Source organism: Vibrio sp. HM8-C, assembly GCF_058630515.1.
Genome location: NZ_JBMMKS010000012.1, coordinates 1 through 57,671, shown reverse-complemented (window position 1 = coordinate 57,671; position 57,671 = coordinate 1). Strand labels below are relative to the sequence as shown.

Genomic DNA, 57,671 nt, shown 5'->3' with positions numbered 1-57,671 from the left:
TTCTTTGCCTTCTTTTTCCACGGCCTCTTGATGCTCTTTCAAACGAGATTCAAACTTAGCGGTAAGCTGACTCATCGTATTGCCTAGCTCAGTCAAGTTAATACCACCATCCTGCTTCATTTTTTCAGACACAGCATCAAAAGCGCTTGAAAAGAATTCCTGACTAAACAGTGCCTTTGCTTTCTCAAAATCTTGCTCCCACTGTTGAGTCATCGATTCGAAGGTATTGGCTGGCAATACAAAATCTTCACCTTGGTAATAACGACTTTCGATGTCAGAAAAGAACGTTTTCATCGATTGTTTAACATCCTCAAATGCATTTGGAGAATCGAGGCTTGCCGCAACGTCATCGAGAAGATCACTGGCAACATCCATTCCCTTCTGAGCCAACTCTTTTGCGCGAGGTACTGCGGAACTTACACTTTCTCGGTAGGATTGAATAGCCTGTTGTTGAGAGCTGTCGAGCTCAATTTGTTCGCCATGCAGATAGAGACGGTTGCTCTCATCCATCACAGCGGTATCACCACTCGTTGTGTGTATTTCAACATTCGAACCACTGAGATGAACTTCATTTTGGACATCAATTTTACACTGAGCTGCCCATACCGATGAGCTACATAACAACGAAGCGAATAAGATAGTCTTTTTCATACATGTCTCTAGATAAAATTTTGTTCAACAATATCGGATATTGATAGGACATAGGTTAACACAATGTTAGTTATTCACTTTATCGCAACTACTAATGCCGATATCTAATGCGCAGGAATTTTCATACCTAAAAATTTTTACGCATCTTATGTCATCATTCGTTAAACAACAAAAGTTAAAAGAAGCTCAACTGTTTTGATTGCTCCTCAGGCTTTAACATTACTGACAATCCCAATAACCGGATCTCTCTTCCCTTCTGCCGTTTGAGAACATCACTCAGTAACTGTTTAAAATCATTCAACTCTAATTGTGGATGTATATGTTCAATCGTCGTGAGTTGAAAATCGGCAAACTTAACTTTTATTCCCTGCTTGATGATTGCTCTATCTGGACTTGCTTTGGTTAACCTCATATCCAACTCTGGAAACAGCTTGTCCTCAATAACCTGCCAGCACTCCTCGTAGGTGGAGATGTTCTGGCTAAAAGTACGCTCAACACCAACAGATTTACGTTCTCTTTCAACCACAACTTCACGATTATCTATTCCGTGGCTTTTCTTCCAAAGCGATGCTCCGAGGCGGCCAAACTTACGTAATAGTTCACGATAATCACTGTTTTTAATGTCTTCACACAGATAAAAACCCGCTTGATGCAGCTTCTCCAGACTGACTTTACCTACGCCGGGAATCTTCTCCAACGGCAGTTTATCGACTGTCATTTGAACTTCTTCTGGGGTGACCACGAACTGCCCGTTAGGTTTGTTAATGTCCGACGCTACTTTTGCCAGAAACTTTACAGGAGCTACTCCAGCTGAAGCCGTAAGCTCAAGCTCATTCCAAATATCTTTTCGAATAGCTTGAGCTATTAAGGTCGCGCTGCCGTGACAAATATCCACATTGGTGACATCGAGAAAAGCTTCATCTAAGGACAACGGTTCAATAATTGAGGTATAGCGTTGGAAGATAGCGTGGATTTTACGTGACACGTCCTTATACACAGACATTCTTCCCGGAACGACCAACAATTTAGGACACAACTTCAAAGCCTGAGCCGTAGGCATAGCAGAACGAACACCGTATTTGCGTGCTTCGTAATTACAGGTGCTTAATACACCCCTTTGTTTTTCATGCCCACCAACAGCCAATGGTCTGCCGCGATACTCAGGGTTATCGCGCATTTCAACAGCAGCATAAAAACAATCCATATCAATATGAATGATTTTTCTCGTCGATTCTTGATCCACACGCCACCATAACAACTGTATAAAAACACAGTTATTGTAGAACCATTTTCAGCAAAACGAAAACAACTTTCTTACGATGACGAAATACCGAATCAGTCTGTCAATTAATCATCTTATTCCTACATCTGATAAATCAGTTCTAATGTATAAAAGGCACCCTGTTAAAAAACCATCAATCGGCATCGATTAAAATTAAGGTAAAGCTATCGTGAATCGTTCAAGCAATTCTGTACTCGTTATAGATGGAAGTCGTATTTTTCGTAACTACCTTAGCACTCATCTAGCTGAGCTCGGCTTTGATGTCACAGTTTGTGAAGACCTAGTGCAGACTAAACAAGCCATAGAAAAGCGTACAGACTACGCTTTTGTGGTGTCTTGTTATCACCTGCTTGATGCCGAAGATGGTGAAGTTATCGACCTCCTGTTAGAGAAAAATCTCAAAGTAGTTGTACTCACGGCTAAGTTTGAGCAAGAAACTCGACAGGAATTTCTAAAGAAAGGTGTGCTTGATTACATTCTTAAAGACAGCCTTAGTTCAGTTCAGTATGTCATTCCATTCGCAAAGCGAATTAAGAACAATCAGTTTCACCATGCTTTGGTGGTTGATGACAGTGCAATGATTCGTCGCACAATTTGTCAGTTACTTGAGTCTCAGTACATCCGCACCATTGAAGCTTGTAATGGCGAAGACGCGCTAGAAAAGCTCGCACAAAGCCCAGATATCAGTCTAATTATCAGCGATAACTACATGCCAGAGATGACTGGCCTTGAAATGATTCGTGAAATCAGACGCCATTCCATTCACGATGATGTTTCTATTCTTGGTTTATCAGGTTCGGATGATAAGGCCATGACTGCGCAATATCTAAAGGCAGGCGCGAACGATTTTTTACATAAGCCGTTTAATCAAGAAGAGCTGTTTTGTCGCGTTAATCAGCTATTGAATATGCAAGAAGCGACGAAAGAGTTGTTTAAGCTAGCCAATCAAGACTCATTAACCGGTCTGTGGAACCGCCGCTATTTGTTCGATACCGTCGGTAAAAATTCAGCCGAGCGCTGCATCGCGATGCTTGATATCGATTTTTTTAAGAAAGTAAACGACAACTATGGTCATGATGGCGGTGATGCAGCACTAACGCACATTTCAGGTATGCTTAAATCCTTTTTCGGTGATCATATAGTGGCTCGATTTGGCGGCGAAGAATTCTGTATTCATTATGATGGCGAGTTCGACAAGTTCTGTAAGCAACTAGAGCGTATGCGTAGATGTATTGAAGCTGACCACGTAATGCACCAAGGACAGGTCATCAAATACACTATCAGTATTGGCGCTACATCAATGAAGGGAACACTCGATGAGCAAATCAAAGTGGCAGATACACGTCTATATAACGCCAAAGAAGGCGGTCGGAATCAACTCATCAACTTCTGATCAACCTCAAAAGAAAAAGGGTTCTATCAGATGATAGAACCCTTTTTTGTAGCATTTCAAAACTTATGCAATACGGTCTTTTTCCCAAGCAGCGAGCTTCTCAGCTCTTACCGCTTCGCGAGCTTCGCGCTTTTTACGTGCATCGCACGGTTCTGGACAGTTACACACTTTCTCAATGCCCACAGCACCTAAGCCACCGCAGCTGCCTTTCACTACTTTCTTCTGGAAAATATAACCAACAGCCATCGCTGTAATTACTGCCAGAAAAACGCCAAAAGTAATCAGAAACGTACTCATAATGACATACTCACTTCGTTATTTGCGGTTTAAGAATGGTTTGAATGCGCTCGAAGAAACTTCTTCAAAACCGTCATCCGTTTTCACAATCATAAACACAGGAATGTTGTTTTGCTCTGCGATCTCAATACCTTTCACTTCGCCTAGCACCATTAACCCTGTAGCAAGACCATCCGCTGTCATACAAGATTTATCTAATACCGTCACCGACACAACACGATTATTAATTGGGCGCCCTGTTTGAGGGTCGATAATGTGTGAATAACGTACACCATCACGCTCAAAATAGTTACGGTAGTCTCCTGAGGTCGCTATCGCGTAGTCGCCCGGCTCAATGATTTCTTGAATTGTACGTTCATCAACGGTTGGCTTCTCTACTGCGATACGCCAGCCAACACCTTCACGATTCACGCCTTTAAGACGGATTTCACCACCAACTTCAACCATGTAGTTATTGATGCCTTGAGACTCGATATAGTCAGCAACCACATCAACACCCCAACCTTTTGCAATGGTAGAAAGGTCAACATACAAGTGAGGCAAGTCTTTACTTAGCATATTGCCTTCAACACTCAAATGTTCAATGCCGATGTTCGCTTTGCGCTCAGCTAACTCTTCGTCAGTAGGAACCACTTCAGGGCGCGCTTCTGGGCCAAACCCCCAAAGGTTAACCAATGGACCTACAGTGACATCCAATGCACCTAAAGTCACACCGTTCAAACGAATCGCTTCACGAACGACAGTTGCAGTCTGAGGTGAGACTTCAAACGGTGTCGTATCTTGGAACTGATTAAAACGGCTAAGTTCTGACGTTTTGCGATATGTAGACATCTGGTCATTTACTTCTTCAAGTAAGCGATCGATCTCTTTATGCAAATCATCAGACGATGGAATGCCGTCTTGCTGAAGATACTTAATGTTGTACGTAGTACCCATCGTTGGGCCGCTTAAATGAACTTGCTCTACTGGTTTTTCACAACCAGCTAAAAGCAATAAAGAAGCTAATGCAACAAGCCAAGTTTTCACTTGTTTACTCCTATTGAGGTAAGTAGATATAGAGAATCCATGTGTATGTCACACATAAACCTTACGAGATTCTCTATACAAACTTGAAAAAATTATGGCTGACTCATTTGAGTCAGCCATTTAATCAGACACTTAACGGGGATTAACCACCGAAGTCATCCAACAAGATGTTTTCATCTTCTACACCGAGATCTTTCAGCATGCCAATAACAGCTGCGTTCATCATCGGTGGACCACACATGTAGTATTCACAATCTTCAGGAGCTTCGTGGTCCTTCAGATAGTTTTCGTACAGTACGTTATGGATGAAACCAGTGTAACCATCCCAGTTATCTTCTGGTTGCGGATCTGATAGCGCACAATGCCATACAAAGTTGTCATTTTCAGCCGCTAGGCCGTCAAAGTCTTCTACGTAGAACATTTCACGCTTAGAACGTGCACCGTACCAGTAAGACATCTTACGCTTAGATTTCAGACGTTTTAGCTGATCGAAGATGTGTGAACGCATTGGAGCCATACCAGCACCACCGCCTACAAACACCATTTCAGCATCAGTATCTTTCGCGAAGAACTCACCAAATGGACCAGATATAGTACATTTATCACCAGCTTTTAGAGACCAGATGTACGAAGACATTTGACCTGGTGGTACATTCGGGTTATTTGGCGGCGGAGTCGCGATACGTACGTTAAGCATGATAATGCCGAACTCTTCTGGGTAGTTAGCCATTGAGTACGCACGAATGATGTCTTCATTTACCTTAGACTCGTAGCGGAACAGGTTGAACTTGTCCCAGTCGCCACGGTACTTTTCAGGTACATCGTAATCCGCATATTTAACATGGTGAGCAGGCGCTTCAATCTGGATGTAACCACCAGCACGGAAAGGTACTGATTCGCCATCTGGAATTTGTAGCTTAAGCTCTTTAATGAATGTCGCTTTGTTATCGTTAGAGATAACTGTACATTCCCATTTCTTAACACCGAAGATCTCTTCTGGAAGTTCGATCTCCATGTCCGTTTTCACGGCAACCTGACACGCAAGACGCTCACCTTCACGTGCTTCACCTTTAGTAATATGGTCAAGCTCAGTAGGTAGAATATCACCACCGCCAGATTTGATTTTTACGCGACACTGACCACATGAGCCACCGCCACCACATGCCGATGATACGAAAACGCCAGAACTCGCCAAAGCGCCAAGAAGCTTGCCGCCTGGAGAAGTAACGATCGATTTGTCTGCATCGCCATTGATTGAGATTGTAATGTCACCTGTTGGTACTAGCTTAGATTTAGCGAAAAGAATCACTAGAACTAGCGCTAGAACAATCAGAGTAAACATCACTACACCAAGAATAATGTCCATTGACTATTCCTTAATTGTTGCGGTTTACCCGTCTTACAGTTGAACACCAGAGAATGACATAAAGCCAAGCGCCATTAGACCAGCAGTGATAAAGGTAATACCTAGACCACGAAGACCTGGAGGCACATCTGAATACTTCATTTTCTCACGGATACCTGCAAGAGCGACGATAGCTAGCATCCAGCCCAAACCTGAACCGAAACCGTATACTACAGACTCTCCGAAGTTGTAATCACGCTGAACCATGAAAGATACACCACCAAAGATTGCACAGTTAACTGTGATCAGTGGAAGGAAGATACCTAACGCGTTGTACAGAGGTGGGAAGAAACGGTCTAAGATCATTTCTAGAATCTGTACTAATGCAGCGATTACACCGATAAAGGTAATGAAGTTAAGGAAACTTAAATCCACACCTTCAGCAAGCGCATCTGGTTTAAGAACGAGGTTGTAAACTAGGTTGTTCACAGGAACAGAAATGGTTAATACCACTGTTACCGCAATACCTAGACCAAATGATGTCTTAACTTTCTTCGATACCGCCAAGAAGGTACACATACCCAAGAAGAAAGACAGTGCCATGTTCTCGATGAAAATCGATTTCACCAGCAAACTAATATAATGTTCCATGACAACCTTACTCCTTCGCTTCTACTTGTTCAGGCTTGAAGGTACGAATCGCCCAAATCATAAATCCGATCAGGAAGAATGCAGAAGGTGCTAATAGCATCAAACCGTTTGGCTGGTACCAACCGCCGTCTTTAATAAGAGGCAGAACTTCCATACCAAATAGCTTGCCAGAACCTAGAAGCTCACGGAAGAAACCAACACTGATAAGTACGAAACCGTAACCTAGACCGTTACCAATACCATCGATGAAAGACGGGATTGGGGCAGACTTCATTGCAAATGCTTCTGCACGACCCATTACGATACAGTTCGTAATGATAAGGCCTACGAATACTGAAAGCTGTTTAGAGATATCGTATAGATATGCTTTCAGAATTTGGTCTACCACGATTACCAAAGATGCGATAACAGCCATCTGAACGATGATACGTACGCTGCTTGGAATGTGGTTACGGATTAACGAAACGAAGAAGTTCGACAATGCAGTTACAAACGTTACTGCAAGAGTCATAACGAAAGCCGTCTCTAGTTTGGTAGTCACTGCTAGAGCAGAACATACACCAAGAACTTGTAGCGCGATTGGGTTGTTATCCAATACTGGCGCTAGAATGCTCTTTTTAAGATCTTTTGCGCTAGACATTAGTTAAGACCTCCGTCACGAACTTTTGCTAGGAAAGGACCAAAGCCCATATCACCTAACCAGAAGTCAAATGTATGTTGAACACCATTACTGGTTAGCGTTGCACCTGAAAGAGCATCAACACCATGCTCAGAACCTTGTGGTGCGCCACCTTTTACAACTTTAATTGCAGGTTTGTGGTTCTCATCAAACAGTTTCTTACCTACAAATTGAGCACGCCAGTTAGGGTTTTCAACTTCACCACCCAATCCAGGAGTTTCGCCTTGTTCATAGTAAGTGATGCCAGAAACTGTATTACCATCAGTTTCAACCGCAATGAATGCGTACATCATAGACCATAGGCCATTACCGTGGATTGGTAAGATTACTTTAGACACTTGTTCGCCATCTTTTACAAGATAAACGATACCTGTGTTTGAGCGACGAATGATCTTCGCTACGTCTTGCTCTGATGAAAGTTTAACTGAAGTTGCATTATCTTTTGCTGCTTTACGCTGGTCAAAAGTTGCTGCATTACCGTCAATAAAATCACCAGTATTTAGGTCAACTAGACGAGGTTCGATGTACTTAGAGTACAATTCAGGAACCTTACCTTGTTCAGTGATACCTGCTACTTGAACGATTTTGCTTTGCTTATCAAGCACAGCATTCGCCTTTTGCTTGTCTCGCAGGCCAACAGCCGCTGTCGATACGATGATTGAGCACACTAGGCTCAATGCGATAACAACAAACAGCGTTTTCTTAATGCTATCGTTATTACTTGCCATAGCGCGATAATCTCCGCTTGATGTTTTTCTCTACCACAATATGGTCGAACAGAGGAGCAAACAGGTTAGCGAATAGAATCGCTAGCATCATGCCTTCTGGGTATGCTGGGTTAACCACACGGATTAGTACACACATAGCACCAATCAAAATACCGTATGCCCATTTACCTTTATCTGTGAACGACGCTGATACTGGGTCCGTTGCCATGAAGAACATACCGAATGCGAAGCCACCTAGAACTAGGTGCCAATGCCAAGGCATGTTGAACATCATGTTGGTTTCAGAACCAATCACGTTGAACAACGTAGAAAGAGCAATCATACCGATCATCACACCAGCGATGATGCGCCATGAAGCAATACCCATGTAAACAATGAAAGCAGCACCGATTGCTAGAGCAAGCGTTGACACTTCACCGATTGAACCTGGAATATTACCAATGAATGCATCCATCCAAGTGATAGCTTGACCAGTTGCAGCATTCATCAGAGCACCGTTACCACCTTGAGCCCATTGGCTAAGAGCAGTAGCGCCAGAGAAACCATCTGCAGCAGTCCACACTAAATCACCAGAGATTTGAGCTGGGTATGCAAAGAATAGGAATGCACGACCTGCAAGCGCTGGGTTTAGGAAGTTACGACCAGTACCACCGAAAACTTCTTTAGCAACAACAACACCGAAGGTGATACCTAGTGCCGCTTGCCATAAAGGTAGCGTTGGTGGAACGATCAATGCGAAAAGAATAGAAGTAACAAAGAAACCTTCGTTAACTTCGTGCTTACGCACCATACAGAACAACACTTCCCAGAAGCCACCAACAATAAATACTGTTGCGTAAATTGGGAGGAAGTATGTTGCACCCAGTAGCATTTTACTGCCCCAACCTGCATCAGACGACATAGTGCCGCCAAGCATTTCAGTCAGCCAGTAGTGCCAGTTACCATCGATGATAGTAGCCAGTTGATCACTTGCATACATGTGGTGAAGTGCAGAGATAGCTTGACCACCTGCGTTGTACATACCCCAGAACATTGCTGGGAACACAGCTAACCAAACCATGATCATGATACGTTTTAAATCAACGCTATCACGGACATGAGAGCCTCTCTTTGTCACAAGACCTGGCGTGTAAAATAGAGTCGCAGCAGCTTCGTATAAAGCAAACCATTTCTCGTGTTTACCACCTGGTTCAAAGTGATGCTCGATGTCTTCAAGAAACTTTTTAAGGCCCATGAAAATTACCCTTCTTTCTCAATCTTATCGAGGCATTCACGAAGTAACGGACCGTACTCGTATTTACCAGGACATACAAAGGTACACAATGCTAGATCTTCTTCGTCAAGTTCTAGTGCGCCAAGGCGTACTGCACTATCAGCGTCACCAGCACACAGATCACGAAGCAACAGAGTTGGCTCCATATCTAGCGGCATAACTTTTTCATAGTTACCAATTGGCACCATTGCGCGATCACTACCGTTCGTCGTCGTTGTCATGTTGAACAACTGACCTTTGAACAGGTGACCTAAGAATGAGCGAGTAACAGAGAACTTGTTCTTACCAGGCATAGCCCAACCAAACAGTTCCTTCTCACGACCTTCGCGAAGAACAGAAACTTGTAGGTGGTAACGACCTAAGTAAGCGTGTGGACCTGTCGCTTTTGTACCAGTCAGTACAGAGCCAGAGATCACGCGAACTTCGCCAGGCATCATTTCGCTATCCGTAAGCTGTTCAAGGCTTGCACCAACAACTGTACGAACTAAGCGAGGATTGTTTACGACAGGGCCAGCAAGAGAAATAACACGCTCGCTATATAACTCACCAGTTAAGAACAATTTACCGACAGCGATAACGTCCTGGTAGTTAATGTACCATGCCACATTTGCTGCATTGACAGGATGCAGGAAATGCATGTGTGTACCAGCTAAACCAGCTGGGTGAGGGCCGTCAAAGACATGTTCTTCAACATTGGACTGAGTTGAGCGTGGTAAGCTAGTACCTTTTTTACAAACGTACACTTTACCGTCAGTCAGAGCTGAAAGCACATCAAGGCCAGCAACGAAGGCTTCTGAATTGTCGTTAATGATAACCGTCGGCTCTGCTGCCAATGGATTAGTATCCATAGCAGTAACAAAAATAGCCTTAGTCGTCGAATCAACTGCCGGAACCTTGCTGAACGGACGAGTACGCAGCGATGTCCAAAGACCAGAATCAACTAGCTGAGTTTTAACCGCTTCACGGTCAAGGCTACCTAGTTGATTAGCTTCAAACTTGTCGAACGTCACTTGGTCATCACCTGCCACTTCAATCACTACAGATTGAAGAACACGTTTTGCACCACGATTAATTTCAACAACTTTACCGCTGACAGGTGAAGTAAACTTCACGCCTGGATTCTTCTTATCTTCAAAAAGAACTTGAGCTTTCTTTACTTCATCACCTACGCGAACATGCATAGTAGGACGCATGCCGACGTACTCTTCGCCAAGCAAGGCGACTTTGTTGATGGCTTTGCCATCATTAATCACCTGGGATGGAGTTCCTGCAATAGGAAGGTCCAGACCCTTTTTTATTGTAATCATACGCACTTGCACTACTTTATCGGGAAAAAGATTCATTCATTGCGCAAATTCGAGGCGGTGGCCATTCCAACTTCAACTGGAAGCGTGTAATGACAAAACTAAACCGTCTCTAGACACGACATTATAATATCTGTCCGCCTTGGTTGTTTAATAACCAAAAGCGCAACATACTTTTAAAAATCACATTACAGATTTGAGATGAGATTTATCAAGGGCAGTAGTTTAGCACCTTTTGCGAATATGATGCCATTCAAGATCTCTAGATTCGTGATTTTATTTGGTCAATAATTCGTTTCAAAGGTGCATTAATAATCATTATTTTGATACGTCGCACAATTATTTCACCCACCTAAAAAACGCGGTTATTTTTACACTTTTATTTGAAAAAATAATATTTCTTATGCCTTTCTCAAGCCCCAGTTGTATATGAACTGTTAAAAATTTAATCAACTGGAAGAAAAAAAGCGAGCTGTTGGATCACAATTATCCACCCAAACACATCGGACTATCTGGTGCTTTTTTCTTCAACTCGTCCCACTCTTGTGGCGTGTAAGTATGTATAGCAAGAGCATGAATATGGTTGCTTAATTCTTCCGATAACGTTTGGTTCACTTGACGATGACGCATAATCAAACGTTGCCCTTCAAAGCTTGAAGTAACAATAATCACTTTAAAGTGACTCTCAGAGCCAGGTGCCACATTGTGCATATAGCTTTCATTCACAACCTGCAGATGTTCTGGTTGAAATTTATCCTGCAGTTTAGTCTCGATGACTTCTTGAATCATAATGCTCCCTTGTCGCACACACTGATATTACAAAACTAACAAACAGTTTACTTTGGCAGGCTTAGCTTTGACAAACACAAACCGCTGATTCAGCAAACAACAAAGAAGCCTAAGGTTTTGGTTTCTTGATCAACGAGCATTTGAGACAATAATAGTGTCTTTAAAACTATCAATTACTCCAAATATGAAAACTGAGCTTTCGCTATTCGAACGTACACTAACACTTCATCGTTTTCCACTTCGCAGCAACGAGCTGCTACAAGCTTGGGATGCAGGCGATGAATACTTGATCACTCATGTTGAAGAGTTAGCTCTGGCCTCATCAAAACGCATTTTAATTTTAAATGATTCGTTCGGCGCGCTCAGTTGCTGGCTTTCTACCCAGCACCAAGTGTTCATGATGAGCGACTCATATATTGCCCACAAAGCAACGATTGAAAATTTAAAACGCAACTCTTGCAGTGGCGTGACACTTCTCAACACTATGGATGAGATACCTAGCGATATTGATTTGGTATTAATGCAAATCCCTAGAAACAATCGTCATCTTGTGTGGATTCTAAGTAAACTTCGTCAATCAGTAGACGAAAAGTGCCCTATTATTTCAGTCAACAAAGCGAAAGAAATACATTCTTCAACACTGCAATTGTTTGAAAAAAATTTAGGTGAAACGAAAACATCGTTGGCATGGAAAAAGCACCGTTTGGTGTTCTCCTTCGCTAATTGCACTCCAGTACCAAGCACTGATGAAGAAGTGAAATGGGAAGTTGAAAACGAACAGATGACCTTGGTAAACCTGCCGAACGTCTATTCTGGAGAAAGCTTAGACCAAGGCGCTCGATTATTGCTAGAACATTTACCTAGTGATGATTTACAAGATTTTATCGACTTAGGTTGTGGCAATGGAGTTTTGTCAGCAAAACTGGCTCGATTAAACCCGAATGCCACCATTACCTGCGTTGATGAGAGCTTTATGGCAGTGGAATCTGCCAAGCGAAATTTGAAGCAAAATTTGCAGACACAACCCGAGATAAGATGTGTAGCAAACAATTGCTTAGATGAATTTGAAAGTAACAGTGCTTCGTTTATCGTATGTAATCCCCCTTTCCATCAACAACAAACGATCACAGACCATATCGCATGGCAAATGTTCTGTGATTCAAAGCAAGTTCTTAAAAAAGGGGGCAAATTATTGGTTATCGGCAATCGCCACCTCGGATACGATATAAAGCTAGCTCGCCTATTCAGTCACACACAAGTAAAGACTGTCGCTAGCAACAATAAATTTGTTATCTTACAAGCTACTAAGTCATAAGCATGTTCAAGCATGCCAAAACAACGAAAGGATTAACCATGAAAAAATTGGTTCTCGCAGCTTCTATTGCTTTATTGGCCGCTTGCTCTGCTCCACAACAACAGCAGGTAAGCTTTACTCCAACAGCGGTTTTAAGTAACAGCGATATTGTTACTAACAGCAAATTCACTTTAGTGAGTAAAGACGTTCGTTCTGCGCAATATGTTGCTTTAGTCGATAGCGGCCGCAACAATATTGAACCAGTTCATGCGAGACAAAACGTGCGTATTGCTTTGGAAAATGCGCTATCAAGCCAGTTTGATTCTCAAGGTTTCACTATCACAGTGAACAGCGAAAATACTCTTACACTTGAGATCCAAGAAGCGCTAGTGACCGTCACTCACTCCATCATGGAAAACGAGATGAATGGTAAGGTTCTGCTACAACTGACAGCAGAGTCACCGAAAGGTAAGTTAGTGAAGAGCTATACTGGTACGGCAAAACGCACTGGCGCACTAAGTGCATCTAATGAAGATATTGAGCAAGTTCTGAATGACGTTGTAAATCTTGTATTAAAAGAAATTTCAGCGGACACAGAGCTTCAAAACTACATGAAGGAGCGTTTCCATGGTTAAGACTCTTTCCATGGTGAAAACATCATTAGCTGCTCTTGCTATCGCAGCGAGCAGTCACGTATGGGCGGGTCCGCAGGTTGAAGTGGAAACAACATTAGGCACGTTCACTATTGAGCTTAATGAAGATAAAGCTCCAATCAGTGTTGCTAACTTCATTCGTTATGTTGAAGACGGCAGCTATGTTGGCACTATCTTCCACCGCATCATTCCAGGCTTTATGGCGCAAGGTGGCGGTTTTGATACTGATATGAAACAAGTCAGTACCTATGCACCGATTCAAAATGAAGCGAGCAACGGTCTAGGCAACGACACTGCAACTATTGCAATGGCTCGAACGAACGATCCAAACTCTGCAACACGTCAGTTCTACATCAACCTCGTTGATAATGACTTTCTGAACTACGGTCAACGCCCACCAGGCTACGCTGTATTTGGTCAAGTCACTAAAGGTTTCGAAGTCATTCAAAAAATGGCTCAGCAACCTACTCAGTCAATTGGCTATATGAAAGATGTTCCGGTGACACCAATCATCATCACCAACGCCACACTGATTAAATAACACCTAAAGCTCCGATTTATTCGGAGCTCTTTTTCCGACAAGGAAATGTCAATGCAACAAGAAAACCAATCATTTACTTGGATTGAAACTATCCGCAGCTATTTCGACAGACGCTTGCTTTGGGTATTGATGCTCGGATGCTCCAGCGGTTTCCCTTGGGTTTTGATTGGCTCGAACATGTCAGGTTGGCTCAAAGATGCAGGCTTAACTCGCACAGCTATTGGCTACTTTGGCAGTGTGTTTGCTGTCTATGCGATTAACTTTTTATGGGCTCCTGCCGTTGACCGTATTCGTTTACCTATTCTGCATTCTATGCTTGGGCAACGTCGAAGCTGGATATTGCTTTGCCAGATTCTGATTTTAATTTGCACCTTGTTAATTGCAGGCGTTAACCCTGCGACCAACCTAATGCTAACCTCAATGCTGGCACTTGGTATTGCCATCGCATCTGCCACTCAAGATATTGCGGTCGATGCGTTCCGTATTGATACTTTCCCGAAAACTGAATCCAACAAACTGCCACAGGCTTCTGCCATGGCCGTAATTGGTTGGTGGACAGGTTATTCGGTTCCCGGCTATCTGGCATTTATCAATGCTGATTCAATGGGATGGAATGGAGTCTATTACGGAATGGCCGCCATTGTTGGTGTTCTAATTCTGTTTACTCTTCTGGTTGGCGAACCCAACACCAACCGTGAAGCTCTGCAGAAACAAGCAGAGCAACGACACAATAAAGTGGTGAACTCAAAAATCTTGGCTTGGTTGAGTGTAACCGTACTTGAACCATTTATAGATTTCTTCCGTCGTAACGGCACTTCCGTCGCGATCACGCTACTGTTGTTCGTGTTTCTATTTAAGATTGGTGAAGCTTTCCTCGGAAGGATGTCCATCGCGTTTTATAAAGAGATTGGTTTCAGCAACGAACAGATTGGCTATTACTCAAAACTGATTGGTTGGGGCATTACCATGCTGTTTACTTTAATCGGCAGTATGGTCAACGTACGTTTTGGTATTGTGCGTGGTTTGATGATTGGCGGTGTTGCGATGTCAGCCAGCAACTTGATGTTCTCTTGGATTGCTCAAGTGGGTCCAAATGAGCATCTATTCTTGGCCACTATTATTGTTGATAACTTCACTACAGCGTTCTCAACCGTTGCCTTTGTGTCCTTCTTAACTGTGATGACAGGCCAAGCGTTTTCGGCAACCCAGTATGCTCTGCTTGCTTCGCTAGGCAACTTCGGTCGCACAACATTGGCTTCTTTCAGTGGCGAGCTGGCTGACTACTTAAATAACTGGTCATTGTTCTTTGTGTTGACCGCGTTAATGGTGATCCCAAGTTTGATCATGCTTTACACGCTGCGCCATTACTTCACTGACTTATTGAACAAAGCCAAAGATCACAAAGAAGAGCTAGTCGAAGAGAAGGTCGTTGAATAACCAACGATCGAATCAATAGACATCGAATAGACAAAGAGGGAACCCATGGTTCCCTCTTTTCATTTCTTTGACCTGTTAGCCACGAGACTTATATTCGTCTTTTTCGATTCCGTGCTTTTTCATTCTCAGATAAAGCTTCTTTCGCGGTACTTGCAGATAATTTGCCGCTTCCGCCACTCGCCCTGAGTACAAGAAAAGAGCGTCTTCAATGATCTGCTTTTCAAAATCATCCACCAGCTCATCGAGCGGTGAAGTCATCTCAACCTGATTATAAATCCGGTCTTTCCCGGTCAATTTAACAATACCGATGGCATATAACTCAGCCACGTTGCGCAGTTCACGGACATTGCCCGGCCAGTCGTGAGCTCGAAGTAGAGATAAGTAACTGGACTCCACCGCAGGTAAAGTTTTACCAAGCTTATTGCAGCTCTGCTTTAAAAAGTAATGGAACAATGCGGCAATATCATCAGGACGCTGTTTGAGTAATGGAACGTCTATTACCCCTTGATTCAATAGATAATAAAGCTCAGGAAGAAGGTGGTTGTTAGCAATCAGTTGCTCTGATTCCGCTCCCAAAATAGCAATAATACGCGTGCGTGGAATATTTAGCCGTTCTTGGTTTAGCAACACCTGAATCAAATGGCGCTGCATTTCATCGCTCATTTGCTCAATATTGTCCAAAAGTAAGCAACCACCCGCACTCTCTTTTAGCTTTAAATCGAGTGTTTCGAGCGACGTTTTGTGACTAAAAGCCAGTTCAGATATTGGTGTTTCTTTGCTAGCACACGACAATTGATGAATCAGATAAGCGATAGTGTGCCGCCCCACGCCTGACTCACCACAAATCACAACATGGTTATTGAGCATCGCATATTGTGCTATGTGTGAACGAATACGTTCTATCTGCGCCGACTTACCCACTAACTCTTTCTTCACACTACGAGCCAAAGAGAGCTTCTGTTCAATGAAGTAACGACGCTGATCGATGTGCTGTTTTATCAAACCAAGCAGTTGAGGTGGATTAATCGGCTTTTCTAAGAAGTCACAAGCACCAAGCTTAACCGCTTCCACCGCCATAGGGATGTCGCCATGTCCGGTGATCACAATAACTGGAATGCGCTCATCTATCGATTTGATCACCTTTAATACATCCATGCCATGCATTTGCGGCATATACATGTCCAAAACCACTACGCCATTCCAGTCTGGAGTGATCATACTTAGCGCCATTTCTGGATTTAACAACGCTTTCGAGGTAATTCCAGCTATCGACATTAGATGAGTATAGGAATCCAGTACATCTTGATCGTCATCGATCAGTAACACCGTACTTTTAGTCATGAGGCAGCTCCAAAACAACCATCGCACCTTTCTCTAGGTTCGAGGCAAGGTAGATTTGACCATTCATTCTTTCAATCAGCGACTGACAAATGTTCAGCCCTAATCCTAGTCCCACTTCTTTTGTCGTTGTAAATGGGGTGAAGAGTTTTCCAACCACACTGTGTTCAAATCCAGATCCACTATCGGTGATCGCAATTCGATGCACTTTGTCGTCAGTAGAAAGCAGTTCCAGAGACACCGACTTTTTCTGATTTCCGCTTGCTGCATCACAAGCATTAACCAACAGATTGATCAGTATCTGCTCAAGACTCAGGGTTTCACCGATTACAGAAAGAGTATCTGAAAGTTCATTATGCAAAGCCACTTGCTGTCGCTTTGCTTTGGTTTGTACCAACAGCAGAGCTTGCTCAACCACAGAGTTGAGACTGAGTGACTTCAAAGGCTCATCACTACTACTTTTACGTGCAAAATTACGCAAGCTATTCACGATTTTGCCCATACGTTCAGTCAGCCCTTCAATCTGAGTCAGCGATTGATTTATTTGCGTTGTTTCAGCCTGTTCCAACGCAAGTCTAGCGGTATAAAGATAAGTCGACATCGCACTAAGCGGTTGATTTAACTCATGAGCCAAACTTGTCATGGTTTGACCTACCACCGCCATCTTGGCCGCCTGAATAAGATCATTCTGCGTTTTCTTCAAATACGCTTCGGCTCTCTGACGCTCTTCGATCTCTGCTTGCAGCTGTTCATTATTCTCTAAAAGCGACTGTGTTTTTTCTCTTACACGCTCTTCAAGCACACGGTTCGCATGTTCCTGATCGGTTACATCTGTAATCGTGACAATAATTTTGTCGTTTAAGCCTTGGTTAAATTTGCGCAGATACAGCCTTAAATAATGCGGCTTTGCAACACAACCAATCGAGAGTGTCACACTGTCAGCGCCGTTTTTAATCAACTTTCCTTTAGGATCAAACACAGCTTGAAGTCTTGGTTGAACATCATCAGGAAAACATCGCCACAAGGTCTTCTTCACCTTGCCAGACTCTAACTGCAAACTTGCCTGAGCACTTGGGTTTGCCGATTCAATCTCACCTTGAAGATTACAGGTGATCAAACTCGCTTGAGTGTTATTGATAAGACTTAAAGCGTTGGTTCGCTCCATCTCTTCCACTTTTTGCCCATATTGGATCAACTGAGCGCAAAGGTTGCCTATCTCATCTTTTCCATCGACTTCAATCGGATGACTCAGATCGTTATTAATGATCGCATCTAAGCTGTTACTCAAATTGGTTAGACGCGCGACAATTCGGCGATTAACGAAGTAGTAAGTCAGCAATAGGCTCATCGAAATCGACAATCCAAAACAGGCTAACAACACTCGGTGGCCGTGTTGAATAAGCTGAGTGGTCTCTTTTTGAGTCTTGACAAACAGTTCATCGGCATTCGCCACTAGCGTTGCGATATCTGAATGCTGGTGATTGAGTTGCTCTTGTATTCGACCACTTAGTTCATCAAGCCCTTGGTGCAATTCCACCATCAAGCTCAAATTCTGATGATAAGGGCCATTCATAGCCAACAGTTCATTCCATTCGCCTAATAGCTGTTGATAAGCAATAGAAGCCGGAAGCTGAAAAATAGGCTCACTGTTGCTTTGCAGTTCTTCCAAACGGTATTGAAGTACCTTCATTCCGTTATCGACTTGAATTTGATGTGTTGCACTCATCAGCTCTCGGGCAAAGTTATACATCTGGCTGCCACTGTCGATTAGCGATTGGATCTGGTTAATTTTCTTAAACAGAGCTTCGGTTCGCTCGGCATAGTTTTTACGCTCAAGCTGCCACTGCATTTCCTGACGAAGCGGAACTAGCTCCATCTCCATATCCTGATAGAGCCACTGTAGCTGCTCTCCAAGCATTTCAATTTGGCGTGTCACATCAATTCGTTGAGAAACAAGAGAACTGTATTGCTCACTGAGCTCTTTCAGCTTCAAATAGCCATTGTGTAGCTTCATCTGTGCATCATTCTCTTCTAAAGAATTCAGCACCTTATCCATAATCATCAAGTCGTTATTCAGCTTTGTGATTTGGTCATCTAACGTGACTTTACTGGTCGCATTACCTATCTGTGAAATCCTGCGGCGGATTTCAGAACTACGACTTTCCAACACATAACTGGCGTTATATTTAGGAACACTCTGATCCAAGACCTCAATAACCTGATCGTCCAGTCGGCTCCATGTAAACCAACTGACTAAACTGACTACCGTCACCAACAAGGTGCTGCAACCAAAAGCCAGTAACAATTTGGAACCTATGGTGTGATATTTGGATAGACTCATGGCGTAGTCACTCTTGTAAGCGACTTGAGTCTGTCGTTTGCCTGTTGCAAATTGGCATCAATTTGCTTCTTCCAAGAGTGACTCAGTTCCGTCAGGAGCATCGTTTTGGCGGCTTGTTGAGATTCATCACTGGCATCCGCCAACGGTGATATTTGATTTACTACCTTATCCAACTCACTTTCGCTTACTGGAACAGAAAAGACGAGCTGCTCAATCTGCTCAATTTGACTAAGTACAGCTGGATTATCGTTATATTGCTTACGCGCATTAATCAGCGATAACCAAGTATCTTTCAACGCAGGTAGACGCTTTGAGATCATCAAATCAAACAACAAATTCATACACTCTTCACGTTGAATCAAAGTTGCGGCAGATAAACGAGTGAATCGATCATTGAACAGTGATTTGTCGCTTAGTCCATGTTTAGCAAAGTCATTAGCATCCATGTTCGTTTGAACTGCTTTAGACATCAGTAGATCGACAAACGCTTTAGCGTAAATATCATTATGCTCTTGATTAACCAAAGCTACGTAGGTCGGCATAAGAGTAAAACTCTCATCGTAAGCAAATTCTACATGGTCAAATTTGCGCTCGAGTATCAAGGCGTAGCTATCAATCGTCGGCCCAATACCAAACTGCCCTTTCGCGACATAATCACTGACACCGAAACTGCGTGAAGAGATGGTCGCCAAATTGGCTCCAATATTGGTGAGTAAGCGCCAACCATCCTGCCAACCATATTTGGCTAAAAGACTTTCCACCATCAATTGTGTTGTTCCTGATCGCGCCGGGGTACTCATGGTCAAATGACCAAAATAGACAGGAGAAATCAGATCAGAAAACTGCTTGGGTTTTGGAAGCTGATGAGTTTGCAAATAGTCTCGGTTCCAAACAATACCGGCTCCAGAATATCCAATCGTAACCACTTGCCCTGCTGGCGGAAGCATATAAGGACGCAACCATTCAGGAGCCTGAAAGCGCTCTGGCAAAGTCGTTAAGCGTCCATTTTCAGCGAGATGCTGCATCAAATAAGGAGAAGAGCTCAGTACAATATCGATGTTTTGAATATAGCTTTTACTCAACATCTGAACACTAGATTGCGCTCTGCGGTGCACCACTTGCACATCAACGTCTTGGTACTGTTTCGAAAACTCGTCAATCAAAGGCAACAGAGGCTCACGAGAAAACGTAGTCAGGATCACCAGTTCCTTATCTTGCGAATAGGCAAAAGGCGCTGAAATAAGGACAAAGGCAATCATCAGCATTCGATTGATAGTCGGAAGTCTGTGAGTTGAATAAGTCAAAAACCTTAAAAATTGTGCGTTCACTCAAATCTCTGCCATTTGGTCAAAAATACTTTCATCGAAGGTTGGGTCAACAATGACGCAACTTGATTTGAATTTTATCAATAAATAGCCAATTGCCGCGCTTCAATTTCCCATTTTTGACCCGCACTCATGACTCAGTTGTGTCACTTTTGCCCCAAATTGCGACTTTTGAGGCTTTTTTTTCTTTGCTTAATGATGCTCCCAACGAACACCCCCTGTCTGGATGTCGTGAATAACGGAGAGCACTTTTATGTTCAATTTTTTTAAAACTCGCCCTGACGCACCACTCTTGGAACTTCCAAAAGATAAGATGCAAAAACTCTACAAGAGTTATCAGTGGCAGGTCTTCTCAGGCCTAATTTTTGGTTATGCTGTTTTTTATGTAGTACGTATGAGCCTTGGTGTGGTGAAAAAACCAATGCTTGATGCGGGCATAGTATCGATTGAAGAACTCGGTATCATGGGTTCGGCATTCTTCTTTACTTATGCATTCGGTAAATTCCTCAACGGTTTCTTATCTGATTACGCCAACATCGGTCGATTCATGTCGATTTCATTGTTGCTATCGGGTGCTACCGCAATCTTCATGGGTATGAACACCACAGCCTTCTTCTTTGTCCTACTTTGGGGCTTGAACGGCTGGTTCCAATCTGTGGGCTCTGCACCTTCATGTGTATCGCTATACCAATGGTTCTCACCAAAACAGCGTGGTAGCCGCTACTCGATTTGGGGTGGTTCTCGTAACATCGGTGAAGGTATCACGTGGATCTTAACCGCTTCACTCGTGAGCTACTTCGGCTGGCGTGCAGGTTTCGTTGGTGCAGGTATTGCAGCAATTGTCGCTTCTCTAATCATGCTTAAACTGCTGAAAGACCGTCCACAAACTTACGGTATGCCAGATCCAGGTACTGCGTTTGACGAAGGTACTGAAATTAAGAAAGCGTCAGATCCAAAAGAGACTCGTCGTGCACAGATGTTCATCCTAAAACAACCTGTTGTATGGCTAATTGCAGCGTCATGTGCAGCTATGTACATCTCACGTTATGCAATGTCCTCTTGGGCGGTACTGTTTCTACAAGAATCGAAAGGCTACTCATTGATCGACGCTGGTTTTGCAATGTCTATGTACCCAACTGCGGGTCTGGCTGGTGCAATCCTTTCGGGCATCCTTTCTGACAAAGTGTTTAAAGGTAACCGTAACATTCCTAACCTACTGTACGGAATCGCCAACATCGCTGGTATGTGCCTGATGTTCTTCGGCCCTGATAACCGCATCATGGATGCTGTTGCACTGAGTATGATTGGTTTCTCTATCGGTGGTCTGGTTGTTTTCTTAGCGGGTCTAATCGCATGCGACTTGATGCCGAAAAACGCGGTTGGTGCGGTAAAAGGTCTGATTGGTCTGTGTTCTTACATTGCTGCTTCTGCACAAGAACTGATTTCAGCATCGCTAATCACAATTACAGAAGTGGACGGTGTGAAACACTATGACTTCGGTAATGCACAATACTTCTGGTTAGCAGCAGGTGTGGTTTCTGTGTTACTAGCACTGACTGTGTGGAATGCGAAGAAAGTCGTCGATATTGACGAAGCTGAAACCAAAAAATACCAAGCAACACCAAGCGTTTAATCGCTACTAAAAAAGGAGCTGTTTTCAGCTCCTTTCTCCCTTCTTTTTTCCCATCTTATGTAGCGTTGTTATAGGAATTTTTTATGTGTAAGACCAAAATTGTCGCCACTCTTGGCCCTGCAAGCCAAACAAGAGAAAAACTAACCCAACTTATCCGCGCGGGAGTTAACGTTGTCCGCCTTAATTTTTCCCATGGCAGTGCTGAAGAACATATAGAGCGGGCAGAACTTGTTCGCACCATCGCTCAAGAACTCAATACAACCGTTGGTGTGCTGGTCGATCTGCAAGGTCCTAAAATCCGTATTGCTTGTTTCGAGCAAGGCAGCATTCAACTCAAAGCTGGTGACACCTTCATTCTGGATGGCCAACTAGAAACGAATTCTGGCAACCAAGAACGTGTTGGCTTGGACTACCCTCAGATGATTCAAGATCTCGACTCTGGTGACATCCTGCTACTGGACGATGGTCGTGTTCAGTTAAAAGTGCTTGAAGTGAACAAACAAGATGAGCTTGTTATCACTCAAGTGATCAACAACGGCAAACTCTCTAACCGTAAAGGGATCAATTTACTTGGTGGCGGACTTTCAGCTCCGGCGCTGACAGATAAAGATAAACAAGACATTCTCACCGCTGCCAAACTCAAAGCCGATTTCTTAGCGATTTCGTTCCCAAGAAATGGAGCCGATATTGACTATGCTCGCGAGTTAGCAATCAAAGCAGGTTGTCACGCTCATATCGTCGCCAAGGTTGAACGTGCAGAGGTAGTGAGCAGTGTGGAAGCAATGGACGACATCATTCATGCGTCGGATGTGATTATGGTGGCTCGCGGCGATTTGGGCGTTGAAATTGGTGATGCTCGACTGCCAAACGTGCAAAAAGCGCTAATCACACGCGCGAAACATTTGGGGAAACCGGTGATTACGGCAACTCAAATGATGGAGTCGATGATTGAAAACCCACTGCCGACCCGCGCTGAAGTGCTTGATGTGGCAAACGCAGTCATCGATGGTACAGACGCAATTATGTTGTCAGCAGAATCAGCGGCAGGGTTGTATCCGGTTGAAGCTGTTGAAGCTATGGTAAGAATTGCCACTGGTGCTGAAGAGCAAAGTACATGCGCTCAAGATTGTTGGGATAAGCTACACCACCTATGTAACGATGCAGGTAAGAGTTTCGCGCTTTCTTCTATGATATCTGCATCCAAAGTACATAAAGATCTTGGTGTCGCCATTATCACTCAGCACGGCGAAACACCATTGCTGATGTCGAGATGTCAAAGCCAAGCCACCATCTGGGCGGTCTCGGATAAGCCTGAACTTTTGAGTAAGTTAGCTATCTTGCGTGGTGTGACGCCTGTTTACATGGCAAACATTGAGAAAAATGCAGAGATACTTGCCAAGCAGTTAGTTGATCATCTATCGACACAAGCCATTGAGAAGCAGATTTCATCGCTGTTGGTCACACAGTTGGAATCGGTTGAAGGTGTGGGCAGCGTCAATGTTTGCCGTTTGCTGCACCTTAATACCAATGAAGAATTAGCAGCCTAAGTGTAGGGCCTAGCTTCTATAGAGCGACCTGCGCTTTTGTTCGACCTGCGCTTTAGATCGACACGCGCTTTAGTTCAACCCGATAGGTTCTCCCCCGAGACCTAACCCTCACCTTGCTCCACAGGGTTATTTGGCCTGCTTGATAGCAGGCCCTTTTTTGTCTGGATTACTCGTGATTATGTGCGCCTACAGATATTAAGCATAGTCATCTAAATGGATGCGAGGTGCTCGAGCTGCGTTTATCGCACAGATAAGCGCAAGCGTTCCAGCTAATAAGAAGCCAGTCTTAAACGCATTAAAGATGACAGGTTGGGGAGTATTGAGCAGCTCACTTAGCGAGCCTTCTGCACTGAAATTCGGAATCAGTGAATAGATCAAAGTACCAAAAACCGCCGTTCCAACAGATGCGCCAACAGAGCGACTTAATGACCCCATCGAAGTAATACGACCTAAATTCTCTTTTCCTGCAATCGTTTGAATTTGCAACTGAGTTGACGGCATTACAGTACCAAATCCTAATCCACACAAGCAGCCAAAAGCACTGACTGCATAAGGTCCGAGATCAAGCATGGCTAACGAATAAAACGCCACACTACTTAACGACATCCCCACAACCGGTAGCCATTTCGGTACAGCCGTTTTCGCGATCACCTTACCAGTAATATAAGAGCCGCTTATCATCCCCGCCGATAAAGGCATGAGCAGTAGCCCCGCCGTTGCAGCTGATGTGTTTAAGCCCACTTGAAGATAAATCGGTAGGAAGAACACCAGTGAAAATAAACATGCCGCAAACAGGAAGGTGGATGTAAGTGGTATATAGATTTCTTTTTGTATTAACAGGCGCAAAGGAAGAAATGAATGAGAGACTCTTTTCTGCTGCACCACAAACACTACGAGCAAAATAACGAAAGCCCCCAACAAGGTCAGACTGGTTGAAGAACTCCACGGGAAGTAATGTCCACCAGCAGACAACCAATAAATAATCGCAGTCATCATGCTTGGAAACAGAATAAGACCTAAGAAATCTATCGGCTTCTTCTCTGCTTTGCGGCTGACTTGATCCAGTTTTGCTAGACGATAAAGAGCAAACGCTATCAGCGGTAAATTGAACCAAAACAGCCAATGCCAAGTTAAGTAAGTCACTACAACGCCACCAAGTACTGGGCCACAAATGCTAGATAGAGCAAACAAAGAAGCAAAGTAGCCTTGAAACTTGGCTCTCTGTCTTGGAGGGACATATTCGCTGATCAGCGCTTGAGATAAACTCATCAAGCCACCACTTCCTAGTCCTTGTACGATTCGCCCAAGCACTAATCCATGCATGCTTCCTGCTAATGCGCAAACGACAGAACCAACGGCGAAAATGCTTAGTGCAATCATCAGCATTTTTTTACGGCCATACTGATCGCCAAGCCAACCATAAACAGGCACAGAGGCAGCGCCTGCCAACATGTAACCAATAGCGATCCATGACGAAAGTTGAATATTACCTAAATCTCGAACCATGACAGGAGTTGCTGTAGCTAAAAGGGTCTGGTCGATAGACGCCAAAAACATAGGTAAAAAGACTGTGGTGAAGATGGTAAGAAAGGTTTTCTTATCTATCGGCTCCGCCATGGTATCCCTTAAATCAGAAAAAGTGCCGTTATCATACACTGAAATGGCGTTTTATTACTCTTCAAACAATCAGTAACTTAATATTCCTTATTTGATATAACCCTTTGTACGAAAAAGATTAAATTATCATTTCAAAAACAAACTACTTGCCAAGTTAATTATTTAATGAACAAGGTTAAATTATTAGATAACGATTAAATTTGTCGATCCACTTCAAGTAAAAAACTAGTTGAGCTACCGAGATAAAACCTCACAAGCCATATAAAACAAGACTTAAAAAACCAGTTGTATACTAATGATAATTTAGACAAATACCTCTCCCTCACCTCCTTACTCAATTTTATGAACCATAGCTGTTGGTTAATCGATCTGCTTCAAAATCTAATTTTTGCAAATAAATAACGATCGAAATCACATTAAATTTGCAACAAAATGAAATTTAAAAATAGTTAATTTTTAATTTAAATTAATTAGATCCAACTCACACTATTTATTCATTTTTGCAACTCTTCTCACTTTCAATTGGGATTTAAATCGCTATTATTCATCCAAATTGAACAGGCGGTAATCGAACCGTTCCTGAATTGATACAAAACATAGAGAGTTACCCTTATGCGTAAATCACTTCTTACTCTTGGTCTATTAGCAGCAACTTCTGCTCCTGTTATGGCTGCTGATTACACTGATGGCGACATCCACAAAAATGATTACAAGTGGCTGCAATTCAACCTAATGGGTGCTTTTAACGAAAAAGGCGTCACAGAATCAAGCCACGATTACCTAGAGATGGAATTCGGCGGTCGTTCAGGAATTTTTGATCTTTATGGTTATGTTGACGTATTTAACTTAACAACTGATTCAGGTAGCGATAAATCTGGATCTGACAAGATTTTCATGAAATTTGCTCCTCGTATGTCTCTAGATGCGTTAACTGGTAAAGATCTTTCTTTCGGTCCAGTTCAAGAGCTTTACGTAGCATCTCTAATCGAGTGGGATGGCGGTAGCAATGGTGTAAACAATCAGAAAATCGGTCTAGGTTCTGATGTACTGGTTCCATGGTTAGGTAAAGTAGGTATGAACCTATATGGTACTTACCAAGGGAATGACAAAGACTGGAACGGTTACCATTTTGCAGTTAACTGGTTCAAACCATTCTTCTTCTTCGAGAACGGTTCATTCATCTCTTACCAAGGTTACATTGATTACCAATTTGGCATGAAAGATGAGTACTCAACTGCTAACGAAGGCGGTGCAATGTTTAACGGTATTTACTGGCACAATGACCGTTTTGCTTTAGGTTACGGCATGAAACTTTACAACGATGTATACGGTTTTGCTGATGGAGAAGGTGTTCTATGGGACTCTACTCTGAAAGCACAATCTTCTGGCGTAGGTCACTACATCTCAGCAACTTACAAATTCTAATATTTGAAGTCTAAATTGCTCGAAAGGCGCCCATTGGCGCCTTTTTTATTGCTTTCCCATCCCTGCGCATTATCCTTAGCCCCAAAGATTATTTGACTGTGGTTTAAGGTAAAAGATGAATATCGTCATTGTTGGTCCAGGAGCCGTTGGCAGCCTGTGGGCATGCAAACTTCAGCAAGCTGGGCATAATGTATCCTTATGGGGAACACAACAGCCTCAGCAGTGGAAACTGGCTCTCGATGAATTTCCTGAAACTCTGTTTGACTACAATCAGCAACAAGCTCTTATAAATGCAGATCTTCTACTCATCACAGTAAAAGCGTGGCAAGTAGAAAAGGCGATTCAACCTCTGCTTGCGTATATAAACCAAGATGCGATTTTGGTTTTTATGCACAATGGTATGGGCGCGGTTGAGAACATTGCAGCCATGATTGACCAATACCCAACCGTTATAGCAACAACAACCCACGGCGCACTTAAAGTCGATGCCCATCATGTAAAACATACGGGAGTTGGGCAAACTCAACTGGGCGCATTCAATTTCTCTGGTAAACCAAATAATAAAGGCGAGCAATGTACCTTTCTGGTTGATGTGTTCAACCATGCTTTACCTTCAGTAAGTTGGAATCCAAACATACAACACGCTCTGTGGAACAAATTAGCGATTAACTGCGCTATCAATCCACTTACAGCCATTCATCAATGCCTCAACGGAGCATTAGCTGAAGATCAATTTCGTCCAACGTTGAATGCCGTCGTTGATGAATTAATAGCTGTGATGAATGCAGAGCAAATTCCCGTTGAGCGCATTCAGTTAATCACCACTATCGACAATGTGATCAAAGCAACCGCAGCCAATAAATCTTCGATGCATCAAGATATTTTCTATCATCGCCAAACAGAGATAGACTTTATTACAGGCTACCTTGTACGTAAGGCTCAGAAGCATGGCATAGAAGTGCCTGCCAATATTGAGCTGTACAATCAAATCAAATTATTAGAACAAAACGGAAAACATCATGACTAAACGCATACTCGTTCCAATCGCTCCGGGTTCGGAGGAAATGGAAGCAGTAACCATCATTGATATTCTGGTACGTGCTGGCTATCAGGTAGTGGTTGCGAGCGCAGATTTTGAAGGCAACTTAACCATGAAAGCATCTCGTGGTGTTACCTTAACAGCCGATTGCAAGTTGGTTGATATCGCAGATGAAGAGTTTGATGCCGTTGTTCTACCGGGTGGTGTCCAAGGTTCAGAGAACTTCCGTGACAGCACTCTCTTGATTGAAATCATCAAGCAACAAAAATATGACGGCCGCTTGGTTGCCGCTATCTGCGCAGCACCTGCTGTGGTTTTGATTCATCACAATCTATTCCCGGGCGCATTGATGACAGGTCACCCAAACTTCAAAGACCATATTCCCGAAGATTTATGGCGTAACCGCCGCGTAACTTACGATGTGAACAACAATCTGCTCACCAGCCAAGGGCCTGGCTCGGCTTTAGAGTTTTCTATTGAAATTATTGCTCTACTTTCTGGAAAAGCGTTAGCTCGTGAAATTGCACTACCTATGGTTCCGGTTCCTCAACTGAACTATGAAAAATACGGTGAGGCGTAAATGCTGGACATCAACAGTATTCGAGCACAATTCCCAGCCCTGTCTCAGAACGTCAATAATGAACCTTTGGTGTATCTCGATAGCGCAGCAACCACTCAAAAACCTCAAGTGGTTATTGATGCGATAACTCGATACTACAGCGCACAAAATGCCAACGTGCATCGTGGAAGCCACAGCTTAACCGCGCACGCCACCAGCCAATTTGAAGCAGCAAGAGACAACATCGCGCGCTTTATTGGCGCTCAGAGCAGTAAAAGCATTATCTGGACGCGCGGCGCGACTGAAGCGCTCAATCTTATCGCTCAAACCTACGCAAGAAATACGCTCAACGTCGGCGATGAAATCCTGATTAGCGAGATGGAACACCACGCCAACATCGTGCCCTGGCAAATCGTCGCTGAGCAAACCGGAGCAACGATTGTCAAAGTGCCAATGACGCAAAATGGTGAATTCGATTTAGCGGCTTTCCATCAGTTACTGACATCTAACACTAAAATCGTTGCACTGGCACACATCACCAATGTGACTGGATGTCGCCAACCGATTGAAGAGGTTATCCAAGCCGCTCACAGCAAAAATGCCGTTGTTGTGGTCGATGGCGCTCAAGGTATCGTGCATGAAAAAGTGAATGTCACTGAGTTAGATGCGGATTTCTATGTTTTCTCTGGTCACAAACTTTATGCCCCTGCGGGTATTGGTGTTCTTTATGGAAAATTAGAACTGCTTGAAGCAATGCCACCGTGGCACGGCGGCGGAAAGATGGTAGAAAAAGTATCGTTCTCAGGCACTACTTTCTCTGGTTTACCCGGTAAGTTTGAAGCGGGAACACCAAATGTAGCTGGAGCGATAGCTTTGAGCTGCGCGATTGACTGGTACGAAAACTTAGACAGAAAGGCTGTCGAACAGCATATCCACAAACTGCAACACAAAACTTATCAGGCACTGAGTGCTATCGAAGACATTCGCGTATTGGGCTACCAAAGCAATGCCTGTGTTTTAAGTATTGTAATGGATGGTGTTCATCATCAGGACTTAGCGACTTTGCTTGACCAGCAGGGTATTGCGGTTCGCGCAGGACACCATTGTGCTCACCCTTTAATGGAAGCGTTTGGTGTAAAAGGGACAGTGCGAATTTCGTTTGGCATCTATAACACTGAAGAAGATGTCGAACGTTTAATTACCGCCATCGAAAAAGCTGTCGACATACTGTAAGCCCGCCGCTTTTAGCTGTTTCTTTGCCTTATTCCTCCATTCAATTGGAACTATGTTCAGCTATTGCCAGACAGGACGTCTGGCAAAGTGTTGACGGAGTGGCCTTCAATACGGTAGCTCGAAACAGAGTGGAAATTGGATGAAAGAGAGGAATATCGGCAAACGGGCTTTTTGGTGACTTTTTTGCCTGTAGAAAAAAGTCACATAGCCACGACAGTGGCTATCAATAAATGAAACCTAAACAGCGCTCTCTTTTACTTTATCGATGATAGCTTTCAACCCATTTCCACGCGAAGGGCTCAAATGAGTGATAAGTCCGAGCTGTTCGAAATATCCATCGACATCGAAATCCTGAATCTGCTGTGAAGTTTTGCCGTCAAAAGCCGCCATCACTAACGTAATCAAACCACGCACAATACGGGCATCAGAATCAGCGCAGAAATGCCAAATCCCCTCTTCCTGTTGGCTAACCAACCAGACTAAGCTTTCACAACCGGAAACCGTTACTTGTTCGCTTTTCAGTTCTTCTGGCATCACAGGTAGCTTCTTACCCCACTGAATCACCTGACGGTAACGGTCTTCCCAGCCTTTAAACTGTTGCATCGTCTGCACAATATCATCGCTGGTAATTTCAGTGCCGAAAGGTGAAGTCGGAAAAGCAGTCATGAATAATACCCCAGTGATTACTTGCTGTGTTTCTGGATGATTTTCTCTACGATGCGCGCAACGGCTACAAAACCGAATGTTGCAGTAACAACAGTAGCAGCACCAAAACCAGACGCACAATCCATACGTTTAGGGCCTTCTGCCGTTGATTTGGTTGCACAGACTGAACCATCCGCTTGTGGATATTTTAGATGCTCGGTAGAGAATACACAGTCGATACCAAACTTACGCGCTGGATTCGTCGGGAAATTATGGTGCTGACGCAGACGATCTTTGATCTTCTTCGCCAGTGGATCTTGAATGGTTTTGGTCAGATCAGCCACTTTGATTTGCGTAGGGTCAGTTTGACCACCAGCGCCACCAATCGTAATCACTTTGATCTTGTTGCTACGGCAATAAGCAAGCAAAGATGCCTTAGCCTTAACACTATCAATAGCATCCAACACGTAGTCATACTCTTTGGTCAGATACTCATGCTGATTGTCAGGCGTGATGAAATCATCAATCAAGTTCACCTTGCTCTCAGGGTTGATCAATTTGACACGCTCAGCCATCACTTCAATTTTGCTTTGGCCAACGGTTCCAGACATTGCATGAATTTGGCGGTTTATGTTGGTCACACAAACGTCATCCATATCAATTAACGTCAGCTCACCAATACCCGTTCTCGCCAGTGCTTCAACAGCCCATGAACCCACACCACCGATGCCAATAACACATACGTGTGCTGCACGTAGGATATCAACTTCGCTATTTCCATACAGTCGGCGAGTACCACCGAAACGTTGGTTATAGCTATCTGAGGCTGGAGTATCGAGTTCACGCATGACAACAATCCAAATAAAGAGGGTTCAAAAACAAAGAGTGCGTTTTATACGCACTCTTATTATAAATGTCCAGATGTTCACTGATCCGCTATCAAATTGGGTTTTGTCACTATTCCAATTTTTCTGGCGGCAATGCCCAAGGCGCTTGCAGTGGTGAATCTTCTAGCCCAAGTTTCCAAACTCTTCCGAAGTGTTTGTAATGCCCTGCCTCTGTGCCTGCACGCGGTCCCATACCATGGTAGAGATCAAGGTGATTCTGCTTAACTGCACCACCAGTATCCAACACTATTAGTAAGCGTAGCTGATGAGCGCCAGACCAAGTTCCGTCAGCATTAAGTAGCGGAACTTCAGCTAAAATTGGAGTGCCCATTGGGAACAAAGTGCGATCTCCCGCCACTGAAGCCATTGGCAACAAAGGAATACCTGCCGTGCCTGTCACTGGTGCAGCCGCTCTTGGCTGGAAAAAGACATACGAAGGATTCTGCTCTAACAGCTCTTTCACCGTCGCTTCATCATTCGAGTGTGCCCACTCATTGATGGCTTTGAGCGACATTTTTTCACGCTCAACTAAACCACGCTCGATAAGCACCTTACCAATACTCACGTAAGCTTTATTATTCTTACCAGCATACGCAAAGTACTCTAACGTATCATCGTCACCGAAATGCACAAATCCACTGCCCTGCACTTCCATAATAAAAGGATCAATTCGGTTTTCTGCGTATCCCAGTTCTAAGCCTTGTCCATCTAAAGCACCATCGTAGATTTGAGCGCGTGTAGGACATTCAACTTCACAGATAGGCATTTTGTGAACAGGATATTTAAAGGTTTCATCAGGCGTGTGGCGCAGTTCAATCACAGGTGAAAAGTACCCCGTGAATAAGACGTTGCCCTTTCCATCTCCGCCACCTAACTGAGCAGACTGAATGCCGTATTGAGAGAGTTGAGTAGTATCACCACTTTCCATTACCCACTCATTGAGCTTCTGATATAGAGGAGCGTAGGTTTTCGCCATTGAAGGCGAGTTCACCACCACTTGCTCACTTTGTTTAGCAAACTCAGTAAAGTCACGCGGTTTATTGGAATCCACCACATCGACTTTATTTAGAGTTTTGGCGAAAGGTTCATCTAGGTATTGTTGTGCTCTATCGGTCGGTTGAGCACAACCAAACAGCAGCGCCAAACTGGCAAGAGAAAGAAGGCGTTTTTTCACAGAATGCGTCCCATATAAAATTCGACCGAAAGGATGACAAACTAACTACGGAAGCGCAATTGCGAAATTGTTAAATTAGTTTTTTTCTGACATTCGGAAAATAGGCTTGTAGTGACCACCAGTCACCTGCTTCATTTCCGTATTTTCAGGGTTTGTCATTTGAAATTTATAATCTTCGCCAGCCACTTTAAACGTTAAGTAGCGACCATCAAAATTGTAACGCGTCGTGTACACACGTCCTTCCATCACAATACCTTCAGGGCCAATTTCCAACTGTCGGGTAGAATAGTAAGCCACATCTTGCTCCACCCAAATGCCGTAAATCTCTTGTTTCGGTGAAAGCGTGCTTTTTACTCGATCAATCACATTACCGTAAAGAATGGCCGCCACAATGCTTCCTAAAATAACGACTAAGATTAGGAAGAGTTCCAATCGTTTACGACTTTTCACACGACTACCATTATTTGAAGGGTCTGATTGTGAATTATTAAACATTTGGTCTCGATTTGAGTTTGCTGCTTTAGGCATCGTATCTCTTACTTAGAACTCATTTAAGCTAACGCTGCCAATACAGCATTGCAAAAATAGTAGCGATAACCTACTAAAAACCACTTGCTCACACTTGAATAAAAAGTCATTATTCAAACATATTTAAACAACCATAAATATAAAGAGTGCCATCAGTGAAAATTCGTAGTACCGCTCTTGTTAAAGGCTTTAGACAGTCAGCTCCGTATGTTAACGCTCACCGTGGAAAAACCATGGTTGTTATGGTGGGCGGCGAAGCGATTGCCGACAAAAATTTCGCGAATATTATTAGTGACCTAGCCCTACTTCATAGTCTTGGTGTCAAAGTAGTGCTCGTTCACGGCGCGCGCCCACAGATAAATCAGATTTTAGAGACAAATAACCGCACAACTCCTTACCACAAAGGCATTCGAATCACAGATGAAGAAGCTTTGGGTTTGGTTATGCAAGCGGCAGGGCAGCTTCAACATGCAATAACCGCTCGTCTATCTATGAGCTTAAACAATACCCCAATGGCTGGTACACAGCTCAACGTGGTCAGCGGAAATTTCGTGATCTCTCAACCACTAGGTATAGATGATGGTGTTGATTATTGCCACAGCGGTAAGATCCGTCGTATCGATATCGATGGTATTAACCGCATGCTCGACCAAGGTTCGATTGTACTGTTGGGTCCAATCGCAAGCTCGGTAACTGGCGAATGTTTCAACCTGCTTTCTGAAGAAGTGGCTACACAGGTAGCAATTCGCCTCAAAGCAGAGAAGCTGATTGGTTTCTGCTCTGAACAAGGCATCATGGACAGCAAAGGTAATTCAATTGCTGAACTCTACCCAACTGAAGTCAATAATCTGATTGAGAAAATGGAAGCTGAAGTGGAGACAAACGGCGATGAAAAAGCAGGAACGCTACGCTTTTTAAGAGCAGCGGTCGCGGCTTGCCGTGCGGGAGTACCTCGCAGCCATTTAGTCAGCTATAAAGAAGACGGTGCTTTAATCCAAGAGTTATTCTCTTTTGATGGTATCGGTACGCAAATCGTAAAAGCGAGTACTGAACAACTGCGCCAAGCACAAATTGATGACATCGGTGGCATCTTTGATTTGATTCGCCCGCTAGAAGAGCAAGGAATTTTAGTGCGTCGTTCTCGTGAGCAACTAGAACAAGAGATCCATAAGTTCACCATCATTGAGAAAGATGGTTTGATCATTGGTTGTGCTGCACTTTACCCATATCCAGAAGATGATATGGCAGAAATGGCGTGTGTGGCGATTCATACAGAATACCGCGACAGTGACCGTGGTGCGCTCTTGCTTCGTCATATGAAGCAACAAACTAAGATGATGAATATAAACAAATTATTTGTATTAACTACGCATAGCTTGCACTGGTTCAGAGAGCAAGGGTTCATAGAGTTTGGTGTTGATTCACTGCCGATGTCAAAACGTCAGCTTTATAACTATCAACGTCGTTCAAAAATCCTCATTCTTAAGCTTTAATCACATAAACATAATCAATCAGTGGCAGGTGCAATATTTATATCTGCTATTGATTGAATAGTTAGTATATTAATTTGTATTTTAGTCGTTCATTAATTAATCACTTTTCATACCGCACAGAGCTGTGTAAAATCTCGCCACTCGTGACACAGATCACCTTATTGGATTGAGTTGGAATTCTACCTAAGGGCTTAACTTAGGAAGAGCACGGATTGCTTCAACGATAAATAACTTTATTGAAGAGCAAACTATATTATATGAAAACCGTAATTTGTAATTCGCTACAAAGCTTCTGGGATATGGCAGATCATAACTTCCTAGAGGGTCTAGATGTACATTGCGTGTTTCCCGTCAGTGACTACCTAAAAAGCTTTATCTTAGGCTCACAAACACGATATAAGATTCGCAATATCACTTTTTCAAAAGCTGTTTGCTAACACCTTTTGTTAATTTGCTAGGCAGCCAAGGAAGGTTGCTTGAATCTCTCCCCCCAATTCTTTAGCTTCTAGCTACACATGTTCGCAATTCACACCCAATCTACCCTTTTAAGCGTTCAACCAAACCACTGGCTCGTTCTGTCTTAAACTGTATCCCTCGTTTCAGCACACCGATATCGCAGTACAAAGCCAAACGTTCTTTCGCTCGGGTAATACCTGTGTAGATGAGTTCACGCGTGACAATTGGGCTGTATTCGGGGGGCAAAATCATGGCTGTGAATTCAAACTCACTGCCCTGTGATTTATGAATCGTCATCGCATACGCAGTTTCATGCTGAGGAACTCGACTTGGTAATACTGCTTTTACGCTACCATCGGGCAGTTCGAAATACACCTTCAGTCTCTGCTCTGCATCTTCTTCATCTCGCATACAAATACCGATATCACCGTTATACAAGCCAAGAGCATGATCGTTCAGTGTCACCATAACCGGGCGACCGTGATACCACAGTTCCTGCTGCATCTGAATTAAATTACGCGCATGCAACGCACGCTCAATTCGATGATTCAAACCAACCACACCAAAGTCGCCTTCTCGTACAGCGCATAACAAACGGCTTTGACTGAACGCTTTCAATACCGCTTTTGCTTTAGTTGCCATAGATTCCGGCTCACTGCTTTTAGCTTCTTGCTGTTCAATAGCACGTTTACCCGATCGATGCAGATAGACGGAATAAGCATCCACCAATGATTTGAGCATCTGATTGTAAGCATCACTGCTTAATGGGTAGTGGTGAATATCCGAGAAATCTTGATTCCAGACTTCATCAACTCTCGCGGCTCTGCCGCTGTTAATCGCTTTTGCTAATTGCCCGATACCGGAACGGGCATCAAAACGGTAGCTTTTTTGCAGCATACATAAGCTGTCTGCAACGCTGCTGTGTGAAATCTTGAGGCTGTTAGACGAAACTGGATTTCCCAAGGAGTGAAAGCCGGTCAATTCAGAAAGCAGCTGACCTTGTGCCGTGCTGTATCCATTTTCAATAAATGAGCAAATATCGCCAAGCACAGCGCCCGCTTCCACAGAAGCCAACTGATCTTTATCACCAAGTAAAATCAAGCGAGCATGACTAGGCAGAGCGTCAACCAATTTGACCATCATAGACAAATCAACCATGGAAGCTTCGTCAACCACCAGCACATCTAAGTGCAGTTGGTTCTTGCTGTGATGACGAAACTCCGCACTGCCCGGAATTGCTCCAAGCAAACGATGAATAGTGCTTGATGTGGTCGGTATCGCCTGCTTGAGCTCAGGTTCAACGGCTAGACTTTCCACCGCTTTACCGATCGACTCGGTTAAACGTGCAGCCGCCTTACCCGTTGGCGCAACCAACTTAATATTTGGCGTATGCCCCTGCTGCTGGGATTGACGAATTAAAGCGGCAAGCAACTTAGTTACGGTTGTCGTTTTGCCAGTTCCGGGTCCACCAGAAATAACCGCAAAACGTCGAGTCAAAGCTACCGCCGCAGCGACTTTCTGCCAATTCAAACAGCAACTAGCAGGAACGAGCGTATCCAACGGTTGAAGATCTTCCATTCGCTGAACGGTAGTGAGCACAGCATCGATTGCAATCCAGTCCAGTTGACTATCGTCGACCACATCAAGGAAATCACACACCATTCGCTGACGACTGACCTGAGAAGTCTCACTGGTTTTCAAGGCGTTACAAAGAAATCGGTAGTCGCGTTCAAATAACACATCGAGCAGCTCTTTTAGTTTTTGGACATCAGTAGGCTTTAAGATCATAGGTGCCCCAAAGCTCTGTAAACGCTGTGCCAGTGTCATCTCGTAATGCCAGTAACGGTGTAAATACAGACGTTGCCCATCAAACATCAATGGCACAGCTTTACCTTGCAAACCAACCAACGTTGAGTTGGATAAAATTTGCTGCCAATTGGCATTTACCCATAGAGGATTAACCGTTAAAGCCGCTTCACCGTAAAGACCTAACTTGGCAGAGAGATCAATACTGCTACCATGGCTGTCCCACAAAGATAAACAGATATTGCCTCTACCAAGTTCTGCACTGACAGCCGCCACCAGTAATAGGAAAGCGTTTTTATCTTCTGCGCTTAACTCATTGCCAGACAGCAAAGAAGCAATAAAACGAGCAAATTGATAATCGAGCTGACGAATGCTGCCCTGCTTCGCTAAATGCGCTAACACATCCAAAGCTTGTGTGCTCATAATCCTAGCTCCATTTGCCCAGCAGCGTTTGTGCGTTCATCCGGCTCTTTACCTTTTATCAATAAATCCAATTCTTCTAACATTGTTTGGCTTGGTTTCGCATTGAAAATACCGTGCTGTGCTTTGCCATCAATACCACGCAGGAACAAGTAATAAACACCACCAAAGTGTTTGTTGTAGTCATAATTGGCTAATCGACTTTGCAAAAAGCGGTGTAATGCCAAAGCATAAAGTTGATATTGCAGATCGTAACGATGCTCCGCCATTGCTGACGCTAAACGCTCTCCGTGGTAAGCCTCTACTTCATCACCAAGATGGTTCGACTTCCAGTCAAGCACATAGTATTTACCTTCGTGCTCAAACACTAAGTCGATAAAACCTTTCAACATGCCCTGCACTGTGTAGAAACCTAAATCTCCCGCTTTAGCTGATAAAGGATCATGACGCTGAACCACACGATTTAACGCAGGAGCAGTCAGCACTTCAATCGGCAGTAAAAACTCCATCTCTACCAATCTCTGATGAGACAACTTTTGGTTTAGCTGTAATTTTTTACCATCAAGAGGGGTGGCTAATACATCGTCTACCAGCTTTTGGATCACAGGTAACCATTCCATCTCTAACTGTTCTAATTCCAGCAGATGTCTAATGATCTTAGTGTTGTGCTCACTGGTTGCTGGCTCGGTAAACTCAACCTCTTCAAACACAGTGTGCAAGAAAGTACCGGGGCGAGCACCTCGCGGGAAGTTAAAGATGGTGCGCTCCTTTTCTATGGGCGCAAGCTCATCATGCTCCTCGGCTGAATCCACATCAAAGCCACCGATTTCGACCGTTGCATCGTGGTCTTTTTGATGGCTGCCTTGTTTCACCAAGCCTGAATAACTGGTAATGCGCCAATAGCGGTCAATTTCACTGTTTAGCTCTTTGGCTTTAAGCTCTGGCAACGGCTCTACAATTGGTGTGAAGATTGTGTCGTGAGGTTCTGGAGGAGAGGTAACCAAGACGCAAGATAACTTGTTTGCATGCGCTTCAACGGATTGAGTAAGCAGATCGATTCCGCCTTCTTGCCCGTTTTGTAAAAGATGACCGATAGCACTGTGGTGCACACCCGTTGGCTCTTTAGTTGAACGACCATTGCGTAATGGGGCAACACCGATAAAACAGCCATAGACAGAACGCGTTAGTGCCACATAAATCAAACGTAAATCTTCAGCCAAACGTTCTTTGTCCGCCTGTTGTAACGCTTGTTTATCGCCAGTGATATCAAGCAGAGTCTGACCACTATTGCTGTCGTAATATTTGCCTTCGCTCGCTTCTCGGTAACTCACCACAAATGGTAGAAACACTAAATCGTATTCCAAACCTTTGGATTTATGGATAGTGACGATCTGTACCAAGTTTCTTTCAGATTCAAGACGTTGGATGGCGTCGTCGTTGCCTCCCATGCCCTGCTCAGCATCGCTAATTGTCTGAGCGAGCCAACGCAGCAAACCGTGGTCACTGTCGATATCTTGAGTCGCTTGTTGCAACAATTCGCTGATGTGCATGAAATCGGTAAGATTTCGTTCACCATCCACCTCTTCCAACCAGCGTTCGGCAATATGACGAAGGCTCAAAACCGAGCGCAGCATTGGCAGCACACCTCGTTCAACCCAAAGCTGGCGATACTGTTTAAATTGGTTAACAGCGTTTTCCCACTCGTTTTCATCGTTATTGAGTGCATCAAGTTGTTTGGAGTTCAGAGCAAACAGTGGAGAAGCTAATGCTGCACGTAATGCTCTGTCATTTTCCGGTGTCAGCACCGCCTGCAGCAAACGTTGAATATCTTGAGCAATCGAGCTGGTAAATACACTGTCTCGGTTAGACAAATATACACTGGCAATACCTTGTTTAGCCAAGGCTTCTTTAATCATTCGACCTTCGTTACCCGTTCTCACCAGTACCGCAATATCACCCGCCTGAATGCTTTTACTATTACTGCTACTTTTACCATTTACAAACAGCGCCTTATTTTGCTGTGCAGCAGTCAAAATGGTCTGAATTTGGCTTGCTGTTGCCTGCGCCATAACTTCTAAATAGTTGCCTTTGGTTACTGGAGAACCATCCGCTTCTTGTAGCCAATAGGTCAACGCAGGTTGCTTCTCGCCATTCAGTAGCCACTCTTTTTTTGCTGCAAAAGGATTGGCATCGACAGGTAAAAAAGGAATATCGCTATCGTAAATAAACGGACTATCTGGCAACTCAAACACTTGGTTCACGGCTGCCACCATATCCGAGCTTGAACGCCAGTTGGTGCCTAATGTGTAATGAGCTGCGACCTGATTGCGCGCTTTGATATAGGTAAAAATGTCTGCGCCACGGAATGCGTATATTGCCTGCTTAGGGTCACCAATCATAAACAGACCACATTCAGGTGTGTTCAGATAGATACGGCTAAAAATGCTGTATTGCAGTGGATCGGTGTCTTGGAATTCATCGATCATCGCAACCGGGTAAAGATGACGAATGCGTTCAGCCAACAAACCTTGCTCATCACCATCAATAGAGGCAGAAAGCTGGCTTAAAAGATCATCAAAAGACAACCACTGTTTACTTGCTTTCGCTTTTGCCAGCATGGCTCGACAGTGATGGATAGCGTGTGCCGTTAAAGGCGCTTCAATCGTGATTGGCTGTGCTATGAACTGCTCGATGACGTTAAAAACTTCAAGTTGTGGCGGATTACCCTTCTTAGATTTCTCCAACAATTGGCTTTGAGCAAAGTCAGATAGTGCTTCAGGCACTAACAAATCATGCGTTGCCGAACTCGCCCACTGAGTCAGGCTTTCAATCCTTCTTAGCAAGGCATTTTGCGAGTTTTTATGCAGGTCTGACCCTGTAATGCTCGGCTCTATATCTTCCAACGCACTCAGCCATTGCTTCTTGATAGCATCAATTTTCAGCAGATTGTTTCTATGCAGTTCCGCCAGGTCACCATCCATCATCGGCGTGGTCAGAGACAAGGGTATACCCGTTAAATAACCACCAATTTTTTCTAGCAGTGCCGCTGGCGATGACCATAAACGACGGACTTCAGCAGCTAAATTTAGGGGTAGAGGGTAGAACTGACGACGCCAGTAATCTGCGACTACCTGCGATTTGAGATGACTTTCATCGGTGACAAACTCATTACTGAAACGGCTGCCAGATTCAAACGCGTTCTGTGTCAGCATGCGTTGGCAAAAACCGTGAATGGTATACACCGCCGCTTCATCCATCTGACGTTCTGCATCGAGCAGCAGTTTTGCCGCCTGAGCGTGATCACTGAAATCATTAAGCAGAGGTTCAATCACAGGATCGTTGCTGTGACCTCTTGAAAAGGCTAATCGTGCATCATGAATACGAGCACGAATACGATCACGCAACTCCGCGGTTGCCGCTTCGGTAAAGGTTACAACCAAGATTTGATCGACGGTTAAAGGAACTTGATGGCGACTTTGCTCATTTCCATGACCTAACAACAGACGCAAATAAAGGCCAGCAATGGTAAATGTTTTACCTGTACCGGCAGAAGCTTCTATCAAACGCGCCCCATGCAAAGGAAACGTCATGGCTTCGAGTGGCGTTGCTACGATATTGGAAGGAACATTCATTCTTTTATTGTGCCTTTTGTTAAAACCAAAAAGTTATGTCACTGAATTTATGTGATCTTGTTTGAGTATTTATATGTTGGTGCATGCAAATAAAAACAATCCATTGGTTATGCGAGGTTTCTCACAGAACGCACCAATATGGAACATTACACTGCACCCACTTAATGCAAACATAGTTTAAAAAATAACCACTTATAGGTTATCTAAACTACCCGTTATCAAAACGCTGCCTGCATTAACACCGAATAATGGTCCCTCTGACCTGTGGCCGTACAGCGAACGCCCTACACCAATAATGATTTTCTGGCGGCCACTTATTTCTGTACCTCTGTTACTCATCTTTACTACCCACTCTATTAGCTTCGAATACTTCATCAGCACTATCTATTAACTGTAGTCTTGGCGTTTGTAGTACTACACAAGAGAGTAATTTTGCCTGTTGAGCGAGTTCGTCATTCCAAGCAGGCCAAATTCGAGCGATGTACGCATTGTTCCCTTCACCAGAAGTGGCAAATCCGTCGTTAAAACACTCAGCCATTTTTTTCAAAGATTTCTCATCATCTTCAACCCATTTTCCGCGGCTAAACCCAGCTTCAATACAAGCTAACGCTGTTTTCGGGAAATAAGCGAGCGGTGATGTCATTCCTTGATAGAAAAGACGAATCAGTTCATCCAACAGCTCTTTAGCAAGCTCTCGGCTTTCTACTGGTGGCAAGATTTGATGAAGCACACCCTCTTTACGGTCATAGCCCACCAAATGAGTTTTGCTGACAAAGCCCATCGCAGCGTGACAGAGATGATCTATCCATGCTGCCAGCAAATCTTGCGAGCGAATTGAACCACTGCGATAACGCACTAGTCCTGATTGGAAGCGTTTGGTTAACCAGCCATTCAACTGAACAGGTTTAAACTCTCCAAGCACATGGCTGGTGATGTTCACTTCACAATCTTCTAGCGGTGATTGACAGAGAAAGTGAATTTTCTCTAACACTTCTTCGGTTTGAACTCGGTTGACTTCAAACTCTAATTCACCAAAAGCGCCAACAGGCAGTTTGCCCTGAGCTCGTTGCTGCTGGATGAAGTGATGTAATGTGGCTTCTCTATCGCTTGTCGCATCTACGCTAAGTAACAGATCAAGCAAATTATCACGCAGTTGGTAGCTATTCAGACCATCCAGTGCGAACGGCTCATCATCTTCCATCACCGCTAAAGGCGGTTCGAAAACAACTTTTAAGCGACGGTTGAAAAAGTACTGAACAGGTAGTCGCCAAAAACGCTGTAACTCAACCAAATCCAGCTCTAACGGATAAGTCGCATCCAGCAAGTAATCATCCAATGGCAGATTAAACTCGCCAGCAGGAGTACCTTGACGCTGCACCGCAGGCAGCCACTCTTTTGCGTAGCTTCCTGCTTCACTTAAAAATGTTTGTGGACTGAATGGCACCATAGTGTGAACAGTGGAAATCTTATCCACTAGCTTTTTGCCTGAGTCATCACTTGGCAGAGATTCATCGCCAGATAAACAGTAGTTCTGCTGACAATATTCAAGTAGTTCACTCACCAACACCGATGGAACACGCTCGGTATTGTCTTGAATGGAACGTCCGACGTAGCTGATATATAGGCTTTGCTGCGCAGAGAGCATCGCTTCTAAGAACAGGTATCTATCATCATCACGGCGTGAGCGATCGCCTCTTCGAGTTCGACCATTCATTAAATCAAAGCCTTCCGGCGGCATAGAACGAGGGTAAACACCATCATTCATTCCCAATAAACAAACCGCTTTGAAGGGAATCGAGCGCATTGGCATCAGAGTACAGAAGTTCACTTGCCCGGCTAAAAAACGCTGACTCACTCGTGTACCCGACAGCTTGTTATTGAGGTATTCGCTGATGATCGCTGGCGCGATATCTTCGCAATAACCTGCATCAACCAACTGTTCTTTTAATGAAACTAGCGTATCGCGAATGGATTTCAGCGCCATTTCACCATCAAGATCGACAGCGAAGAAATCATCAAGCAAGTTGTTCAATACTTCCCGCCAGTCATCTATCGACTGGGTTTGAGTCAGTAAGGTTCGGTAACGGCTTACGGTTTCAATAAAGTGCGCTAATTTGCCAGCAAGTTCAGCGCTCATCCCCTGAACTTCGTTATAAGGCGCATACACATTGTCGCCATGTTCAAACAGGCTGGTTGATGTTGGCATCGCGTAGCCAAGCAACATACGAGAAAGTCCAAACTGCCAAGTATTTTGTTCTGTGTCTGGCAGCTCAAATTCTTGAGCAGTAGTGCGGTCCAATCCCCAGCGAATACCTGACTCTTCAACCCAACATTTTGCCAATTCGAATTCGCTTTCATCCAACGCAAAACGACTCATCATCGCTGGCGTCTCTAACAGCTCTAACAGCTCAGATGCCAAACAGCGAGAATGCGGCAAATTCACCAACTGGATGAAAGCATTTAAGATAGGACTCTCTTGATTGGCTGTTCGGTCTGAAATCGAATACGGGATAAAACGTTCACCGGGCGCATTACCAAACACCGCCTGAATATAGGGGCTGTAAGCATTGATATCCGCCACCATCACAATCACATCTCGCGGTTTCAGTGCCGGCTCACGGTCAAACATGGCTAACAGTTCATCATGCAGCACTTCCACTTCGCGCATCGGGCTGTGGCAAGCATGAATAGTTAAGGAGCTATCTTGAGCGTTGATGGCTGGTTTATGAGTACTGCTTTCGAGGATGTGATCATCTTGATGCTCTTCAAGATGCAAAATGTCCGCTTGTAACTGTTGAAGTAAGGTTTCTCTAGCAATATCGATAAACAGCTCGTGCTCTTCATTATCATCTTGTGCCAGCAAATAGAGGTTATCTCTCCCCAATTTGCCCATCGATGCCAACAAGCTGTTACCTACCGCATTGCTGATATGCATTTCATCTTCGGCAATATTACTTTCAATGTCACCTTTGAGCGGTGATATTTCACCCGTCACTGAGAGAGTTTGTCCACTTAATGCCAGTTGTTTACGACGCTGGTTTTCGATTCGAGCCAGATACTTACGATCTCGAATATCTCCCCAGTAATGCTGACAAGGGTTAGTGAACATCAGATGCACATCAATGTGTTGTCCTAATGCTTTTAATGCGTCCATATAACGTGGAGGCAAAGAGGAAATGCCAAAGATAAACAGTCGTTTCGGCAGTTTTTCAAGTGGCACATACCCACTCGCTAGCATTTCAATAAAACGCTGATATAAATTGGCTCGGTGATAATGGGATTGCTGCTGTTGAATCACCGTGTAATCGTAAAGTTGCTTCCACAAAATAGGTTGCCACGGGTGCTCGTCACCGATTTCCTCAACCGCGTTGCCATTTTCCCAAGCTTCAATCCAGTCTGGTCTATACACCAGATAGCCATCAAAAATATCTGCGATTTTATCCGCGAGTTGATAAAGCTTAGACTGGTCTACATCGTCTTTGAGGTAACTTTTTAGCGCAGAGAACGCTTCTAACTCCAACTGAGTCGGAAGCACTTCCATTAACTTCCACGTCATTGCCTCTTTGTTAAAGGCACTGCGTTTGGGAACGTCTGGCAGAACATGAGTGAACATTTCCCAAATAAAAGTCGCTGGCAGTGGAAAATCGATGTTGGCTGCGATTCCCAGCTCTTCTGCCAACGCCATTTTCAACCACTGTGACATACCCGGGCTTTGAACCAAGATTTGCTCTTTTTCAAAGGGATTTTCCAGCGGTGCGGCTTTGATTAGATGCACCAGCAAGATTTTTAAGGTATCGACTTTATTGGAATGGTAAACAGTAAACACAATTCACTCATGAAGTTCTCAGCTATGTTGCTGTTGAGATTAGCATAAGTGTTCTTTAGTCATTAGCAATTTGCTCGATACGAGATGCAAAAGGTTAACTATTCCTCACTTACTCTTTACCTTGCTATATGTTTATCAGTAACGTAAATATATTCACCAGTGTTCAATAATTCTAAACATCGTAATGAGCAATATTTCTCTTAAACAACTGAAAGTGTTTACGACCATCACCCAGCACAAAACCTTAACTACAGCCGCCGAAGCACTGTTTTTGTCAAAAGCAGCTGTAAGTATGGCGCTGTCAGAGCTGGAAAAGCATATTGGTCATGCGCTGTTTGACCGTGTGAATAACCGCCTAGTTCTCAATCAAGAAGGACAAAAACTGCTACCGCTTGCTGATGAACTGCTCAGTCGTTCTAACGCCATCGATCAGCTCTTCGATGAAGACAACTCTTTATCAGGGCAACTGCGTATTGGCGCCAGTGACACCATTGGAAATCAGGTTGCGCCTTACTTACTCAGTCAGTTTCGCAACACCTATCAACACCAACAGCAGAGTCTGTTTATTTCCAACTCTGCACTGATATGCGAAAAATTGGTCGACTATGAACTGGATATCGCGCTGATTGAAGGTAAAACCCTTCACCCTCAATTGATTTCTACTCAGTTCAGCCAAGATGAAATGTGTATTGTCTGTTCCCCTTCACACCCACTAGCACAGCAAGAAAAAGTGACATTGCGAGATTTTGAACAGAGCGAATGGATGTTACGCGAGGCGGGATCTGGCTCTAGAGAGTTCTTTTTAAGAGCAGTAGCACCACGCATTGAACACTGGCATGAGGCTTTTCAGTTAAATACCACTGAAGCCATTATCAACTGTGTATCAGCTGGATTGGGCTTTGGTTGTTTATCTAAATTGGCGGCGCAATCCGCGGTTAATGATGGTCGAATTAAGATACTCAATGTCCCTCTAGATATGAAACGACGCTTTTGGCTGTTGGTACACAAAGAGAAATATCAAAGTCCGTTGCTCAAACACTTCATAGAATTCTGTCACCAATGGCATCAGAAAGCGGACAAAGAAAATGAGAGCTTATAGACAGATTGACAGGTATATCAGCTTTATAGTCTTCATCTAGACATTTAGCGAATAACCCTGTATAAACACACAGTAATTCAAAAGCAATTTAGAGGATGGACCATGGCTGTCATCGTTAAGTACGTGGTGGAACGCAACGGAGAAGAGAAAATGACTTTTACCTCGAAAGCCGAAGCTGACGCTTATGACAAAATGCTGGATATCGCGGACGAGCTGTTCGAACTGATCGGTAAGAGTGAGCTGATTGAAGATGAAGCGAAAACTGAAGAGCTAGCGATGTTCTTAGCTCAGAACAAAGAAGATCTTCTTGTCGCTTTAGGTGCGAAGCGTAAACCTACGCCACCAGCAAAGAAACCAAAAGCAGTAAAGACTGAAGAAGCCGTTGACGACGCTGCGTAAACTTTGACTATAAGTTCAAGTTAATGCCTTTGGTGATTGAGCTTTACTAGTTATTGAACTTTGTTAGTTATAGAGTTTTGTTCGAAGAACCGCTGCTTAGACAGCGGTTTTTTATATTGTTTATTCCCTATTCCATCCAGAGAGATGTATCGTTAAAAAGACAAAAGGTATCGTTCTACGGACTTATTCCTTTTTTGCTCTTTTATCAGTGAAAAAGTCTCTTTATGATGACCATCAGATTATTAATGCAGCGGCTTAGCTCAACAAGTTGCCTGCTATACCCTATTCAACATAATACGGAGAGCAAACATGGCGCATTTTGCACTTGGTTTCGGTACGGCGACTAAAAACCGTGATGGAAAAATTATCGAAGCATACTTCCCTGCACCAGTTCTAAATCCAAGCGACGCTTTAGTTGCTGACGTAGCAGCTATTGCTGGTTACACAGATGGCAATCAAGCTATCGAAATCTCTGCTGAGCAAAGCGCGAAGCTAGCAAAAGCGTTTACTGATAATGGTCAAGCTGTTAACGCTTCATTTGCAGAAAAAGCAGCAAGCTCTACTCAACCACTCGTGCTTGTTGTTTTAGCTGCAGACGAGAAACCTCAATCTGTATCTGAAGGCTTCCTGAAACTACAACTTATTTCAAACCGCCTAGTGAAGCCACACGGCACAGTGCTTGATGGTATTTTCGGTCTACTGCACAACATCGCTTGGACAAACGAAGGTCCAATCGATCTACCTGAACTGACAGAGCGTCAAATTGAAGCACGCCTAGCAGGTCGCCCTCTGACTGTCGATTGCGTAGACAAATTCCCTAAAATGGTGGATTACGTGGTTCCAGCAGGTATCCGTATCGCTGATACTTCTCGCGTACGTCTTGGCGCTCATGTGGGCGAAGGCACAACAGTAATGCATGAAGGTTTCATCAACTTCAACGCAGGTACAACGGGCGTGAGCATGGTTGAAGGTCGAATCTCTGCTGGTGTACTAGTCGGTAACGGCTCAGACATCGGTGGTGGTGCATCTATCATGGGTACACTGTCTGGTGGCGGTACTGTTGTTGTTTCTATTGGTGAAAACTCACTACTAGGTGCAAACTCAGGTCTTGGCTTCCCTCTAGGCGACCGTTGTACTGTTGAGTCAGGTCTTTACGTAACAGCGGGTACTAAAGTACGTATGCTGGATAAAGACGGCAACGAAGTAGAAATCGTAAAAGCGCGTGATTTAGCAGGCGTATCGGATCTTCTATTCCGTCGTAACTCTCAAACTGGTCAAGTTGAGTGTCTAGCTAACAAGTCTGCTGTTGAACTGAACAGCGAGCTTCACAGCAATAACTAATCTGTTGCTCTGAGATCGAAAAAGGCGCATTAAGCGCCTTTTTTATTTCTGTCTGATTTTAGACCGAAAACGGATACTGGATTGGGTCATGGAATTCGTAACCCGTGACTTCGAAATCATCCATAGTTACCCATGTTTCCAAATCTTCCAGTGACTTAATCTCTGGGTTGATATGGAATTGAGGCGCAGCAAGCGGCTCACGTTTTAGTTGCACGTCACGCATCAACTCTAATTGGTCTTCATAGATGTGCGCATTCACAATCTTGTGAAATGCTTGCCCCGGTTTTTTACCTGTGATTTGAGCCATAATAGCCAGAAAAACATAGACTTGAACCATGTTGAAATTCAGACCAAGTGGGACATCGCATGAACGCTGTGTGCTGTTCAAATAAAGAGTATCACCCAGTAGTGAAAAGTGATGACTGTACATGCATGGACGTAAACAGCCCATATGGAACTCACCTGGGTTATAGAAATTGAGAATTTCACCACGGTCGTCTACACCACGCGTCAAATCATCAATAATTTTCTTTAGCTGATCGATATGACCGCCATCCGGTTTAGCCCAAGCTCGACCTTGAACGCCATATACACGCCCCATGTCGTCCTCTCCTTTACGGTAAGGATTATTGAGCCAAGCTTCGTTGAGGTTTGCGTTCGCATCCCAAGTTTTTGTACCCAGTTTGCGGAAATCTTCCGCGTTATCGTACCCGCGAATATAACCGAGCAGTTCTGCTACCGCAGCTTTCCAAAAACTCTTACGAGTAGTAACGAGTGGGAACTGATTGTTGGCAACATCATAAGTTAAGTCAGCGTTAATAACGGTAAGACAACGTTTACCAGTGCGCTCGTTTTCAATCCAAACGCCTTCATCAACGATTCTCTGGCAGAGATCCAAATACTGTTTCACAAGATACCCTTACTTAGTTGCAACTTACTTACTTTTAATCGATTTAGTGTTTACGTTGTCTTTGTACAAACCACGCTTGTACGCCCACACCATCATCAACACACCTAGAACTATCATCGGCAGTGATAACAGTTGCCCCATAGACGCGATACCGCCAAGAAGAAGACCAAGCTGTGCATCAGGTTCGCGAACATATTCGACAAGGAAACGGAATGTACCATATCCTGCTAGGAATAGCCCTGATACCGAGCCAAGAGGACGAGGCTTTTTGATAAACCAGTTGAGAATAAAGAATAGAACCACACCTTCAAGAGCCATCTCATAAAGCTGTGATGGATGACGCGGCAGTGGTCCGCCATTTGGGAAAACAAACGCCCAAGGCACATCGGTTACACGTCCCCAGAGTTCGCTGTTCATAAAGTTACCCAAACGTCCCATACCTAAACCAAAAGGCACAAGAGGAGCAACAAAGTCCGCGACGCCAAAGAATGTGCGACCATTCTTTCTCGCATACCAAATCATCGCAGAGATAACACCTAACAAGCCACCATGGAATGACATCCCACCAGTCCAGACTTTAAATAGGTACAATGGATCAGCTAGGAACATGTCGAAGTTATAGAACACCACGTAGCCAACACGTCCACCAATCACTACACCTAAGAAACCGGCAAATAATAAATCGGAGACCTGTTCACGAGTCCAAGCTCCTTCTGATTTATCTGCACGACGATTAGCAAGCCACATAGCAAATAAGAAACCGACCAGATACATCATTCCGTACCAACGCACAGAAATCGGGCCTATAGCTATCAGAACGGGGTCAATATTAGGAAATGGGAGATAACCCTGAGACATAAATTACGTTCTCTTCTACTTAATGAAAAAGGAATTACTGAACCAACATGGTTACAGCAACAAAGATAAGAAATACAGCAAAAATTCGTTTCAAAGATGCAGTAGGAAGCTGCGTCGACAACTTGGCACCAACGCGCGTTGTCATCATTGAAGTCGCCGCTATAGCCACTAATGCAGGTAGATAAACATAGCCCCAACTGTATTGAGGTAAGTCTGCCACCTGATATCCACTAACAACAAAACCAAGCATCCCAGAGACGGCAATGCCAAAACCACAGACGGCAGAAGACCCAACAGCTTTGCGCATTTCAACTCCATGTCTATTCAAAAATGGAACCGAAAGCGAGCCACCACCGACACCAACTAGGCTTGAGATAATGCCTATTCCGCCACCACACAACACGGTAATCATTGCATTTGGCATCGGATGATGTGAAACAACCTTAATTGAACGAAACATCTGCCAACCAAGCATCATGACAATAATGCTAAATACTTTGGGTAAATATTGATGTGGAATCCAGTCAGCCACTGTGGCACCAAAATAACCACCAATCAGAACGCCAGGCATTAGCCATTTAACAGCAAACATATCTACATTGCCGAGTTTTAAATGACTTAACGCAGAAGAAAATGAAGTGAGGATGATGGTCGCTAATGAAGTCGCGAGTGCCATGTGCATGAGAATTTCATTCGATATCCCAGCATAAGGCAACAAAAAAACCAAAGCCGGTACAACGACTAAACCGCCGCCAATCCCAAGTAGACCAGCAAGCACGCCAACAACAGACCCTAATAACAAAAATAGAGCCAGTAATTCGAAATTCACATCTAATTCCTATTTTTTGCCAGCGCGGACAAAACCTGCAAGCCCATTTTCTTCAAAATAACCTAGCATCATATTGTAAATATCTTTGCCATAAGGCTGCATCAATGCTTTGTCAGCAAGTGCTGTTAATTGTGACATTTTTGCATGGCGCACTAGGTACTTTACTTTAGCGACGTTAGACGTGTTCATGCTAAGTGCTGTGTATCCCAAGCCGATAAGTAACAGCGAACCAATTGGATCACCCGCTAACTCACCGCAGACACAAACAGGAATATTGTGAGTAGCACAAGTTTGCTGTATCTGTTTCAACGCCATCACAACTGCTGGATGCATCGATTCATAGACATCAGCAACTCGGGAATTGTTCCGGTCTACCGCTAACAAATATTGGGTTAAGTCATTGGTACCAACAGAAACAAAATCGATTTTATCCGCGATAAGTGGCAGCAAGTAAAGCATGGATGGGACTTCAACCATGATGCCAATTTCTGGCATTACTAGACTCGGATCCAGCTTTATTGCTTCTTTGTACGCTTGATGAATCAACTTAAGTGCATCATCCAGCTCTCTTGTACCGGAGATCATAGGTAGAAGAATACTGAGGTTATTGTGCGCTTTGCTAGCGCGCATCATGGCTCTTAGTTGGATAAGGAAAATATCTGGGTGATCAAGGGTAAAACGAATACCTCGCCAGCCTAAGAATGGGTTGTCTTCTTCTATCGGCAAATATGGCAAAGGCTTGTCGCCACCGATGTCCAACGTGCGCATAACAACGCGTTTATCTGGATAAGCATTGAGAACGCTGCTGTACTGCTGAATTTGCTCTTCTTCCGATGGAAAGCGATGCTGCAACAAAAATGAGAATTCGGTTCGGTACAGACCAACACCGTCAACACCCTGATTGATAGCGATGTTGGTATCGGCACTGAGACCAGAGTTCAACATCAATTCAATATGAGAGCCATCTTGGGTGATTGCAGGCTGTGCAATCGACTCATTCACCATCTTCGACAGCTCACTCTCTTCATTCGCCAACGCGCGGTACTCAGAGAGAATGGACTTCGCTGGTGAAATAAAGACCTTGCCACTGTAACCATCAACGATACCGGTTTTTCCGTTGATATCCTTGAGGTTTATAGAAACCCCCATTACCGCGGGAATCCCTAATGCTCGAGACAAAATAGCCGCGTGCGAGTTAGCTGCCCCTTCAATAGAAACAACGGCGAGTAGCTTATCTTTCGGCAATGCTGCGAGAATGGTGGCAGTCAGCTCTCGAACCACCAAGATGATCGGTTCTTCTAGCTGATGCTGCTCTTGCTCTGTATTGTGCAAGAAGAATAATAAACGTTGCCCGAGCTCGCGAATGTCTTGTGCACGTTCACGAAGATACACATCGGACATACGTGCGAATCGATTCGAATAACTTTCGACGACTTGGCGTAATGCCCAATCCGCTCTGTCACCTTTTTGGATCTGTGCTTTCAAATCTTTACGCAGCATAGGATCATTCAAAAGGTGGGTAAACAGGTCGAAGATCGCCAAAGCTTCTTTATTGATATCACTGTCGAGCTTTTTGCGCATTTTGCGAAAATCACTCAAAGCGCTCTCAATCGCAAGAGCTAACCACTCTTGTTCACGGTCGATATCTAACGTTGATGCTGGATACACTTCCGAAAGCTGAGGCTGAGTGTCATCCCACCAGAACTCACCGATCGCAACCCCAGATGAAGCACCAACACCGGTGATGGAGTGTTGCTTCTTCTTGTTAAGTAACCATTGTCCTTGGGTTTGAGCATGGGCGACAATAACCGCGAGCTGTGCAGCCAATGTAACAAGGAAAGAGACTTCCATTTCACTGAATGAACGCGGAGTCTTCTGCTGAACAACCAGAACACCAAGGACTTGTTTACGGTAAATAATAGGAGTGCCAAGGAAAGAGTGGTAAACCTCCTCCCCCAGTTGTTTGAAGTATTTGAAATTTGGGTGTTTAGACGCTTCTGCTAAGTTAATCGGCTCTGCTGAACGTTTGACTAATCCCACTAGACCTTCTTCAAAGCCGATGTGAATCTTATCGCCTTTGAATTTCAGACCTTGGGTTGCCATCAGTTCTAAACGTTGCATTTCCTCGTTAGCAAGATAGACAGTGCAGCACTCTGTTGCCATAGCGCTGCACGTTTGCTTTACAAAGATATCTAACGCCTGATTGACGTTCTCTACCTTTGAAACCTGTTCAACTATCTCCCTTAGCTGAGAAAGCATGTCTATCCTCTTTTAATTTTGCGTTTACCTTTAACTTTCCGCTCTTTAAACGGCATCGCTAATGAAGCAAATTCCTTCATTGCACGACGATATACATCACGCTTAAAAGACACCACTTGTCTCACTGGATACCAGTAACTCACCCAGCGCCAACCATCAAATTCAGGGGAACAGCCACGTTGCATGTTAATCTTCGATTCATCACTTTCCAAACGTAGCAAGAACCATTTCTGTTTTTGTCCAATACAGACAGGTTGAGAATCCCAACGAACCAAACGCTTTGGTAATTTATATCTTAACCAATGACGGCTTGTCGCAATGATTTTCACATCTTTCTTTGTTAACCCAACCTCTTCGTAAAGCTCTCTAAACAAAGCTTGTTCAGGAGTCTCACCTTCATCGATTCCCCCTTGAGGGAATTGCCATGAATGTTGTCCGTATCGTTTCGCCCAGAATACCTGACCATGGTTGTTACAAATCACAATACCTACATTGAGTCGGTAACCATCGCCATCTATCACTGGCAAACCTCTAGTAAAATCTGTAATTGTTCTGATTTTTCCACATATCCCCAATATGAGCAAACTTACTAGTGTGATTCACACGAGATTTATCGTCGACAACCCCTCAATAGGATAGTTTTTAATCGAAAATTAAGTTATCAACAAAAGAGTGGGAGCTAGAACACATTTATTCACGATTTCTGTGAATAACCATGTGAAGAAGACTATGAACTGTGTAAAAAAAGCATAAGCCTAATAAACACCTTAAATGACAACAATATCAAAAATGACAATTTATTCTTAATAAACATTAAGTTAAATTTATTTTTTAGATTCAAACTAAAATCGAGCCACAATTCCATTTTTAGATCACTTAGACAGGTTAAAGATCAACCAATCTAACTGTTATCCACACAGGCAAAAAAAAATAGCTGAAAATTCCACCAACATAGTGGTAAATGACTGTACAAACCCCTGTTTATTCATACATGAATGTACTATTTCATCTCTTTTAATGTATTTTTTGTGGATAAGTTGAGAAAAGATCATTATTTACTCACTATGTTCATTGTTCCAGCAAGATCCTTTATCACGCTATTTTTGCTACAATCGCCGTTTTAATTCTCAAGATAGGTTATTCAAACTCAAGCAATGAAACCAGAACCGCAAAGCGAACAAGAGCTAATAGACAGAGCTTGGCAAATAGCAGGAATGAGCTATCAACAGCTCGCTGAAGAAGCCAATATGATCGTTCCGCCAGATCTTAAGAAAGACAAAGGTTGGGTTGGACAGCTTTTAGAATGGCATCTGGGCGCAAAAGCTGGAAGTAAACCTCAGCAGGATTTTGAAAACCTTGGTATTGAATTAAAAAGTATTCCTATCAGCTACAGCGGTAAACCTTTAGAAACAACATTCGTTTGTGTCGCTCCTTTAACCGGAGTTCATGGTCTAACTTGGGAAACAAGCCATGTGCGAAATAAATTGTCTCGCGTACTTTGGATCCCCGTTGAAGGTGAACGTGAAATTCCATTAGCTGAGCGGCGAGTAGGCTCCCCTTTGATTTGGAGTCCTTCTCAGGAAGAAGAAGAACAACTTAAAGCAGATTGGGAAGAGTTAATGGAGTTCATTGTTTTGGGGAATGTTTCCCAAATAACAGCTAAGCATGGCGAAGTACTTCAATTGCGTCCGAAGGCGGCGAACGGCAGAGTATTAACGGAAGCTTACGGTGCAAATGGAAAACCAATCCGCACTCTTCCTCGCGGCTTCTACCTAAGAACTCAATTCACCGCCAATATCCTGCAAAACCATTACGCTTGATTACCACACGCACTCAAGCAACTTGGAGTGTAGGTAAACCGCAAGTGAACCAATTCTTACGAGTATGGATAATCTTTGAAATAAATAATAACGAACGTAGCAAATGACGCTGCAACCTCAAAAAGAAAGAGCATAGCGCTACTGATTGATCTTCAAGATCTGTTTCCATTTATTCACTAACGTGCAGTTTATGACCATAGAATAGATCGCTCTCACTTACCCAATTGAGTATGTGATAAATAAAATTCATTTCCGTTTCCACGCAAAATTCGCTTATAGTAAAAATCATCTTATAAAAAGCTGTTTTAAATTCAGTGCGATATCTAGAACCTAGGTAGTAGAAAGAATGCTGAAACAGTGACACTTAGAGTTAGACAAGGAAGTGCTATGCAATATACCAAACTGCCACACTCAACCTTAGAAGTGAGTAAACTCTGTTTAGGTACGATGACGTTTGGCGAACAAAATACTCAAGCTGAGGCATTTAGCCAATTGGATTATGCCCTAGAGCGTGGAATTAACTTCGTTGATACCGCGGAAATGTACCCAGTACCTGCAACACTAGAAACACAGGGTAAAACCGAAGAATTCATTGGCAACTGGATTGAGAAATCGGGCAAACGAGAAAAGATCGTTCTTGCCACGAAAGTTTCTGGGCCTAATAGAAACACGCCTATTCGTGAGCATATGGCGCTCGATCATCGAAACATTCATCAAGCCATCGATGATAGTCTTTCTCGCTTAAAAACCGATTACATCGACTTATACCAACTGCACTGGCCTCAACGTCAAACCAATACTTTTGGTCAACTGAACTACCCATATCCAGATACTCAGGAAGAAGTAACTTTGATTGAAAGTCTGGAAGCACTAAATGACTTAGTACGTATGGGGAAAGTCCGTTACATAGGTGTATCGAATGAAACCCCTTGGGGATTAATGACCTATCTCCGTTTGGCAGAGAAACACGATTTACCTCGTATGGTTACCATTCAAAACCCATACAGTTTATTGAACCGAGCATTCGAAGTGGGTTTATCTGAAATTAGCCACTTTGAAGGTGTAAAACTGCTGGCCTACTCGCCATTGGCATTTGGGGCATTGAGCGGAAAATATCTCAACGGTGCACGCCCAGAAGGCGCTCGTTGCAGTCTATTTGAACGTTTCCAACGTTATTTCACCCCTCAAGGTTTAAAAGCAACCGAAGCTTACGTGAATTTGGCTAGAGAATTTGGTTTAGATCCAGCACAAATGGCATTGGCATTTGTTAATCAGCGTCCATTTGTCGCTTCGAGCATTCTCGGAGCGACAAACTTGGAGCAGTTAAAATCAAATATTGATAGTTTGGATATTGAATTGAGCGACGAACTGCTTCTCAAAATTCAAGAAATTGGGACTACCTACTCCAATCCTTGTCCTTAATTGATAACAATCGGGGGCTAGAGCAGCAACTAGCCCCCTTCTATCACGTCGGTATTCGCAAACTCAGTACACGACGAATATGACGAACATGGCGCTCAGCTTTGGCTTCAACTGGGACACTAACACCAATTGGACGACCATCAGCCTGTAGACCAATATCTTTTAAGAGATGGACATTATGGAAAGGTAAATCGTAACGGCTACGACGTACTTTTCGTTTCCATTCTCTCTCTTCACGGCGTAAATCTGCACGAACTAAAAATGTCGCTAATTTAATATAAATTGAATGACTCATGGTATTTCTCCAGTTAATTAAAGTACTTGATTTAACAAGTAGACTGAGAGAAATAGCGACTAAGTGATAAAACTACGACTGGGTAAAATTAGAGTAGGATTACCTCTAAACTTAGCTGCTATTTCTTCCGCAGCCTGATTAGAGGTTACGGATTAACTATATATCTTTGTCTTGTTTGCTGATTTTTCGATCAGACATAGACGCGGTCATATCCGCAGCAATAAAGGCGGAATCGGACACATTAAAGGCGCAAACTGTATGAACAGATACGAAATGTTTCATGATGCGCCTCCAAGCAAAGTAGTTAATCCAAAATTTGTGGTTTGAGTAAGCTAGGCTTACGGTTAAATAGTATGCAACTCAGATTATAATTCAACCCCAAAGCATTAAAAAAAGAAAATAAAACCAATCATCTATTCACAACAAAAATACAACGAACTAGATGAAACATTTCAATAACATTCAATTAATTTGAAGAATAAATAACCAAAACAAAGGCCACCGAATGGTGGCCTATTCTTTACACTATCGTTGCTCGTCTTTTGCTTTGGAATTTAAATGCTCATGTTTAGCATGTCTTCTCAAAACCGAGACAAGTCAGTATCAGTAAGTGCTATCTGTAATTAAGTTGTGCTTGTTAAGCAATCGGTACATGGTTGCACGTGAAACACCCAATTCTTTCGCCGCAACTGAGACCTGACCTGAGTATGATTCCAAGACAAGCAACAATGCATCGCGCTCTGAGCGCTCACGAATACTCTTCAGACTGCGTTTCCCATCACTACGTTTTGGAAGCTCAAGATGAGACTCATCAAGCACAACCGTTTCAGACATCAATACTACGCGCTTAATTTGGTTCATTAGCTCACGAACATTGCCTGGCCAGTGGTAACGAGTTAATGCTCGTGTCGCATCTTCAGAAAAGCTTCTTGCTTGAGCGTTGTACTCTTTCGAATATAGCTGCAAGAAATGACGGGCTAGAATAGCAATATCACCCGCTCGCTCTTTTAGACTTGGTACGTTAATTCGCAACACGTTGATGTAGTGATAGAGCTCTTCATTGAAGTTACCGTCGATCAATGCTTTTTCAATATCCGATGAGTTTGCTGAAAGAATGCGAACGTCAACTTCTTTCACACCATTTGGTGTCTCAACCGTCCCTTCCTGCAAAAAGCGCAATAGATTCAATTGTTGGCTTTTCGGTAATGTAAGGATGTCGTTCAGAAGAACAGTACCGCCGTCAGCCTGCAATAAAATAGGCAGATCACCGCTGTCGTTACCAATACCAAACAGTTCACTCTCAATGCGGCTTTCTGACATTGCTCGACAGTTAACTGACATAAAAGGTTTCTGTGCTCGAGCAGAGGTTTTATGCACTGCTTTGGCAACCGTTTCTTTACCCGTACCGCTCTCACCGTAAATTAGGATACTGACATCCGTTGGACCAATACGTTTAATTTGATCCCGTAGACGCTTAACTGGGATGGAGTCACCAATCAGTCCCATATCGCTATTGGAACCATAATGAGGCCATACTTTTTTCTCTAGCTTCAGCATCCCAAGCTGGTGACCAATGGTACTTAATAGCTGAGCGTCTGGAATTGGCGCAGTGAAGAAGTCGATACAGAAGTTCACAATAAACTGGCAAATAGTATCTGAGCTGAGTTGAGACTCTCGGATGAATGCTAACCAGCGAACTTGCTTATGGTTACTTACCAAGTTTGCTATGCCATTTAAGCTGAACTCATCATGACATAGGTCAACAATACCAATACAAGGCCCTGTTTCAGCAAAAAGCGTATCCGCTTGACGAAGATCGGCACACTGGGTACATCTCCATCCTACTTGCTCTAAAACAGAAAGCCATGGTTCGTATGTGCCACCGACAACTATCAACGACCCCGGTACAGAGTCCATACGGAACTGATTAGCCATGAACTTATCCTTATTATTTAAATTCTTTATGTGCCACTGCTGTTTACGCTCAGGCAACTGACGATACAGTAACGAGACTTAAGACATTAGTCTGTCTCACATATAAGACTAGGTAGGAAATGGAAATATTTCTAATAAAAAACTTTATGTCGATCCAAAAATTCACATAAGAAGTTGATCATTAAAACGAATATGCGATCTGACAAAGCATCATTTCTAGCTTTTAAAATGCGCAGA

General features: G+C 43.6%; 48 protein-coding genes (1 of these 48 running past the window's edge). 18 read left to right on the top strand and 30 right to left on the bottom strand.

Annotation, left to right across the window (positions count from 1 at the left end; all coding sequences use genetic code 11):
- On the bottom strand, positions 1-651 hold the 5' portion of the coding sequence (locus ACOSVQ_RS14250) for a YggN family protein (protein ID WP_491983190.1). The gene continues 93 nt to the left of window position 1, outside the view; only the first 651 of its 744 coding nucleotides appear in the window; the start codon lies at positions 649-651; the stop codon falls past the left edge of the window.
- Between the two features lie 175 nt (positions 652-826).
- The gene (gene dinB, locus ACOSVQ_RS14245; RefSeq protein ID WP_491983189.1) at positions 827-1,894 is read right to left on the bottom strand and encodes a DNA polymerase IV; all 1,068 of its coding nucleotides are present in this window, start codon (positions 1,892-1,894) and stop codon (positions 827-829) included.
- Positions 1,895-2,102: 208 nt separating this feature from the next.
- Here dinB and ACOSVQ_RS14240 point away from each other — a divergent pair, with 208 nt between their 5' ends.
- Entirely contained in the window at positions 2,103-3,326 is a 1,224-nt protein-coding gene (locus ACOSVQ_RS14240; protein ID WP_491983188.1) for a GGDEF domain-containing response regulator, read from the top strand.
- A 63-nt stretch (positions 3,327-3,389) separates the two neighbouring features.
- On the opposite strand, the gene nqrM is transcribed toward ACOSVQ_RS14240, so the two are convergent.
- The 9 genes from nqrM to ACOSVQ_RS14195 all read right to left on the bottom strand — a co-directional run bounded on the left by nqrM (position 3,390) and on the right by ACOSVQ_RS14195 (position 11,418).
- Positions 3,390-3,623 carry a (Na+)-NQR maturation NqrM gene (gene nqrM / locus ACOSVQ_RS14235; protein ID WP_165312124.1) on the bottom strand — a complete coding sequence of 78 codons (234 nt, stop codon included), beginning with the start codon at positions 3,621-3,623 and terminating at the stop codon, positions 3,390-3,392.
- A gap of 18 nt (positions 3,624-3,641) precedes the next feature.
- Positions 3,642-4,649, bottom strand: a complete 1,008-nt coding sequence (locus ACOSVQ_RS14230) for an FAD:protein FMN transferase (protein WP_491983187.1) — start codon at positions 4,647-4,649, stop codon at positions 3,642-3,644.
- Positions 4,650-4,791: 142 nt separating this feature from the next.
- Positions 4,792-6,015 (bottom strand): NADH:ubiquinone reductase (Na(+)-transporting) subunit F, encoded by a 1,224-nt coding sequence (gene nqrF, locus ACOSVQ_RS14225; RefSeq protein ID WP_165312126.1) that lies wholly within the window; start codon positions 6,013-6,015, stop codon positions 4,792-4,794.
- A gap of 33 nt (positions 6,016-6,048) precedes the next feature.
- Positions 6,049-6,645: an NADH:ubiquinone reductase (Na(+)-transporting) subunit E gene (gene nqrE / locus ACOSVQ_RS14220; protein ID WP_102940387.1), complete on the bottom strand. Its 597-nt coding sequence runs from the start codon at positions 6,643-6,645 to the stop codon at positions 6,049-6,051.
- Between the two features lie 7 nt (positions 6,646-6,652).
- A complete protein-coding gene (locus ACOSVQ_RS14215) occupies positions 6,653-7,285 on the bottom strand; it encodes an NADH:ubiquinone reductase (Na(+)-transporting) subunit D (RefSeq protein WP_102940388.1) in 633 nt (210 codons plus the stop codon).
- Positions 7,285-8,052 (bottom strand): Na(+)-translocating NADH-quinone reductase subunit C, encoded by a 768-nt coding sequence (locus ACOSVQ_RS14210; RefSeq protein WP_491983186.1) that lies wholly within the window; start codon positions 8,050-8,052, stop codon positions 7,285-7,287. Before ACOSVQ_RS14210 ends, ACOSVQ_RS14215 begins: the two co-directional genes overlap by 1 nt.
- Positions 8,042-9,286, bottom strand: a complete 1,245-nt coding sequence (locus ACOSVQ_RS14205; RefSeq protein WP_491983185.1) for an NADH:ubiquinone reductase (Na(+)-transporting) subunit B — start codon at positions 9,284-9,286, stop codon at positions 8,042-8,044. The genes ACOSVQ_RS14210 and ACOSVQ_RS14205 overlap by 11 nt, the downstream gene beginning before the upstream one ends.
- Before the next feature lie 5 nt (positions 9,287-9,291).
- The gene (locus ACOSVQ_RS14200) at positions 9,292-10,632 is read right to left on the bottom strand and encodes a Na(+)-translocating NADH-quinone reductase subunit A (protein WP_491983184.1); all 1,341 of its coding nucleotides are present in this window, start codon (positions 10,630-10,632) and stop codon (positions 9,292-9,294) included.
- Positions 10,633-11,115: 483 nt separating this feature from the next.
- Positions 11,116-11,418 (bottom strand): BolA/IbaG family iron-sulfur metabolism protein, encoded by a 303-nt coding sequence (locus tag ACOSVQ_RS14195; protein ID WP_491983183.1) that lies wholly within the window; start codon positions 11,416-11,418, stop codon positions 11,116-11,118.
- A gap of 184 nt (positions 11,419-11,602) precedes the next feature.
- Here ACOSVQ_RS14195 and ACOSVQ_RS14190 point away from each other — a divergent pair, with 184 nt between their 5' ends.
- The 4 genes from ACOSVQ_RS14190 to ACOSVQ_RS14175 are packed head-to-tail and all read left to right on the top strand — an operon-like array spanning position 11,603 to position 15,343.
- Positions 11,603-12,733, top strand: a complete 1,131-nt coding sequence (locus ACOSVQ_RS14190) for a methyltransferase (protein WP_491983276.1) — start codon at positions 11,603-11,605, stop codon at positions 12,731-12,733.
- 38 nt (positions 12,734-12,771) lie between these two features.
- Positions 12,772-13,347, top strand: a complete 576-nt coding sequence (locus ACOSVQ_RS14185) for a YajG family lipoprotein (protein ID WP_491983182.1) — start codon at positions 12,772-12,774, stop codon at positions 13,345-13,347.
- 10 nt (positions 13,348-13,357) lie between these two features.
- On the top strand, positions 13,358-13,906 hold the full coding sequence (locus tag ACOSVQ_RS14180; protein ID WP_491983275.1) for a peptidylprolyl isomerase: 549 nt from the start codon (positions 13,358-13,360) through the stop codon (positions 13,904-13,906).
- A 51-nt stretch (positions 13,907-13,957) separates the two neighbouring features.
- Positions 13,958-15,343: an AmpG family muropeptide MFS transporter gene (locus tag ACOSVQ_RS14175; RefSeq protein ID WP_491983181.1), complete on the top strand. Its 1,386-nt coding sequence runs from the start codon at positions 13,958-13,960 to the stop codon at positions 15,341-15,343.
- A 75-nt stretch (positions 15,344-15,418) separates the two neighbouring features.
- Here ACOSVQ_RS14175 and ACOSVQ_RS14170 read toward each other — a convergent pair whose 3' ends face one another.
- Genes ACOSVQ_RS14170 through ACOSVQ_RS14160 form a run of 3 tightly spaced genes read right to left on the bottom strand, consistent with a single transcriptional unit; the run spans position 15,419 to position 20,287 of the window.
- Positions 15,419-16,684, bottom strand: a complete 1,266-nt coding sequence (locus tag ACOSVQ_RS14170; RefSeq protein WP_491983180.1) for a sigma-54-dependent transcriptional regulator — start codon at positions 16,682-16,684, stop codon at positions 15,419-15,421.
- On the bottom strand, positions 16,677-19,022 hold the full coding sequence (locus ACOSVQ_RS14165) for an ATP-binding protein (protein ID WP_491983179.1): 2,346 nt from the start codon (positions 19,020-19,022) through the stop codon (positions 16,677-16,679). Before ACOSVQ_RS14165 ends, ACOSVQ_RS14170 begins: the two co-directional genes overlap by 8 nt.
- Positions 19,019-20,287, bottom strand: a complete 1,269-nt coding sequence (locus ACOSVQ_RS14160; RefSeq protein ID WP_491983274.1) for an ABC transporter substrate-binding protein — start codon at positions 20,285-20,287, stop codon at positions 19,019-19,021. The genes ACOSVQ_RS14165 and ACOSVQ_RS14160 overlap by 4 nt, the downstream gene beginning before the upstream one ends.
- Positions 20,288-20,600: 313 nt before the next feature.
- Here ACOSVQ_RS14160 and ACOSVQ_RS14155 point away from each other — a divergent pair, with 313 nt between their 5' ends.
- A complete protein-coding gene (locus ACOSVQ_RS14155) occupies positions 20,601-21,980 on the top strand; it encodes an MFS transporter (protein WP_491983178.1) in 1,380 nt (459 codons plus the stop codon).
- Between the two features lie 83 nt (positions 21,981-22,063).
- Entirely contained in the window at positions 22,064-23,527 is a 1,464-nt protein-coding gene (gene pyk / locus ACOSVQ_RS14150) for a pyruvate kinase (RefSeq protein ID WP_491983177.1), read from the top strand.
- A gap of 195 nt (positions 23,528-23,722) precedes the next feature.
- Here pyk and ACOSVQ_RS14145 read toward each other — a convergent pair whose 3' ends face one another.
- Positions 23,723-25,144: an MDR family MFS transporter gene (locus tag ACOSVQ_RS14145; protein ID WP_491983176.1), complete on the bottom strand. Its 1,422-nt coding sequence runs from the start codon at positions 25,142-25,144 to the stop codon at positions 23,723-23,725.
- A gap of 612 nt (positions 25,145-25,756) precedes the next feature.
- Here ACOSVQ_RS14145 and ACOSVQ_RS14140 point away from each other — a divergent pair.
- The 4 genes from ACOSVQ_RS14140 to csdA all read left to right on the top strand — a co-directional run bounded on the left by ACOSVQ_RS14140 (position 25,757) and on the right by csdA (position 29,400).
- Positions 25,757-26,569: a nucleoside-specific channel-forming Tsx family protein gene (locus ACOSVQ_RS14140; protein ID WP_491983175.1), complete on the top strand. Its 813-nt coding sequence runs from the start codon at positions 25,757-25,759 to the stop codon at positions 26,567-26,569.
- Positions 26,570-26,684: 115 nt separating this feature from the next.
- The gene (gene panE, locus ACOSVQ_RS14135; RefSeq protein WP_491983174.1) at positions 26,685-27,596 is read left to right on the top strand and encodes a 2-dehydropantoate 2-reductase; all 912 of its coding nucleotides are present in this window, start codon (positions 26,685-26,687) and stop codon (positions 27,594-27,596) included.
- Positions 27,589-28,188 (top strand): DJ-1 family glyoxalase III, encoded by a 600-nt coding sequence (locus ACOSVQ_RS14130; RefSeq protein WP_491983173.1) that lies wholly within the window; start codon positions 27,589-27,591, stop codon positions 28,186-28,188. Before panE ends, ACOSVQ_RS14130 begins: the two co-directional genes overlap by 8 nt.
- Positions 28,189-29,400, top strand: coding sequence for a cysteine desulfurase CsdA (csdA, locus tag ACOSVQ_RS14125; RefSeq protein WP_491983172.1), 1,212 nt, complete (start codon positions 28,189-28,191; stop codon positions 29,398-29,400). It abuts the gene before it with no gap.
- Between the two features lie 237 nt (positions 29,401-29,637).
- On the opposite strand, the gene csdE is transcribed toward csdA, so the two are convergent.
- The 4 genes from csdE to ACOSVQ_RS14105 all read right to left on the bottom strand — a co-directional run bounded on the left by csdE (position 29,638) and on the right by ACOSVQ_RS14105 (position 32,634).
- Positions 29,638-30,066 carry a cysteine desulfurase sulfur acceptor subunit CsdE gene (csdE, locus tag ACOSVQ_RS14120; RefSeq protein ID WP_491983171.1) on the bottom strand — a complete coding sequence of 143 codons (429 nt, stop codon included), beginning with the start codon at positions 30,064-30,066 and terminating at the stop codon, positions 29,638-29,640.
- A gap of 17 nt (positions 30,067-30,083) precedes the next feature.
- The gene (gene tcdA, locus ACOSVQ_RS14115) at positions 30,084-30,893 is read right to left on the bottom strand and encodes a tRNA cyclic N6-threonylcarbamoyladenosine(37) synthase TcdA (RefSeq protein WP_491983170.1); all 810 of its coding nucleotides are present in this window, start codon (positions 30,891-30,893) and stop codon (positions 30,084-30,086) included.
- A 109-nt stretch (positions 30,894-31,002) separates the two neighbouring features.
- A complete protein-coding gene (gene mltA / locus ACOSVQ_RS14110) occupies positions 31,003-32,106 on the bottom strand; it encodes a murein transglycosylase A (protein ID WP_491983169.1) in 1,104 nt (367 codons plus the stop codon).
- A 75-nt stretch (positions 32,107-32,181) separates the two neighbouring features.
- Positions 32,182-32,634, bottom strand: a complete 453-nt coding sequence (locus tag ACOSVQ_RS14105; protein WP_491983168.1) for a DUF2850 domain-containing protein — start codon at positions 32,632-32,634, stop codon at positions 32,182-32,184.
- 155 nt (positions 32,635-32,789) lie between these two features.
- Between ACOSVQ_RS14105 and argA the strand changes: the two genes are divergently transcribed.
- Both argA and ACOSVQ_RS14095 read left to right on the top strand, forming a co-directional pair.
- Positions 32,790-34,127 (top strand): amino-acid N-acetyltransferase, encoded by a 1,338-nt coding sequence (gene argA, locus ACOSVQ_RS14100; RefSeq protein ID WP_491983167.1) that lies wholly within the window; start codon positions 32,790-32,792, stop codon positions 34,125-34,127.
- Between the two features lie 257 nt (positions 34,128-34,384).
- On the top strand, positions 34,385-34,564 hold the full coding sequence (locus ACOSVQ_RS14095) for a hypothetical protein (RefSeq protein WP_081878637.1): 180 nt from the start codon (positions 34,385-34,387) through the stop codon (positions 34,562-34,564).
- 100 nt (positions 34,565-34,664) lie between these two features.
- Here ACOSVQ_RS14095 and recD read toward each other — a convergent pair whose 3' ends face one another.
- The 3 genes from recD to recC form a co-directional block, all read right to left on the bottom strand.
- The gene (gene recD / locus ACOSVQ_RS14090; protein WP_491983166.1) at positions 34,665-36,812 is read right to left on the bottom strand and encodes an exodeoxyribonuclease V subunit alpha; all 2,148 of its coding nucleotides are present in this window, start codon (positions 36,810-36,812) and stop codon (positions 34,665-34,667) included.
- Entirely contained in the window at positions 36,809-40,441 is a 3,633-nt protein-coding gene (recB, locus tag ACOSVQ_RS14085; protein WP_491983165.1) for an exodeoxyribonuclease V subunit beta, read from the bottom strand. Before recB ends, recD begins: the two co-directional genes overlap by 4 nt.
- A 331-nt stretch (positions 40,442-40,772) precedes the next feature.
- Positions 40,773-44,267, bottom strand: coding sequence for an exodeoxyribonuclease V subunit gamma (gene recC / locus ACOSVQ_RS14080; protein WP_491983164.1), 3,495 nt, complete (start codon positions 44,265-44,267; stop codon positions 40,773-40,775).
- 184 nt (positions 44,268-44,451) lie between these two features.
- Between recC and ACOSVQ_RS14075 the strand changes: the two genes are divergently transcribed.
- From ACOSVQ_RS14075 to dapD, 3 genes are all read left to right on the top strand, one after another.
- Positions 44,452-45,366 (top strand): LysR family transcriptional regulator, encoded by a 915-nt coding sequence (locus ACOSVQ_RS14075; RefSeq protein ID WP_491983163.1) that lies wholly within the window; start codon positions 44,452-44,454, stop codon positions 45,364-45,366.
- Positions 45,367-45,468: 102 nt separating this feature from the next.
- Entirely contained in the window at positions 45,469-45,765 is a 297-nt protein-coding gene (locus tag ACOSVQ_RS14070) for a YebG family protein (RefSeq protein WP_491983162.1), read from the top strand.
- Between the two features lie 309 nt (positions 45,766-46,074).
- Positions 46,075-47,106 (top strand): 2,3,4,5-tetrahydropyridine-2,6-dicarboxylate N-succinyltransferase, encoded by a 1,032-nt coding sequence (dapD, locus tag ACOSVQ_RS14065; RefSeq protein WP_491983161.1) that lies wholly within the window; start codon positions 46,075-46,077, stop codon positions 47,104-47,106.
- A 58-nt stretch (positions 47,107-47,164) separates the two neighbouring features.
- On the opposite strand, the gene ACOSVQ_RS14060 is transcribed toward dapD, so the two are convergent.
- Genes ACOSVQ_RS14060 through rppH form a run of 5 tightly spaced genes read right to left on the bottom strand, consistent with a single transcriptional unit; the run spans position 47,165 to position 52,483 of the window.
- Positions 47,165-48,016, bottom strand: coding sequence for a thymidylate synthase (locus ACOSVQ_RS14060; RefSeq protein ID WP_491983160.1), 852 nt, complete (start codon positions 48,014-48,016; stop codon positions 47,165-47,167).
- A 24-nt stretch (positions 48,017-48,040) separates the two neighbouring features.
- Entirely contained in the window at positions 48,041-48,874 is an 834-nt protein-coding gene (gene lgt / locus ACOSVQ_RS14055) for a prolipoprotein diacylglyceryl transferase (protein ID WP_491983159.1), read from the bottom strand.
- 34 nt (positions 48,875-48,908) lie between these two features.
- Positions 48,909-49,703, bottom strand: coding sequence for a sulfite exporter TauE/SafE family protein (locus ACOSVQ_RS14050; protein ID WP_491983158.1), 795 nt, complete (start codon positions 49,701-49,703; stop codon positions 48,909-48,911).
- Between the two features lie 9 nt (positions 49,704-49,712).
- A complete protein-coding gene (gene ptsP, locus ACOSVQ_RS14045; protein ID WP_491983157.1) occupies positions 49,713-51,962 on the bottom strand; it encodes a phosphoenolpyruvate--protein phosphotransferase in 2,250 nt (749 codons plus the stop codon).
- Positions 51,963-51,964: 2 nt separating this feature from the next.
- The gene (gene rppH, locus ACOSVQ_RS14040; protein ID WP_491983156.1) at positions 51,965-52,483 is read right to left on the bottom strand and encodes an RNA pyrophosphohydrolase; all 519 of its coding nucleotides are present in this window, start codon (positions 52,481-52,483) and stop codon (positions 51,965-51,967) included.
- Positions 52,484-53,116: 633 nt separating this feature from the next.
- On the opposite strand from rppH, the gene mutH reads away from it, so the two are divergent.
- Positions 53,117-53,782: a DNA mismatch repair endonuclease MutH gene (gene mutH, locus ACOSVQ_RS14035; RefSeq protein ID WP_491983155.1), complete on the top strand. Its 666-nt coding sequence runs from the start codon at positions 53,117-53,119 to the stop codon at positions 53,780-53,782.
- A 387-nt stretch (positions 53,783-54,169) separates the two neighbouring features.
- The gene (locus tag ACOSVQ_RS14030) at positions 54,170-55,204 is read left to right on the top strand and encodes an NADP(H)-dependent aldo-keto reductase (RefSeq protein ID WP_491983154.1); all 1,035 of its coding nucleotides are present in this window, start codon (positions 54,170-54,172) and stop codon (positions 55,202-55,204) included.
- 43 nt (positions 55,205-55,247) lie between these two features.
- Here the strand turns inward: ACOSVQ_RS14030 and ACOSVQ_RS14025 are convergent, their stop codons facing one another.
- The 3 genes from ACOSVQ_RS14025 to vpsR form a co-directional block, all read right to left on the bottom strand.
- Complete coding sequence (locus ACOSVQ_RS14025; RefSeq protein WP_491983153.1) at positions 55,248-55,499, bottom strand: DUF1127 domain-containing protein; 252 nt, start codon at positions 55,497-55,499, stop codon at positions 55,248-55,250.
- Between the two features lie 156 nt (positions 55,500-55,655).
- A complete protein-coding gene (locus ACOSVQ_RS14020; RefSeq protein ID WP_491983152.1) occupies positions 55,656-55,781 on the bottom strand; it encodes a hypothetical protein in 126 nt (41 codons plus the stop codon).
- Positions 55,782-56,102: 321 nt separating this feature from the next.
- Entirely contained in the window at positions 56,103-57,434 is a 1,332-nt protein-coding gene (gene vpsR / locus ACOSVQ_RS14015) for a cyclic-di-GMP-binding transcriptional regulator VpsR (RefSeq protein WP_491983151.1), read from the bottom strand.
- Between the last annotated feature and the right edge of the window lie 237 nt (positions 57,435-57,671).

Bases quoted from the DNA above. Each gene is read 5' to 3' on its own strand.
- mutH (WP_491983155.1), top strand. From the start codon at position 53,117: ATGAAACCAGAACCGCAAAGCGAACAAGAGCTAATAGACAGAGCTTGG.
- tcdA (WP_491983170.1), bottom strand. From the start codon at position 30,893: ATGCGTGAACTCGATACTCCAGCCTCAGATAGCTATAACCAACGTTTC.
- nqrM (WP_165312124.1), bottom strand. From the start codon at position 3,623: ATGAGTACGTTTCTGATTACTTTTGGCGTTTTTCTGGCAGTAATTACA.
- ptsP (WP_491983157.1), bottom strand. From the start codon at position 51,962: ATGCTTTCTCAGCTAAGGGAGATAGTTGAACAGGTTTCAAAGGTAGAG.
- ACOSVQ_RS14190 (WP_491983276.1), top strand. From the start codon at position 11,603: ATGAAAACTGAGCTTTCGCTATTCGAACGTACACTAACACTTCATCGT.
- vpsR (WP_491983151.1), bottom strand. From the start codon at position 57,434: ATGGCTAATCAGTTCCGTATGGACTCTGTACCGGGGTCGTTGATAGTT.
- ACOSVQ_RS14155 (WP_491983178.1), top strand. From the start codon at position 20,601: ATGTTCAATTTTTTTAAAACTCGCCCTGACGCACCACTCTTGGAACTT.
- ACOSVQ_RS14030 (WP_491983154.1), top strand. From the start codon at position 54,170: ATGCAATATACCAAACTGCCACACTCAACCTTAGAAGTGAGTAAACTC.
- ACOSVQ_RS14105 (WP_491983168.1), bottom strand. From the start codon at position 32,634: ATGCCTAAAGCAGCAAACTCAAATCGAGACCAAATGTTTAATAATTCA.
- ACOSVQ_RS14185 (WP_491983182.1), top strand. From the start codon at position 12,772: ATGAAAAAATTGGTTCTCGCAGCTTCTATTGCTTTATTGGCCGCTTGC.
- ACOSVQ_RS14140 (WP_491983175.1), top strand. From the start codon at position 25,757: ATGCGTAAATCACTTCTTACTCTTGGTCTATTAGCAGCAACTTCTGCT.
- pyk (WP_491983177.1), top strand. From the start codon at position 22,064: ATGTGTAAGACCAAAATTGTCGCCACTCTTGGCCCTGCAAGCCAAACA.
- ACOSVQ_RS14175 (WP_491983181.1), top strand. From the start codon at position 13,958: ATGCAACAAGAAAACCAATCATTTACTTGGATTGAAACTATCCGCAGC.
- csdA (WP_491983172.1), top strand. From the start codon at position 28,189: ATGCTGGACATCAACAGTATTCGAGCACAATTCCCAGCCCTGTCTCAG.
- nqrE (WP_102940387.1), bottom strand. From the start codon at position 6,645: ATGGAACATTATATTAGTTTGCTGGTGAAATCGATTTTCATCGAGAAC.
- lgt (WP_491983159.1), bottom strand. From the start codon at position 48,874: ATGTCTCAGGGTTATCTCCCATTTCCTAATATTGACCCCGTTCTGATA.
- ACOSVQ_RS14205 (WP_491983185.1), bottom strand. From the start codon at position 9,286: ATGGGCCTTAAAAAGTTTCTTGAAGACATCGAGCATCACTTTGAACCA.
- ACOSVQ_RS14020 (WP_491983152.1), bottom strand. From the start codon at position 55,781: ATGAAACATTTCGTATCTGTTCATACAGTTTGCGCCTTTAATGTGTCC.
- recB (WP_491983165.1), bottom strand. From the start codon at position 40,441: ATGAATGTTCCTTCCAATATCGTAGCAACGCCACTCGAAGCCATGACG.
- ACOSVQ_RS14095 (WP_081878637.1), top strand. From the start codon at position 34,385: ATGAAAACCGTAATTTGTAATTCGCTACAAAGCTTCTGGGATATGGCA.
- ACOSVQ_RS14200 (WP_491983184.1), bottom strand. From the start codon at position 10,632: ATGATTACAATAAAAAAGGGTCTGGACCTTCCTATTGCAGGAACTCCA.
- ACOSVQ_RS14195 (WP_491983183.1), bottom strand. From the start codon at position 11,418: ATGATTCAAGAAGTCATCGAGACTAAACTGCAGGATAAATTTCAACCA.
- ACOSVQ_RS14180 (WP_491983275.1), top strand. From the start codon at position 13,358: ATGGTGAAAACATCATTAGCTGCTCTTGCTATCGCAGCGAGCAGTCAC.
- ACOSVQ_RS14160 (WP_491983274.1), bottom strand. From the start codon at position 20,287: ATGCTGATGATTGCCTTTGTCCTTATTTCAGCGCCTTTTGCCTATTCG.
- ACOSVQ_RS14130 (WP_491983173.1), top strand. From the start codon at position 27,589: ATGACTAAACGCATACTCGTTCCAATCGCTCCGGGTTCGGAGGAAATG.
- dapD (WP_491983161.1), top strand. From the start codon at position 46,075: ATGGCGCATTTTGCACTTGGTTTCGGTACGGCGACTAAAAACCGTGAT.
- panE (WP_491983174.1), top strand. From the start codon at position 26,685: ATGAATATCGTCATTGTTGGTCCAGGAGCCGTTGGCAGCCTGTGGGCA.
- ACOSVQ_RS14215 (WP_102940388.1), bottom strand. From the start codon at position 7,285: ATGTCTAGCGCAAAAGATCTTAAAAAGAGCATTCTAGCGCCAGTATTG.
- recD (WP_491983166.1), bottom strand. From the start codon at position 36,812: ATGAGCACACAAGCTTTGGATGTGTTAGCGCATTTAGCGAAGCAGGGC.
- ACOSVQ_RS14075 (WP_491983163.1), top strand. From the start codon at position 44,452: ATGAGCAATATTTCTCTTAAACAACTGAAAGTGTTTACGACCATCACC.
- csdE (WP_491983171.1), bottom strand. From the start codon at position 30,066: ATGACTGCTTTTCCGACTTCACCTTTCGGCACTGAAATTACCAGCGAT.
- nqrF (WP_165312126.1), bottom strand. From the start codon at position 6,015: ATGGACATTATTCTTGGTGTAGTGATGTTTACTCTGATTGTTCTAGCG.
- ACOSVQ_RS14165 (WP_491983179.1), bottom strand. From the start codon at position 19,022: ATGAGTCTATCCAAATATCACACCATAGGTTCCAAATTGTTACTGGCT.
- ACOSVQ_RS14170 (WP_491983180.1), bottom strand. From the start codon at position 16,684: ATGACTAAAAGTACGGTGTTACTGATCGATGACGATCAAGATGTACTG.
- ACOSVQ_RS14070 (WP_491983162.1), top strand. From the start codon at position 45,469: ATGGCTGTCATCGTTAAGTACGTGGTGGAACGCAACGGAGAAGAGAAA.
- ACOSVQ_RS14025 (WP_491983153.1), bottom strand. From the start codon at position 55,499: ATGAGTCATTCAATTTATATTAAATTAGCGACATTTTTAGTTCGTGCA.
- ACOSVQ_RS14145 (WP_491983176.1), bottom strand. From the start codon at position 25,144: ATGGCGGAGCCGATAGATAAGAAAACCTTTCTTACCATCTTCACCACA.
- ACOSVQ_RS14210 (WP_491983186.1), bottom strand. From the start codon at position 8,052: ATGGCAAGTAATAACGATAGCATTAAGAAAACGCTGTTTGTTGTTATC.